The sequence below is a fragment of the Paraburkholderia sp. XV genome, from assembly GCF_020177535.1.
GTDB classification, from domain to species: domain Bacteria; phylum Pseudomonadota; class Gammaproteobacteria; order Burkholderiales; family Burkholderiaceae; genus Paraburkholderia; species Paraburkholderia caribensis.
Genome location: NZ_JAGUUD010000070.1, coordinates 1 through 46,153, shown reverse-complemented (window position 1 = coordinate 46,153; position 46,153 = coordinate 1). Strand labels below are relative to the sequence as shown.

Below are 46,153 nucleotides of genomic sequence, written 5' to 3'. Positions count from 1 at the left end.
TGCCGCCCCGCACAGGGGCGACGCGTGAAGCACGCTAACGAATCGCGGATGCCAGGGCAAAGCGCTAAACGCGGATGCCAGCGCAAAGGGCAAAACGCGGCTGCCAGCGCAAAGGCAAACAAACCAAAACCAAACAAACCAAAACCAAACAAACCAAAACCAAACAAACCAAAACCAAACCGCCCCCGCTAGAACAAGCCGGTGAACAAAAACCGTTGATAACACCAACCCCGAGATTCACTGCACAACAGGCGACGCCAATCCTTCGCCCGGAGGATTCCCCATCGCCTGAAACAACGCCGCCGTATCGTTCAGTCTCGCACCGGTAAACCGAATCTCATCAAGCCGCGCATTGCGATACTGCTGCTCGCTAGCCCGCGCCGCGGTAACCGGCACAGCCCCCAGCCGATACCTCGCAGCCGTCTCCTCAAACGACTTCTGCGCGGCAAGCGCAGCCACACTCGCGGCATCGAGCGATTGGGCATCATGCTCGAGCGCGGCGAGCGTATCCGCGACATTCTGAAACGCCGCCAGCACCGTCTGCTTGTACTGCGACGTCGCAGCATCATACGAAGCGACAGCCGCGCGCCGCTGTGCAAACAGCGCACCGCCATGAAAGATCGGCTGCGTGATCGATGCGCCGATGCTCCAGATCGCCCCCGCGCCCGACAGCGCAACAGGCCAGCTGAATCCCCCTTGTCCCATCGACGCGCTCAGCGTCAAGCTCGGAAACATCTGCGCAGTCGCGACGCCGACATCGGCGGCTGCAGCCTTGAGCGTCGCATCGGCGGCCTGAATATCGGGGCGTGCCTTGAGCAGATCGGAAGGCACGGAGACGGGCACCTGGTCCGGCACATGCAGCGACGCAAGATCGAGCGCAGGCGGCGCCTCGTCCGGCGTACGTCCGAGCAGCACCGCAAGCGCATGCCGCGTCGTCAGCAACTGCTGGCGTGCCGGCGGCAGACTCGCGGCAAGCGAAGCAGCGCTCTGCTGTGCGTTCAACAGATCGCCATGCGATACCGCGCCGAGTGCGTAGCGGCGCTGCGTGTCGCGCGCCTGATCGTCGGCGAGCGCGACGAGCCGCTCCGTGGTTTGCACCTGCGCGTCGAGCATCGCCGCCGAAATCGCCGCGGCCACGATGTTCGCAGCCAGCGCGCGCCGCGCCGCATCGAACTGGTACGCCTGCACGTTCACACGCGACGCCAGCGCCGCATTCGCGAGCCGCGACGCGCCGAAAATATCGAACGTGTACTGCGCCTGCAACTGCCCGACGAACGTGTTGTACAGAAACGTATTCGGCCCGATCTCGGGAATCGCCAGCGCGCGCTGGCGAGCCGCCTGCCCGCCCGCGTCGATGGTCGGCAACATGTTGCTGCCGACCTGTGCGCGCAACTGCTCGCGTGCAGCCGTGAGACTCTTGTCGGCGGCGGCGAGCGTCGGGCTGTTGCGCAAGCCTTCGTCGACGAGCGCGTTCAGTTGATCGGATTCGAACGTGCGCCACCATTGCGGCACCGCCTTCGCGCCCACCACGAACTGCTGCGCGACCCCTTGCGCCGGCACGGTCTGCGCCGGTTGCGGATCGGCGCCATAGTGCGCGGGTTCGGGCATTGCGGGCGGATTGCCGTTCGGGCCGAACGAACAGGCCGCCGCGAACACGCAAGCAACGGCTACGGCAACAGACCTACGGGTCATCGAAACAAGGCTCATGTCAGTTCCCCGAATGGTCGGACGGCGCAGGGCGCGGATCGCGCTCTTCGCCGCGCACCCGGAACCACGCGGCGTACAGCGCGGGCAGATAGAACAGCGTGAGCACCGTCGCGCTCGTGATGCCGCCCATCAGCGCCGTCGCCATCGGGCCGAAGAAGTTCGAGCGCAACAGCGGAATCAGCGCGAGCACGGCGGCGGCGGCCGTCAACGTGATGGGCCGGAAGCGCCGCACCGTCGCGCCGACGATCGCATCGAAGCGCTTGTGTCCCTGCGCGATGTCCTGCTCGATCTGATCGACGAGAATCACCGAGTTGCGCATGATGATGCCGAACATCGCAATCACGCCCAGCATCGCGACAAAGCCGAACGGCTTGCCGAACAGCAGCAAGGTCGCGACCACGCCGATCAGGCCGAGCGGCGCGGTCAGCACGACCATCAGCACGCGCGCGAAGCTCTGCAACTGGATCATCAGCAACACCAGCACGGCAATGATCATGATCGGCATCTGCGCATTGATCGACGTCTGTCCCTTCGCGCTTTCCTCGACCGAACCGCCGATCTCGATGCGGTAGCCCACGGGCAGCGTCGAACGAATCTGCGCAAGCTGTTTGTCGACGGCATGCGTGACGTCGATGCCTTGCGCGTTGCCGCGCACGTCGGACTGCACGGTGATGGTCGGTTGACGGTCGCGCTCCCAGATCACGCCATATTCGAGGTCGTCGCGCATGCGGCCGAGTGCGCCGAGCGGCACCGCGCCGTTGGGCGTGGGCATCGCGAGCGTCAGCAGTTGCGACGGGTCGACGCGCTCGTTCTTCGGCGCGCGCAGATCGACGCTGATCAGCTTGTCGCGCTCGCGGTATTGCGTGACCGTGTAGCCCGACAGCGTCATCGCCAGAAAGCTCGATACGTCCGCCGACGTCACGCCCAACTCGCGCGCTTTCTTCTGGTCGACCTCGAATCGCACCGAGCGCTCGGCGGGCTCGTCCCAGTCGAACTGAACGTTGGCTGTGCCCGGGTTCGCGCGCATCGTTGCGGCCACTTTCTCGGCGATGCCGCGCACCGTCGCGATGTCGTCGCCGCTCACGCGAAACTGCACGGGATAGCCGACAGGCGGGCCGTTTTCGAGGCGCGACAGGCGTGTGCGGATCGCGGGGAAGTCGTTGCGCAGTTTGGGTTCGAGCCAGCGCGCGAGTTTTTCGCGCTCCTCGACTGACTTCGCCGTGATCACGAACTGCGCGAAGTTCGGCTGCTGCAATTGCTGGTCGAGCGGCAGATAGAAACGCGGTGCGCCCGAGCCGACGAAGTTTACCGAATGATCGATTTCGGGCCGGCCCGCAAGCGCCTTTTCGATGCGCTGCGCCTGGCGCAATGTCGCTTCAAACGAAGCGCCTTCGGGCAGCCGCACATCGACGAGCAGTTCGGGGCGGTCGGAGCTCGGGAAGAACTGCTGCGGCACGAGCGCGAAGCCCGCAAGCGACACGACGAACAGAATCACGGTAATCGCGAGCACGACGAAACGCCGCTCGATGCACCACGTGATCCAGCCTGTCAGGCGTCGATAGAACCGCGTTTCGTAGATGTCGTGCTCGTGATCCTCGGGTTCGTGCGGCTGGCGTTTGCGCTCGGGCAGCAGGTGATAGCCGAGCATCGGAATCAGCACGACAGCCGCGAGCCACGACGCGATCAGCGCAATCGCCGACACTTCGAATATCGAGCGCGTATATTCGCCCGTGCTCGACTTGGCGAGCGCGATGGGCAGGAAACCGGACACGGTGACGAGCGTGCCCGTCAGCATCGGAAACGCGGTGCTCGTATAGGCGAACGCCGCGGCACGCGTGCGGCTCCAGCCCTGTTCGAGCTTCACGGCCATCATTTCGACGGCGATGATGGCATCGTCGACGAGCAGCCCGAGCGCGAGCACCAGCGTGCCCAGCGACACCTTGTGCAAACCGATATCGAACAGATACATGCACAGCGCCGTCACGGCGAGCACGACGGGAATAGAGATGACGACCACCATCCCCGTGCGTAACCCCAGCGACACGAGACTGACGACCAGCACGATCGCCACGGCTTCGGCGACGGCTTCGAGAAAGTCGTCGACGGACCGCGCGACGGCGTGCGGCATGCTCGATACTTCGACCAGTTTGAGGCCTGCGGGCAGATGCGCCTGCAAGTCCTTCATCTTCTCGTCGAGCGACTTGCCGAGCCGGATCACGTCGCCGCCTGGCTGCATCGTCACGCCGATGCCTAGCACGGGCTTGCCCTGGAAGCGCATTTGCGTGACGGGCGGATCGTCGTAGCCGCGTTTGATGGTCGCGATATCGCCGAGCCGGAACGAGCGTCCGTTGATCCGGATCAACGTGTCGGCGAGCGCATTCAGGTCTTTGAATTGTCCTGTGGGGCGCACGAACACGCGGTCGTCGTAAGTTGTCAGCGTACCGGACGGCGAGACGCTGTTCTGCGAGTTGATCGCCTGGGCGAGTTGATTCGGCGAAATGCCGAGGCGCGTCAACTGCGTATTCGTGATCTCGACATAGATGTGCTGATCGGGATCGCCGAAATAGTCGACTTTGCCGACACCCGGCACGCGCAGCAGCACCGTGCGCAATTCGTCGGCGTAGTCGCGCAGCTGCGCTGAAGAAAACCCGTCGCCTTCGAGCGTATAGATGTTCGTGTAGACGTCGCCGAACTCGTCGTTGAAGAACGGTCCCTGAATGCCTTGCGGCAGCGTCTGCGCGATATCGCCGACCTTCTTGCGCACCTGATACCAGGTCTCCGGCACATCCTTGACGGGTGCCGAGTCCTTCATCGTGAAGAAGATCAGCGATTCGCCGGGGCGCGAATAGCTGCGCAGAAAATCGATCGCGGGGGTTTCCTGGAGTTTGCGGCCGATGCGATCGGTGAGCTGTTCCTGCACCTGGCGCGCGGTCGCGCCGGGCCAGAAGGTGCGGATCACCATCACGCGGAACGTGAACGGCGGATCTTCGGATTGCGCGAGCTTCGTATAGGCGAGGATGCCGAACGCCGTCGCCAGCGTGATCAGAAACACCACCAGCGCCTGATGACGCAGCGCCCACGCGGACAGGTTGAAACGTCCTTCTTCGTCGTGCACTGCGCTCATGACGCGAAATCCTCGGGATGCAACGGCGGCACGACGCGGACTGTCTCGCCCGCCGTCACCGTATGCACGCCTTGCCACACGACACGTTCGCCTTCATTCAATCCCTGCGAGATCGCAACGGTCCGCTCGGCGTAATGCGCGACCTGCACGCGGCGCAGTTCGAGCTGATCGCTGCCGCTTTTCACGATCCAGACGGCGGGCTGCGTGCCGTCGTGAAACAGCGCTGTGGCCGGCAGCGTGTACAGGCTGGCATGCGCGGCGGCGTTGTCGTGCGCGAAGTCGATGTCGGCCGTCATGCCGAGGCGCACGTCGGGGCCGGGTTGGTCCAGCGTGAGCTTCGCGCGATACGTGCGGCTTTGCGGATCGGCGGCGGGCGACAGTTCGCGCACGCGCGCGTTGAATGTGCGGCCCGGCAGCGCGCCGAGCTTGACGCTGGCCATCTGGCCGACGCGCAGCGATGCGAGCGCGCCTTCGGGCACGTCGCAGACCACGTCCACATCGCCCGACCATGCGAGGTTGTAGACGGCTTGTCCCGCCGACACGTTCTGCCCCGTATCCGCCTGTTCGGCCGTGATGACGCCCGCGTGATCGGCGGTGAGGGTTGCGTATTGAAGCTGATCTTTCGCCAGCGCGGCCTGTTGCTGCGCCTGATCCCGTTGCGCCGCGGCCGACGCGTACGCGTCTTCCGTCTGTTCGAGCTGCGTCTGCGCGATCAGGTTCTCGCGCGCCTGCGCACGGTCGCGGTCGAGCTGCTGCTTCGCATACACGAGCCGGTGCTGGGCGGCCTCGAGTTGCGCGGCGGCGCTGGCGGCGTTCTTCTGCGCGTCGGCGGGATCGAGCCGCGCGACGACCTGGCCGTTCTGCACGACATCACCCAGCCGCACGCGCCGCTCGATGATCTTGCCGGCGATCCGGAACGACAGCGGCGTCGAATAGCGCGCCTGTACTTCGCCCGGCAGCGAGGCAGCGAGCGGCTGGCCGTCGGCATGCACGGCGACGGCGACGACGGGCCGCGGCGCAGGCGCGGCGGCTTCCTTGTTGTGACATGCGGCGAGTGCGAGCGCGGCCGCCAGCACGAGTGCGCCGAGCGGGGCGCGATGAAGCAACGCGGAACAGGTGGACTGCTTGCGCGCGATGGCTGGCGCGCCACGACGGGAACGATTCACGATGCCCCCAGGCTGAGATGCAAACGGATACGGCAAGCCAGAGGCTACCGACGGCGTGCAGCGAAGCGGGCCGCGAGCGTTTCGTTTCGCGTCGCAACGCGGCTCATTGCTTCAGATGGTGAATTGCATTCTAATACACGGCTGTATCTGAATGCAAAACTGAATCGTGTTGGGGAACGATGCTAGACTGTTAAACATGAAACGCAAACGACTCACTCGCGAACAGAGCAAAGACCAGACGCGCCTGCGTCTGCTGGATGCTGCGCAGGCCATTTTCATGAAGAAGGGGTTCGTCGCGGCGAGCGTCGAAGACATCGCGGAGGCGGCGGGTTACACGCGCGGCGCGTTCTATTCGAATTTCCGCAGCAAGCCCGAACTGTTTCTGGAGTTGTTGCGACGCGATCACGAGTCGATGCAGGCGGATCTGCAGAACATCTTCGAAGCGAACGCGACGCGGGAAGATATGGAAGCGAGCGTGCTGCGCTATTACAGCCGCATGCCGAGCGAGAACAAGTGCTTCCTGCTGTGGGTGGAGGCGAAGCTGCTGGCCGCGCGCGACGTGCGGTTCCGCGTGCGCTTCAATGCGTTCATGCATGAGAAGCTCGAGCAACTCACGGCGTACATCACGGAGTTTTCGGTGCGCGTCGGCACGCCGCTGCCGTTGCCGGCCGAGACGCTGGCGCTGGGGCTGATGGGTTTGTGCGACGGCATGCAGTTTTTCTTTACCGTCGATCCTCAACGTTTTTCGGCCGGGCGCGCGGAAGAAGTGCTCGGCAGTTTCTTCGCGCGCGTCGTGTTCGGCAGGACGATGGAATAGCGCGCGGGCCGCTCAGATCCAGACGTCGTTGGCGGCGGTGCGTTCGCTGGTTTCGCTGCCCGTGTTCTTCACGCCGCGCGGCTCGATCAACAGCAGTTTCACTTCTTTCTCCGCGTAGGGCTTGTGCTCCTTGCCCTTCGGCACGACGAACATGTCGCCCGCTGAAAGCTTCACCGCGCCGTCGCGAAAGTCGATGCGCAACTCGCCGTCGAGCACGATGAATGTTTCGTCCGTATCCGCGTGATCGTGCCAGATAAAATCGCCTTCTATCTTTACCAGCTTGAACTGGTAGTCGTTCATCTCGGCGACCACGCGCGCTTGCCATTGATCGTTGATCAGGCTCAGCTTGCTGGCGAAATTGATGGGGAAATAGGAGGAGGACATCGCGTTTCCTTGTGTTGAAAGTCGATGCCGTCGAGTGTAAAGACGCGGCCGTGCACGCGTCTTGAACGTTCGTGCAAACGCTCGCGGTTCTCAGCGGGTTTGCGCGTTGATCATGCGCACCCAGCGCGATGGCGTCACGCCATAAGCGGACACGAAGTGCCGCGTCATGTGGCTCTGATCCGCAAAACCCGCAGTCGCGGCGGCATCGACCAGCGCCATGCCGCCGAGCATCGATTGACGCGCGGCATCGAGACGCCGCATTGTCAGATAGCGATGCGGGCTGGTGCCGAAGAACGCCCGGAAATCGCGCGACAGGCTCCAGCGGTCGCGGCCGCTCGCGGCGGTCAGTTCATCGAGCGTCACTGGGCGTTCGAGCGCGGCGTGCAGGTAGTCTCGCGCCAGTTGCGCGGCGCGGAAGTCGGCCGAGGCGCGCAGTGGCCGCGCGCCCGACACGGCGTCGAGCGCATGCGCGAGATCGAAGAGCGCGTCGTCCTGTTCGAGCGGGTCCATGGCGCGGTCTATGCCTTGCAGCAGCGCTTGCGTCGCGGCCGCGAGACGCGGATCGTCCGACAAACCGCCTTCGATGAACGGCAGCGGCTTGCCGCCGAGCGCCGCCTGGAACAGTGCGGGCTCGACATAGATCATCCGGTAGCGGAAGCCTTCGGCGGTGCCCGCCTGACCGTCGTGTGCCTCGTCGGGGTGCAGCACCATGGTGCCGCCGGGCAGGCTGTTGCGCACGCTGCGCCGGTAGTGAAAGCTCTGCACGCCCGCCAGCGTGCAACCGATCGCGTAAGTATCGTGCCGGTGCAGTGCGTAGCCGTTGTGCTGGAAGAATGCCTCGATGCGCTCGACGCCGTCCCGCGCGGGCGCGCGCCGGATCCAGTCGTGGTTGCGCCGCGCACTGTCCAGAGGCGTTCCGTTTGCCGCTACGGCGGTCGAGCCAAGGTCCTGCATGGATTCGCCGTCAGATGCCAAGGCCCGGCCCGAAATTGCTGCCGATCAGTTTCGTCACCGATTCGATATCCGCGTAATCCTGCTCGGGCAGGCCGTCGAGCATCGACAGCACCTCGTTGCTGGCGCCGGCATCGCGCGCGGCATCGACGAGCGCGTCCTTGTTGAGCGGGTAGGTGACGCCGCTCAGGATATCTGCGATCTGCAGGTCAATCGATTCACCCGGAATAGCCGATCCCGTCATGCTTGCGCTCCGTTGTTCTGAAAGTGGCTGGCGCGAGCGGGACGATCCGCCCATCGAATCATGGTCGAGGTCGACGTATTTCGCGCCGTCATGTCTGCAGATGTTCATCCCGTGCCACGAAGCCTCGATCCAGATGCCTCGACTTCGGCAGCGCGATGTGCTCCCATCGCTCCGGCCGGATGTCGGTCTGGGCCGCGACGTCCGGCGCGGCGGGCGCGACGGGGGCAGCGTTGGCGCGGGCGGCGGCCGTGTCGATCGTGCCGTCCGTCGCCGTATGCACCGGCGCGGCGAAACACGAAGCGGACAACGTCACCATGATCAACAGCGTCGAGGTTTTCATCGCTCGACCTCCTTATGCCTGGCAGCGCAGGAACTGCATGCAAGCGGTATGCCATTACGACAACGACGTACTGGCGCCCGCCCCACGCGGTCGCCGTCTGCGAGCACCGCGCGTCCCCCTCATATTACGCCAGTTATTTTTACAAGCGCTGGTGAGGCGCCGGGAAGCACGGAAATCGGCTTCGATTGATGGAGGTTCGAGGCGGTTTCGTGTCGGGCAGGCGTGCCCGAGCCAGCGCCGGCGCGGGTCCGCGCGATGCGCCGCGCATCCTCTATGTAGAAAGCGGGTGGCGTTAACCCGGCACGAACCGCGTGCGAACTGTCAGCGCAACACGTCGAAGCGCGTCCACGGCCACGAAGGCCGGTCGCGCATATAGCCGTTCAGCCAGTTCCACTGCGGATGGCGCTTCATGAACGCCTGCGCGTCGAACGGCCGGCCGCATGGATGGCCCCAGCGCGCGAAAAACGCCATGTCGCGCGCCATGTCGCTGTCGACCACCTTGCCGTCGTTCGCGCCCCACGGATTGAACGGGCCGTGATCGGAGCTGCCGAAGCGCTGGTCGTCCAGCTCCAGGTGTCCGCAGATGGTCCGCGAGCAGGGATTGTCCGGGCGATCGAGATAGACGTCGTGATGGTCGGCGATCATCTGCTTGGCCAGCTCGACGTCGATCCTGCCGTGATGTGTCTCTTCCAGTTGCATGAAACGCAGCCGCCGCGCGCCGTTGCGCCGCACGTCGGTGTAGTCCTCGCCTTCGCCCGTGCATTCCTGATTGCGGATTTTCAGATCGGTGGCCGTGTTGTAGCCGCTGTAGAAGCCGTCCTTCGTGCTTTCGAAGCCGGAGTAATGCAGGCCGAGTTCGTACCGCGCGATCTCGCCCGTTTTCGCATCGCCGAGCAGCCAGCTGTTCGCGTAGCCGCCGTTGTTCGCGAGCGCGAACATCTCGCACCATTCGCCGATGCTGTTCGCGTACTGCGTTGCGTGCCGCGAACGGTAGAACTCGGGCGCGCCCGATGCGTTGTAGCCAGCGAAATTCGAAATCGTGGTTTCCGTCACCATCAGGCCCGCCGACGTCACCCAGAAATCCGTCAGGCTGGAAATGCAGCCAGGCAGCCCCTGCATCAGAATCCGGTTGCCCGCCGCGGGTACGATGTCGAACACGACATTGAACGCGTCGCCCGCGGCGTAGCGATCCCACGAGTTGTGCGCCATCACGATGCGTCCGTCGCGCGTCGCGCTGCCCGTCGCGATGAACGCGCTGCAGTGATGCCCGCGGCGGCCCCGCCACGGCTTGAGGCCGAGTTGCGGCTTCTGCTGCGCGGCGTGCTGCGGCCACCAGCTTTGCAGCAAATCCATATAACCGTTCCACGCGAGCACTTCGGCGAACGTGAGTCCGGCGCCGTCGGCGATGCCCTGGATCTCGTCGGCGGATTCGCTGTCGATACGTGGCGCGAACTGCTCGACGGCGGCATTGACGAACGTGTCGAATTCCTCGCCCGTGTCCCATTTCGCGAGATAGCGGGCGGTGTGGATCGCGCTCTGGATTTCGGCGGCGAGCAAGGTGCCGTGCTGCTCGCCCCGCTCGTACGGCTCGCCTTCGATATGCACGAAGATCCAGCCAGCGTGGTCGCGGCGCACGGCATCGATGGACGGTTTGCTCATACTCGCTCCCGCTCGCAGTGCGGGCATCTCCGCCGGCGTTGCTCAGCGCCGTGCATCGCGGGATGCGGCTTGCGGCTCGTTCATGGTCAATCCATTGTAGGGAACCTGGCGCGCTTTGCCATGCGCCTGACGCGTGCCGCACACGCGATGACGGCTAGCGCGGGTTCATGCGGAAATACGCATCGAGCAGCGACGTCTTGTAGACCACGCCCGCGAGCGTCGGCCGTGCGGCGCTTTCGACCACGGGCAGCCGTTCGCCCTGGAACGCCATGAAGTGCTGGAGCGCGACGCCGATCGGCATGTCGGGCGTGAGCACGTCGAAATGCGGCTGCAGATAATCGGCCGCTGTTTTCGCCGACGTGTCGCGCTTGTCGAGCAGATCGGACGTGATGTCCTTCAGCGCGACCACGCCGAGAAAGCAGCCGCTGTCGTCCGTCACGTACAGATACTTGACGGGGTATTCGAGGAACACGCGCGTCATGTCCTGCACGGTCGCGTCCGGTTGCACGACGGTTTGCGGCGGGCGGATCAGCTCGCGCATCTGCGTCGCGCGCAGCCGCATGCGCTCCTGTTCCTCGCGGTTGCGGTGCAGCGTGACCTCGTACATCGACGTCTTGCCGATCGCACGCGCCGCGAAATACGCGACCACGCACGACACCATCAGCGGCAGCACGACCTGATAGCTCAACGTCATTTCGAAGATCATCAGGATCGCCATCAGCGGCGCCTGGGTGGCGCCCGCGAGAAACGCGCCCATGCCGACCATCGCGTAGGCGAACGGCGCGGATGTCGCGTGCGGCCACAGCGCATTCATGCCGAGCCCGAACAGCGAGCCGAGCACCGCGCCGAAGAAGAGCGTCGGCGTGAAGATGCCGCCCACGGCGCCCGAGCCGACCGTCGCCGCCGTCGCGATCAGCTTGAACACCAGCACGATGACGAGCGCCGACCAGGTCCATGGCGAATGCAGGATCGCGTTGACGACGCTATAGCCGTTGCCCCACACCTCCGGCGTCCACACCGACAGAATGCCGACGATCAGGCCGCCAAGCGCCAGCCGCACGGGGAGCGGGACGGGCAGGCGGCGAAAGCCGGCCTTGGCGGTGTCCATCAGGCGCAGGAACTGCGGCGCGGCCGCGCCGCACAGCAGGCCGAGCGCGACGAACAACAGCACTTCGAGTCCCGCGACGGGCGGGAACACGGGCATCTCGTAAGGCGGCTTGTAACCGGCGAACTCGCGCATGACGATGTTCGAAACCACCGACGCCACTACGACGGGCCCGAAACTTTCCATCGCGATCGAGCCGAGCACGAGTTCGGTGACGAAGAACGCGCCCGCGATGGGCGCGTTGTATGCCGACGTGATGCCCGCCGCCGCGCCGCACGCCACCAGCAGCTTCAGACGCGGCGGGTCGAAATGCACGACGCGCCCGATCAGCGACGCACACAATGCGGCAAGCTGCACCATCGGCCCTTCGCGGCCGATCGAGCCGCCGCTCGAAATCGTGAACAGCGACGACGCGCTGCGCCACAGGCTGAGGCGCACGGGCACGACGCCGTCGCCGATCACGACGGCTTCCATGTAATCCGTATGCTGTTTCCTGTCGGCGCCACGCTGCGCGATGACGAGCAGCACGCCCGCGGCGAGTCCGCCCAACGCGGGCAACGCGATACGCATCGCAATGGGCAGACGCCGGGCCATTTCGACGAGACTGCCGTCCTGTCCAGTGAACGCGCGCTGCATCAGCGAAATGCCTTCGCGAAAGGCAATCGTCGCGAAGGCGCCCACGATGCCGACGATCACCGACCACACCAGCATCGTATGCGCGTCGGACAGGCGGAAGAGATGGGCGGCGCGGGTGCGCAGTCTCAGCAGGAATGAAAGCACGGCAGGAGCGGGCGTTTAGGGTTGGTATGGGTGGCGCGCAAGCCTTCGCATGGTATCGGCATTGCGCGACGACAGGTTGAAGAGGGGCGCGCTAGCGGGCATGCGCGCCGCAACGTGGCGAAAAGATGCCGTCAGTGCGTATCAACGCGGGTCCTTGTCCAGTTCCGGGTAGTGCCGGAAAACGCAGGTTTCGTTGTAAGGCAGACGCCGTTCCGAGTCGAGATAGGCGGCGATGTTCGGGCGCTTGAGCACCGCGTCGTGCAGCCTCGCAAGACGCGGGTGACGCTCGCCGAAATGCTTCATTCCGCGTGGAAAGGCGTAATGCAGCCCGTCGATCAGCTGGAACATCGACAGGTCGACATAGGTCAGCGTGTCGCCGACCATGTGTTTGTCGCCGGCGGGGTTCTGCTTCAGCACACGCTCGAAATAGCCCATGAACTTCGGAATCCGGTTGTCGATGAAATCCGTTGCGCGGATTTTGGCGGCGTCTTTCTGTTCCTCGTAGTACATGCCCGAGGCGAGCGGGTGGTGCGTATCGTGCGCTTCCGTGACCATGTCGGCGATGGTCAGCTGCAGGCCGTTCGCGACGTAGCGCAGGCTCTCGACCTGCGGCGCGAGATTCAGCTTCGGCCCGAGGTAGAACAGGATGTTCGCCGTCTGCGAAACGATCAGGTCGCCGTCCTGCAGAAAGGGCGGCGCATAGGGCAGGTACGCTTCCGACCGGCTGTCCATCACGTCGATCATCGCGCCCGTGCCGAGCCCGTCCTGTTCGTCGCCGCGCGCTACCTCGACATAGTCCGCGCGCGCTTCTTCCAGCGCCAGCCGCACGAATTCGCCACGGCCCTGCAATCCATCCCAGTAATAGAGCTGATAAGTCATCGGTCGGTCCTTGTTCGGTTGTCGGCGGCGCGGAGCGCGCCACGTTTGCACACGGAAAGGGAGCTAGAAGTATGCCGCGCGATGCTTGCCGCAGGTGTGCCTGTCGCCAGGCAAGAAAGCGCCCGGGCCCGATCGCGAAGTTGCAGCCCGGAAAGCACAAAAGCCCCGCGCGCGGCGGGGCTTGTTCGGGCGGGATGCCGGCGCTTAGCCGAGCAGATGCTGGACGAGCCACGTGATACCGAGACCGCCTGCGAACAGCCATACGTAGAGGATCAGGCCTGTTGTCAGCGCACGGGGACCGGCGTCGCGGATCTGCGAGAGGCGTGTTTCGATGCCGAGCGCCGTCATGGCCATCGTCAGCGCGAAGGTGTCGAGCATGTTGATGGTGCTGGTGGCGGCTTCGGGCAGGATATGCAGCGAGTTCACGGCGACACAGGCGAGAAAGCCGAGTGCGAACCAGGGCACGGCGAGCTTGCGCGGCGCATGCGCGCCATCCTTCGCGGCGGCGCCGCGCGCCGAGCGGTTCACCCACATGCCGACGATCAGCAACACGGGCACCAGCAGCATCACGCGGGTCATCTTGACGATGGTCGCGATATGCGTCGCTTCCGGGCTCACGTTGCTGGCGGCGCCCACCACCTGCGCGACCTCATGAATCGTGCCGCCGAAGAACAGGCCCACGCCCGTGGTGTCCAGATGCAGGATGCCGGCGCGCAGCAGCGCGGGGTACAGGAACATCGACAGCGTGCCGAACAGCACCACGCTGCCGACGGCCATCGCGCTCTTGTGCGGCTTCGATTGCAAGGTGGATTCGAACGCGAGCACGGCGGCCGCGCCGCAGATCGCGCTGCCCGCTGCCGTGAGCAGCGCGCTGTCGCGGTCGAGCTTCATCAGCTTCATGCCCGCCCAGGTGCCGATCACGAGCGTGCTGACCACGATCAGCAGGGATTCGGCGAGACCCGGCAGGCCGACTTGCGCGATTTCCTGAATGCTCACGCGCAGCCCGAAGAACGCGACGGCGATGCGCAGCAGCTTGCGGGCCGAGAAATTGACGCCGGCGGCCCAGCTTTCGGGCATGCCGTCCTTCAGCGCGTTGCCGTAGATCATCCCGCCGACGATGCCGACGATCAGCGGGCTGATGCCCAGATTGGCTATCGACGGAATGGCGGCGATGCGGGTGACGGCGGCGGCGAACAGCGCGACGAACAGAATGCCGTTGATCTGGCCGCGCGTCGATGACGCGGCGGAAACGGCATGGGTGTGAGCGGTGGGAGCAGTGGACATGGGCTACAACCTCTTTGCCGAAGGTTGGTTGACTCGATGGCCTAATCCTAATTTAGATATATCGATATGAGAAATCGTGATTTGGGATGAAATATATCGGCGAATCTGATACTTTGCTTCCATGACCCCGGATCAGCTTATAACGTTCGCCGCCGTCGCCGAGCACCGCAATATCAGCCGTGCCGCGCTCGCATTGCATCTGTCGCAACCCGCCGTGTCCGGCCAGTTGCGGCAATTGCAGGACGAGTTCGGCGAGCCGCTGTATTTACGCGAAGGCCGCGGCGTGCGCCTCACGCCCGCCGGCGAGCAACTGGCCAGCTATGCCGCGCGGCTGCGCGACACGTTCCGCCAGGCGTATGCGTATCGCGACGCGCTGCGCGGCATGGAGCAGGGCACGCTGCGTATCGGCGCGAGCACCACGCCCGCCAGCTATCTGCTGCCGTATCTGATCGCCGCCTTCCAGCGCCGTCATCCCGACGTCACCGTGCATACGGACGACGGCAACACGGCGGATATCGTCGGTGCGCTGGCGTCGTTCGATATCGCGCTGGTCGAAGGGCAGGTCGGCGGGGATTTGCCGCCGGATACCGCCGTGCATCCGTGGCACGAGGACGAGATCGTCGCAATCATGCCGCGCTCGCATCCGCTCGCGGCGGCGGGCGTGGCCGCCGTCACGCTCGTGGAACTGAGCGAGCACGCGCTCGTGCTGCGGGAAGAAGGCTCCGGCGTGCGGCAGCTGATCGAGCGCGCTTTCGCGCGCTCGGGCGTGCCGATGCGCGTCGCACTCGCCATCGCAGGCGTCGAAGGGGTGAAGGAGGCGGTGCGCGCCGGGATGGGCGTCGGCTTCGTGTCGGCGATGTCGATGCGTCACGAGAACGAGGCGTTGTGCCGCCTGCCGCTCGGCCCCGAGCCGCTGACGCGGCGGTTTTCGATCGTCGTGCCGCACGCGAGCGCGCCGTCGCGCCTCGTCGGACGCTTTCTCGACCTGTGCCTGAGCGGTGACACGCGGCCAGCCACCAGTGCGTCCGGCCGTTAGGGGATAACCACTATGGCGTGAGGCGCCGACGCGCGGCAGTATTCGCAGCAAGCGCCAGGGCGCTTTTTTGATACCTGTCTTTGGAACCGATTCCAAAGATCGTTTTTGAGCAATAAAGCAAGGTGGAAGGCATGCCGGAAGTAGTGATCGTCGCGAGTGCGTTTGGGGCCGATGCGATCCGCAAGGACGGTCATCACGCGTGGCTCAAGCCGGCGGCGCAAGCCGGCGCAGCCGGTTTCGAAGTGCGGCGCGAGCTGTTTGCGCTGGAGGCGGAAGCGTCGGTGGAGGCGCTGTCGGCGCTCGGCAAGTCGATTGCGGCGAAAGGCCTGTGGTCGGTGTACTCGACGCCCGCCGAGCTCTACGCACACGATGGCGCGCTCGACGAAGCCACGCTGCGCGAGGCGCTGATCGAAGCGACGGCGCTCGGTGCGCGCTTCGTCAAGCTGCAGCTGGGCGGTTTCGCGGGACGCGCGCACGGCGACGCGATCGCCACGTGCACGAAGGGTGTCGCGGCGCGGCTGGTGGTCGAGAACGGGCAACTGGCGCGCGGCGGCTCGCTCGCGCAGTTCGACGGGCTCTTTACCGCGCTGGCGAAGGAAGGCCACCACAAGCGCATCGGCATGACCTTCGACATCGGCAACTGGCAGTGGCCGGGTGTCGATCCCGTCGAGGCCGCGCGCAAGCTCGCGGACCACGTGGAGTACATCCACTGCAAGGCGGTCGCGGGTGAAGGCGCGCGCCGTTTCGCCGTCGCGCCCGCCGCCGGCGATCCCGTTTTCGCCGCCGTGCTGCCGCTTCTGCCGCGCAACGTGCCGCGCGGCATCGAATTCCCGTTCGACGCGACGCGCATCGCCGAGGACGCGTCGCACCACGTCGCGCAGCTCGCGTCCATGTAAGACGGCGCGAACCCGCAGCGAATCATCAGGAGAAGCCATGCATCCGACACTCGATGTCATTACCTACGGCGAAGCGATGGCGATGTTCGTCGCGGCCGAAACGGGCGCGCTCGCGGGCGTCGGCCAGTTCACGAAGCGCATCGCGGGCGCCGATCTCAACGTGGCGATCGGCCTGTCGCGGCTCGGCTTCAAGGTGGGCTACCTGAGCCGCGTCGGTGACGATTCGTTCGGCCAGTACGTGCGGGACACGCTCACGAAGGAAGGGATCGACGCGAGCCGTGTGACGACCGACGCGCGCTATCCGACCGGCTTCCAGCTGAAATCGAAGAACGACGACGGCAGCGATCCCGCTGTCGAGTATTTCCGCAAGGGCTCGGCGGCCAGCCACCTGTCTCTCGACGACTACGTGCCCGGCTACGTGCTGCCCGCGCGCCATCTGCATCTGACGGGCGTGGCGCCCGCGATCTCGGCGAGTTCGCGTGAACTCGCGTTCCATCTGGCGCGCGAAATGCGGCAGGCGGGCAAGACGATTTCGTTCGACCCAAATCTGCGCCCGACGCTGTGGCCGTCGCGCGAAGCGATGGCGGCCGCGCTGAACGAACTCGCGACCTTCGCCGACTGGGTGCTGCCCGGCATCGGTGAGGGCGAGATTCTGACGGGCTATACGAAAGCGGAAGACATCGCGCAGTTTTACCTGGACCGCGGCGCGAAAGGCGTCGTCGTCAAGCTCGGCGCGCAGGGCGCGTATTACCGGACAGCGGCCGGTTCGGGCGTCGTCGAGGCGCAGCGCGTCGAGAAAGTGGTCGATACCGTCGGCGCGGGCGATGGCTTCGCCGTCGGCGTGGTGAGCGCATTGCTCGAAGGCCGCACGCTGCCGCAGGCAGTGGCGCGCGGCAATCGCATCGGCGCGCTCGCGATCCAGGTGATCGGCGATTCGGAAGGCCTGCCGACACGCCTCGAACTCGATGCACTCGAAAGCGCCGACACGCTCGCCGCATAACGTTTCACGATCCAGCAGCACGACACGACAACAAGATGCCCAGCCGCGCGCACGCTCCGACGAGCAAACCGCGGCTCAACGGCACGCCAACCGACCGCCTCAGCAAGACACAGGAGACATTCATGTCCTCATCACTCGCGATTCGACGTTGGTGGACGATCATGCCGATCGTTTTCATCACCTATAGCCTCGCTTATCTCGACCGCGCGAACTACGGTTTCGCCGCCGCCGCCGGCATCAATCAGGATCTGGGCATCAGCAAGGGGCTGTCGTCGCTGATCGGCGCGCTGTTCTTCCTCGGCTACTTTTTCTTCCAGATTCCCGGTGCGATCTACGCGGAGCGCAGAAGCGTCAAGAAGCTCGTGTTCTGGAGCCTGGTGTTGTGGGGCGGCTGCGCGGCGCTGACGGGCGTGGTCAGCAACATTCCGTCGCTGATGGTGATCCGCTTCGTGCTTGGCGTCGTCGAGGCGGCCGTGATGCCTGCCATGCTGATCTTCATCAGCAACTGGTTCACGAAGCGCGAGCGTTCGCGTGCCAACACGTTCCTGATTCTCGGCAACCCCGTGACGGTGCTGTGGATGTCGGTCGTGTCGGGCTATCTGGTGCATTCGTTCGGCTGGCGCCATATGTTCATCGCGGAAGGCGTGCCGGCGATCCTCTGGGCGGTCTGCTGGTGGTTCATCGTGAAGGACAAGCCCGAGCAGGTGAAATGGCTGTCGGATGCGGACAAGAAACAGCTCGCCGATACGCTGCGCGCCGAGCAGGCCGCGATCAAGCCGATGCGCAACTACGGCGAAGCATTCCGCTCGCCCGCCGTCATCAAGCTGTGCGCGCAGTACTTCTGCTGGAGCATCGGCGTGTACGGCTTCGTGTTGTGGCTGCCGTCCATTCTGAAAAACAGTTCGTCGCTCGGCATGGTCGAGACGGGCTGGCTCTCGGCGCTGCCGTATCTGGCCGCGACGATCGCGATGCTCGCGGCGTCGTGGGCGTCGGATAAACTCAACAACCGGCGCGCGTTCGTGTGGCCGTTCCTGCTGATCGGCGCGGCCGCCTTCGCGGGTTCGTATGCGCTCGGCTCGACGCACTTCTGGATGTCGTATGCGCTGCTGGTGATCGCGGGCGCCGCGATGTACGCGCCGTACGGCCCGTTCTTCGCGATCGTGCCGGAACTGCTGCCGAAGAACGTTGCAGGCGGCGCGATGGCGCTGATCAACAGCATGGGCGCGCTCGGCTCGTTCGTCGGCTCGTATGTGGTCGGCTACCTGAACGGCGCGACGGGCTCGCCCTCGGCGTCGTACGTGTTCATGAGCGTCGCGCTGATCGCCGCCGTGATATTGACGCTTGCCGTCAAGCCGCAGCCGATGCAGACTCCGAAACTCGCCACCCCGTTGCAAGGAAAGTAATCCGATGAAGCGAAGGATCGTCGCCTACAAGCCGCTGCCGGACGATGTGCTGTCCTATCTCCGGCAGCATGCCGATGTCGTGCAGGCGGACGCCGCGCAGCACGACGCGTTCGTCGCCGCGCTGAAGGACGCCGACGGCGCGATCGGTGCGAGCGTGAAGATCACGCCGGCGATGCTCGACGGCGCCGCGAAGCTCAAGGCGCTGTCGACGATCTCCGTCGGCTACGACAACTTCGACGTCCCCGACCTGACGAAGCGCGGCATCGTGCTCGCGCACACGCCTGACGTGCTGACGGAGTCGACGGCGGACACGGTGTTCTCGCTGATCCTCGCGAGCGCGCGGCGCGTCGTCGAACTGGCCGACTGGGTGAAGGCGGGCGAGTGGAAGGCGAGCATCGGCCCCGCACTGTACGGCGTCGACGTGCAGGGCAAGACGCTCGGTATCGTCGGTCTTGGGCGGATCGGCGGCGCGGTGGCGCGGCGGGCGGCGCTCGGCTTCAACATGAAGGTGCTGTACACGAACCGCAGCGCGAACACGGAAGCCGAACAGCGCTACGGCGCGCGTCGCGTCGAACTCGACGAACTGCTCACGACGTCCGACTTCGTCTGCCTGCAAGTTCCATTGACGCCGGAAACGCGTCACCTGATCGGCGCGAACGAACTGCGCAAGATGAAGCGCAGCGCGATCCTGATCAACGCGTCGCGCGGCCAGACAGTCGACGAAAATGCGCTGATCGAAGCCTTGAAGGCGGGCACGATCCACGGCGCGGGCCTGGACGTATTCGACCGCGAACCCGTCGATCCCAACTCGCCCCTGCTGACCATGAAGAACGTGGTTGCGCTGCCGCACATCGGCTCGGCGACGCACGAGACGCGTCACGCCATGGCGCGCTGCGCGGCGGAAAACCTGATTGGCGCGCTCGACGGCACGCTGAAGATCAACATCGTCAACCGCGACGTGCTGGCGCAATGAACACGCCGCCGTCAGGCGCACCGCGCCGCGCCACGATCAGCGACGTCGCCCGCGAGGCGGGCACGGGCAAGACCAGCATCTCGCGGTATCTGAACGGCGAATTGAGCGTGCTGTCGCCGCAACTGCGCGCGCGCATCGAAGCCGCCATCGAACGGCTCGACTACCAGCCGAACCAGATGGCGCGCGGCCTCAAGCGCGGGCGCAATCGCCTGATCGGCATGCTGGTCGCGGACCTGACGAACCCCTATTCCGTCGAAGTGCTACAAGGCGTCGAGGCTGCGTGCCACGCGCTCGGCTACATGCCGCTGATCTGCCACGCGGCGAACGAAGTCGACATGGAACGGCGCTTTCTGCAACTGCTGACCACGTATCGCGTGGAAGGCGTGATCGTCAATGCGCTCGGCGTCAGCGAAGAGACGCTGCGGCCCGTCGGCGAAGGCGGGATTCCGGCTGTGCTGGTGGACCGGTCGGTCGACGGGCTCGTGACCGACATGGTCGGCCTCGACAACCAGGGCGCAACGGCGCTCGCGACGCGGCATCTCGTCGAACGCGGTTTCGACCGGCTGTGGTTCGTCGTGCAACCGTTCGAACACATCAGCTCGCGGCGTCAGCGCGAAGCGGCGTTTCACCAGGCACTCGAACAATACCCGCAGGCGAGCGGTCGTACCGTCGTGCTCGAACTCGGCGACGCCGACGAACTCGCGCAGACCTTGAGCGCGCTCGATGCCGAACTGGATGCGGCGATCGCCGCGCACGAAGACCATGCGCGGGCGGGCGTCGCGCTGTTTGCGGCGAACGGGCCGGTCGCGCTGGCCCTCGCGCGGCATCTGAACCAGCGGCATGGTCCGGACTGGCAGAAGCGCGTCGCGCTGCTGTCCATCGACGACCCTGAATGGGCCGAGCTTGCCGGCATCACGACGATTCGCCAGCCGACCTACGATATCGGCTATCGCGCCGTCGAGTTTCTGCATCAGCGCATCGACGGCGAGCAGTCCAGCGCGCGCGATTGTCTGCTGCCGGGCGAACTGATCGAGCGCGCGTCGACGGCCCGCTGATCCCCCGCGCAATCCCGGCCAATCCGCCGGCATTCGGGCATCGCGCTTACAATGCGCGGCGAGCTCCGTACTTTGCGCCTGTAGTGCGCCCGTCCCACGCCCATGTCCGATTTGCCCGTTTCTCCCGTTACGCTCGCCGTGCTCGCCGTCGCGACGATCCTCGTCGCGCTGCTTCCCATCTATCTGTACCGCCGTTGGCGCGCGCCGTTCGCGTTGAACCGGCGCGACGCGATTGCGGGCATCGCCGTGTTCGCGCTGTTCGCGATGGTGATCGAGCGCGCGCTCAACGACTATCTGCTGCGCGACAACCCGGCGACGAGTGAGTGGCTGTCGGACCCGCTCGCGTTCGTCGTCTATGGCGCGCTGGCCGCGGGCATCTGCGAGGAGGTGGGGCGTTTCATCGCGATGCGCTGGCTCGCGCGGCGCCAGACGGGCGGCGCGACGCACGGCGCAGCGAACGACGGCACCGCGCTTGCCTACGGTCTCGGCCATGGCGGCGCGGAAGCATGGCTTATCGGCGTGATGGTGCAGGCGCAATGGATCGCGTTCGGCGTGCTCGAAAATCGCGGCCAACTCGATACCTATCTCGGCAATATGCCGGCGGGACCGCTGATGCGCATCCATCTGCTGCTCGCGAGCCTATCGCCCGCCATGGCGGGCGTGTTCGTGCTCGAACGCGTGGCGGCGCTGGTGTTCCAGATCGGGCTGTCGGTGCTGATGTGGCGCGGCGTGCGCGCCGGCTGGCGTGCCATACTGCCCGTCGCGATCGTCGCGCATGCGTTGATCGACGTGCCGGCTGCGATGTCGCAGGCGGGGCTGCTGTCGCTCGTGACCGTCGATGCAATCTACGCCGTCGCGGCGGTCGCAGTGGCCGCCGCGCTGATCCGCTTGCACCGGCTCGCATCGCGCGCGGCCTGATCGTCCACGCAGATCCACAGATCAACAGTAAAGGGCCAGAGGCCAATCGACATGGAAGCCTATCAGTACGAATGCGCGAACGCGGAGATCGAAGAGCTCGCGCGCGTGATCAGCGATCTCTTTCCCGAGCAGACGCAGTTTATCGAGCGTGCCGGCGAGAACGGCGTGCCGCAGATCGTCGTGCATTGGGTCGCGATGCGTTTCGGCTCGACAGCGAAGCGCATGGAGCTGACGGTTGCCATCGCACCCGCTGCACTGGCGCGTTATCGCGCGATGCCGCCGCGCGCGCGGGGCCGCAGCTTCGCCATACTGCGCGCCTATGTGGAAGCGACGCTGGGCTCGCTCGAAGAAGAGTACGCGGAAGGCAAGACCATACCGCGCGAAGTGACCGTCGATCTCGGCGACGAGTTTGCGTAAGCCGTAAGCCGGGTACGGCAGGCTCAGTCGGCGAGCCGGTAGACCTTGGCGAAGCGCGCAGCCTGCACCACGCCGTAATCGCCGGGTGCGTATTGCATGATCCAGTCGCCTGCCGTGCCCTTGAGGACGTCGCCGCCTTGCGCCGAGCGCGCGAGCGAGAACGCCTCGTCCATCCGCTTCGCGAGCACGACGGCGGGGCGATTGCGGTACGCGCCCGGTTCGCCATGTGCGAGCGCGGCGTCGGCGGGCAGGTACTTCGCGTCGAAGCGTTCGCGCGACACGACCCAGCGGTCGCCCGTCGAGCCCGTGATCAGCGCGTCGCCGGGCGCGTAGCGGTTCGGTCCTTCGAGGCTCATCAGTTCGCCGTCGCCCGCGGCGAATTGCACGGCAACGGTTTCGTCCTTGACGACGCGTTGCGCGGCGGGGTCGGTGAGCAGGTCGATGTTCTTGAGTTCGATCATGAGGCGAGATAACGCAGAGATTGACAGGGCCGCGTAACGGAGCCCGGCAAGAAAGCCTGACCCTGACAGGCGGCATGCAAACGGCATCGAAAACGCGGCGCAGGCGCGCATGATGCCAGATTCCGGCGGCACGTAATAAAAAAACGCCTGCCGCGGAGGGCAGGCGCTGTGCTAACCAATGCGGTACCGCTTACGGCTTGACGGTCGCGTCCGAAGCCGGCGCGGCCGGCTTGCGCGACCGGTTGTGATGCGGGCGGCCTTCGGGCGACTGGCGGCGGAAGGTCGTGTCGGCCAGTTTCTTCTGCTCCGGCGAGAAGCTGTTGTACAGCGGCTCGAACGCGTCGACGAGCTTCTTCGTGCCGTCGGCATGTGCCTGCGTGATTTCGGCGTATTGCTTCATGTCGTCGAGCGCCGACACGTTTGCATTTGCGCGGCGTGCCTCGAACAGCTTGCCCATCGCTTCGCCATTGCTGCGCATGACTTCGGCGAATGTGTTCCACTGCGCTTCCTGCGCCGACGTGATCTTCAGTTGCGTGTGCAGATACTTGATGCGCTCTTCGACACGCTGCTCGTGGCTAGCCTTGCCCGCGCCCTGCGAAGCGGCCGACATGGCCGGCGCGGACGCGCCAGCGGGCGCTGCTGTTTGCGCGAAGGCAGCGCTCATGGTGAGCGCGGAAGCGAGAATGGCGAGAGTTTTTTTCATTGAGACTCCTGTTGTCTATTGGTATGAGACCAAAGCTGGACGATGTGTCGACGTCGACATCTATCATGCCGTGCGTTATTAGTATCACGATATCGCAGCATTGCGTCTCGATTGCGACAACTGCTTACAACCGAAACGATCGGAAATAGCCGGTGGATAAATTCGTCAGCATGGAAGTCTTCGTTGCCGTCGTCGAAGCGGGCAGCCTCACAGCCGCCGCCGAGCGCTTCGATCTGTCGTCGGCGATGGTCGGCAAGCACATCCGCTCGCTCGAAACGCAGCTCTCGACGCGACTTCTGACGCGCACGACGCGCCGTCAAAGCCTCACCGAGATCGGCCGCCAGTATTACGAGCAGTGCCGGCGCATTCTCGCCGACGTGAAGGCCGCGGAGTCGCTCGCCGAAGCGATGACTTCCGCGCCGCGCGGCACACTGAAGGTGACGGTGCCGCTGACTTACGGCGTCGAAGTGTTTTCGCCTGCGATGACCGACTACCTCAATCAGTACCCCGAGGTCAGTCTCGAACTCGATCTGTCGAACCGTGTCTTCGATCTGGTCGAAGAGGGTTTCGATGCCGCCGTGCGCATTGGCCGTCTGCCCGATTCGAGTCTCGTCGCAAGGCCGCTGAAACCTTACCGGATGCGCGCGTGTGCGTCGCCCGCCTATCTGCAGCGCATGGGCACGCCGAAGACGCCGGCCGATCTTCTGCATCACGAATGCCTCGGCTTTCTGCATTGGGGCCGCGAAGGTTTATGGCGCCTCGACGGCGATGCCGAAAGCGACTACCAGTTGCGCCCGGGGCGGTTTCGCGCGAACAACGGTCAGGCGCTGAAGATGGCAGCGCTGCGCGGCTTCGGTCTGGTCTTGCAGCCCGAAGCGCTGCTCGCGAACGAGATCGGCCAGGGCACGCTCGTATCGGTGCTCGAAGACTATCTGCCCGATGGCGCGCCCGTGCATCTGATCTATCCGCGCGACCGGCAACCTACACCCAAGCTGACCAGCTTCATCGACTTCGTGATCGAACGCTTCGGCGCGTGATGTCCTTGACACGCGCGCCGCTTGCGCGATATGTGCAGCGCGCATGTATTCGCGCAAGCGTGCGCAAGGCGCATAATCCGCGTCATCGGCTCGCCGTGGGCGGCGAGCGTCCTCTCTCAACCTTGACCTTGAATCGATGAGACCACCGCGCCTCGATCAGCTCGACGAACTCGACCGTAACCTCGTCGCGCTGCTGCAAGCCAATGCGCGCGAAAGCGTCGCGAATCTCGCGCGGCAACTGGGTGTTGCGCGCACGACAGTGATTGCGCGGATTGCGCGGCTCGAAAAGACCAATGTGATCGCCGGCTATAGCGTGCGGCTCGGACAGGATGTGCTCGACGCGAGCATGCATGCGTATGTCGGCATCATCATCGCGCCGAAGTACGGTGCGGACGTGCTGAAGAAACTGAACCGCATGCCGGAGGTGCAGCTGCTGTGCGCGGTGAGCGGCGAGTTCGATTACGTCGCGTGGCTGCGCGCCGATTCGCCCGAGCGCCTGAACGATCTGCTCGATCAGATCGGCGGTCTGGCGGGTGTCGAACGCACGACGACCTCGATTATCCTGTCGCGCAAGATCGATCGCGGCATGAGCAGTCCGTGAGCGTGCCGGCGTCTGTATTGCGGTTCACGTTTACGCGGTTTTTATATGTTTTCGACGATTCGACGAAACGCTTCGTCATTTCGTCGAAAATCATGGTCATTGCGCAGCACTTTGCGCCTATAAACCGACTCGCCTTCTCCATAAACTCTTGGGTAGAGGTTCGCTGCGGCGCGCCGACATCAACCAGAGATAACAAAGGAGAAGCGCATGAAAGTTGCCATCGTTGGCGCAGGTCTGATCGGTCATACCATTGCGCACATGCTGCGTGAGACGGGCGACTACGAAGTGCTCGCGCTGGACCGCGATCAACACGCGCTCGACAAACTGGCCGCGCAAGGCATCCCGACGCGCCGCGTCGATTCCGCCGACGCCGCCGCGCTGCGCGCAGAAATCCAGGGCTTCGACGCGCTCGTCAATGCGCTGCCTTACTACCTCGCGGTGAGCGTGGCGTCGGCGGCGAAGGGTGCGGGCGTGCATTACTTCGATCTGACGGAAGACGTGCGCGCGACGCACGCCATCCGCGCGATCGCCGACGGCGCCGACCATGCGTTCATGCCGCAATGCGGCCTGGCGCCGGGCTTCATCGGCATTGCCGCGCATGAACTGGCCAACCGCTTCACCGAAATCCGCGACGTGAAGATGCGCGTGGGCGCGCTGCCCGAGTTTCCGACCAACGCGCTGAAGTACAACCTGACCTGGAGCGTCGACGGTCTCATCAACGAATATTGCCAGCCCTGCGAAGCAATCCGCGACAGCCGCACGCAATGGGTGCAGCCGCTCGAAGGACTTGAGCACTTTTCGCTCGACGGCATCGAGTACGAGGCGTTCAACACGTCGGGCGGGCTGGGCACGCTGTGCGAGACGCTGTCGGGCCGCGTCGAGACGCTCGATTACAAGTCGGTGCGCTATCCGGGTCATCGCGACCTGATGCAGTTCCTGCTCGAAGACCTGCGTATGGCCACGGATCGCGACACGCTGAAGACGATCATGCGCCGCTCGGTGCCGGCAACGGCTCAGGACGTGGTGCTCGTGTTCATCACCGTGACGGGTGTGCGCGACGGACAACTGGTGCAGGAAGTGTTCACGCGCAAGATTTTCGCGAAGACGGTCTGCGGCGTGCCGATGAGCGCGATCCAGATCACCACGGCGGGCGCGATGTGCGCGGTGCTCGATCTGTTCCGTGAGAAGAAGCTGCCGCAAAGCGGCTTCGTGCGTCAGGAGCAGGTGGCGCTGCGCGATTTCCTCGCGAATCGTTTTGGCCAGCTGTACGAAGGCCGCGCACTCGACGCGATGGCGACTGTCTGACGTCAGGAAGAGCACCAGCCGGACCGAGGGCCAGTTTGAGAGTGAGGCTTCAGAGAGAGCCGTTTTGTGTATCAGGCAATAACATAGCGGGCGTTCATCCTCGACGGGTGACGCCCGCTTTGCCGTTTACCGCGGCGCGTGCTCCGGATGCGGGGGCTGGGTCATACCGGCATCGGCGGCAACATCATGCCGGGCGGCTGCGGCGTCTGCACGATCCGCGCGAGCAGGGCGTCGTAGTCGGTGGGGGCGGGTGCCGTGGTGTCGAACATCAGCAGGCCGTCGCGCGCGTCGCCCGTCGGCACGAAGCGGCGCTGCCGGTATTCGTCCCAATGCGCGAGCTTGTAGGCGTCATTCGGATTGCCGCGCCCAGCGATCCGCTCGCGCGATGTGTCTTCCGCCGTCGACACCCACACGACGCTGATGTCCACCTCGTCCGGCACGCCGAGCCACGCGTGATCGAACAGCTTGCGCTCGCGCACTTCGCGCGACAGCGGAGCGACGGCAACGACGCCGATGCCGAGCCGAAGGTTCTCGGCGGCCGTATCGAACAAGCCACGGTATTCCGGGTCGCGAAAGTGCTGCAGGAAGAGCGGGCTGTCGCGGTCGTTCGGATCACCCGTCAGCGCGCCGATCGCGGCCGCGCTGTAGGCGCCGTATAGGGTGTCCTTGTCGAGCAGGCAGAAGGCCTCGCCGGTTGCTCTCATCAATGGGCCGATCAGCCGTTTGGCGAGCGTCGTCTTGCCAGTCCCGGCATGGCCACAGATAAAAACCAGATGCGTCACGTCGATGAATCCCGGTGGTGAAGGTGAGGGGCGATAGCGCTGCGCGCAAGCGGCCGCAACCGATGTTGAATGGGATGGCGGCATGCCGCAAGCCCTATGCCATTCGGCCGAATTGACTGTGCCACACCTTTTGCTATCATTGCTATCACACGTGTAGCGGGGAATGGAAATGGCAAATCTTTTGGTCCGAAATCTGGACGATGCGTTGGTGCAGAACCTGCGTGAGCAGGCCGCGGCTCACGGGCGCAGCGTCGAAGCAGAACATCGGGAAATCCTGGCGCAGGCGCTCTTTCAGCCCAAGAAGCTCAGCTTCGCGGAATTGCTGATGAGCATGCCCGACGTCGGCGACGACGCCGACTTCGAGCGCCGCAATGACGCAACTGACGATAGCGGGGGACCGGGTGTATTTGATTGATACCAATGTAATCAGCGAAATGCGCAAGAGCAGCCGCGCCAATCCGGGCGTACAGGCTTTTTTCGAAACGGCGAAGGAAGGCGGGCATCGCCTGTATCTGTCTGTGGTGACGGTTGGCGAGTTGCGGCGCGGCGTCGACCTGATCCGGCATCGGGGCGACAAGTTCCAGGCATTGCGCCTGGAAGGCTGGCTCGACACGATCATGAATTCGTTCAGCAGCCACATCTTGAATGTCGGCACCGACGTCGCGCAGACGTGGGGCCATCTGCGCGTGCCCGACCCCGGGCATTCGCTGGACAAACTGATCGCGGCCACGGCCCTGATCTACAACCTGACTGTCGTGACGCGCAACGTGGCAGACTTCGATGGCACGGGCGCACGGGTGCTCAATCCGTTCCAGCTTCTCGACGCATGACCTGCCCTGCGTAGCGGCGGGCAAAGCGTACGACTGCACAACCAGTCGACCAGCAGGGAAGCGGAACCATGCAACGGGGAGACGAACGATGACACGCACGCAGGGTCGCGCGACGCGGGCAGCGATCAAGTTCATGGCGGCGGCTTCAGGCGCTGCCGTCGCGGCCGTCATTGCCGCGCTTGTCGGCGGCTGCGCGGCCACGCCAGCCGACAAGGTGCCGTTCAAGGACGTCCCCGCCGAACGGGTCGTCAAGCAGGGCTACACGCAGCCAGGCGCCGACAAGGTCGCCGTCGATCTACGTCGCGAGCGCAGCGATAACGTGATCGTGCGGTTTCGCGACGCGCTCGTGTATGTCGACGGCGAGCGGATCGCGGACATCATGAACGGCGAGCACATCGTCCTCTGGCTCACGCCCGGCACGCATCGCATCGGCGTGTCGACGCAGTTCGATCCCGTCGTCGAGATCGATTTCATCGTCACGCCCGACAGGCGCTACTCGAATCGCGCCAGCGTTTCGTTCAACGACGATCACGGGATCATGCTGCGGCGCGTCGCCAACTGATCGAAGGTCCGTGAACGAGCCGGGTTCGGCCGCGCGTTGACAATTCGACACAGCGTCGCGGTTCAACTCCACGTAACATCGCAGCTTGACACCGCGCGCCGCGCGGCTTTGCATTGGACTGCGACCCGACGGAGACATCGGCTCGCCCTTCGCGACTAACAATTTGTAATCCGCAAAGCCGATTCGTATTCAAGGTATTCAATCATGCTGATCAACTGCGCCGCGTACCAGGACGGCCGCAAACTGGCCGACATCGAAATCGACGACATCAGCGTCTACGTCGCCAAACCCGAATGCTTCGTCTGGGTCGCGCTGAAAGATCCCGGCCCCGGCGAACTCGAAGTAATGAAGCACGAATTCGGACTGCACGAACTGGCCGTCGAGGACGTACGCCACGGCCATCAGCGTCCGAAGATCGAGGAGTACGGCGACTCGCTGTTCGCCGTCATGCACACCATCGAAACCGACGACGACGGCGAATTCGTGATCGGCGAAGTCGATGTATTCGTCGGGGCGAACTATGTGCTGTCGGTACGGCGCGGCACGCGTCACGGCTTCCAGGAGGTCCGCGCGCGTTGCGAGCGCGAGCCGCAACTGTTGAAGGAAGGGGCGGCGTTCGTGCTGTACGCGCTTGCCGACAATGTCGTCGACCGCTATTTCCCGATTCTCGAAGCAATCGGCACCGAGATCGAGGAAATCGAAGACCGTATCTTCGACAAGCACGACCTGGCCTCGTCCCGGGCGATCATCGAAGACCTGTACTCGTTGAAGCGCCGCCTCGTGATGCTCCAGCATCACATCGCGCCGTTGCTCGAAGGCATCAGCAAGCTGACGGGCGGGCGTATTCCCGCCATCTGCGTCGGCATGCAGGCGTACTTCCGCGATGTGTACGATCATCTGGACCGCAGCGTGCGGACCATCGAAGGCCGCCGCGAAATGATCGTCACGGCCATCCAGGTCAACCTCGGCATGATCTCGCTGGCGGAGAACGAGGTGACCAAGCGGCTCGGCTCGTTCGCCGCGCTGTTCGCCGTGCCGACCATGATTGCCGGCATCTACGGGATGAACTTCCAGGAGATTCCCGAACTGCATTTCAAGTACGGTTATCCCATCTGCCTGCTGGTGATGCTGCTGATCGACTTCGCGCTGTACCGCGGCTTCAAGAAGGCAAACTGGCTTTGACGCGCGCGGGTTGCGTTGCGGAATACCTCAGCGGCGATTCGCTCAGCGCTTCGTCAACGCGAGCCGCACACCCAGGCCGATAAAGCCCGCGCCGATCACCCGGTCGATCCAGCGCCGCACGGAGGGCCGCGACTTCACGGCACGCGCGGCCGTGGCGGCGAGCCACGCGATCACGCAGTCGTTGAACAGCCCGAGCGTCACGAACACGGCGCCCAGCACGAGAAACGCGAGCGTCTTGTGCGGGCTGTCGGCGCTGACGAATTGCGGGAAGAACGCGACATAGAACAGCAGCACCTTCGGGTTCGACGCGTTGGTCACGAAGCCGCGAAACAGCAGCGTGCCGCGCGACAGACGGGGCGCGACGGGTGCCGCTTCGCCCTTGACCACGGCGGACGCCGTGGGCCATAGCATCCGCAGGCCGAGATACATCAGATATGCAGCGCCGATCCACTTGATCGCGTTGAACGCGCCCGGCGACGCCGCCAGCAGCGCGGTGATGCCGAGCGCGCAGGCGACGGTATGCATGCAGCCGCCGAACGCGACACCGAGCGCGGAAAGCAGGCCCGCGCGCCGTCCCTGGGCGATGCTCTGGCCAGCGACATACGCGATATCCGGCCCGGGCGTCAGATTGAGCACGGTGACGGCGACGAGAAACAGCGGGAACTGGCTGATACCTAACATGGCAACCTCGTGACAACTCTGCAGATGAATACACGGCCCGCCTCGATGCCGCGAGCAACTGCAACCGATGACCAGGCCATCCGGCCCATGATACCCCGCCCCCTCTGTTGCGCCGATCGCGACGTCTGACGCTATTTAACTTGCAGCAGGCGCAATTAAGCGCCAGCATATGCGACCTGCTTGCCACATAACTTGCGGCTTGCGGGAAGATGGGAAAGCAGCAGTAAGGCAATACCGGTGTGTTGCAGCGCCGGGCATCGACGAACGCCGCTGCGAACAGGACGCGAGCCTTCGCACAGGCTGCGTCGTTCGCACAGGCCGACCAACGCAGAACAAGCGAGCCATTCTTGCAACGACGATCTTCGCCGTCCCGCCGAAGCTTCACGGCAACCCGTGCGTCCAGCCGCGCGCTGCGCGCTGCGTCGTGCTGTGCAGCGCAACACTGTCAGTCGTTGACACTGCGAACAGGCGCCGCCGAGAATATCGCTCGCAAACGTTTGCGCACAATCAAAAAACGGGCTCGCATGAGTCCAACAACTGGAGATTCTGCATGAACCAACGCATTCGCCGCCGCGTTTTGACCACCGCCGTCGTGCTCACGGCAGCCGCCGCGATGCCGTTCTCGTCGGCCTGGGCCCAGGCCGCGAAGAAACCCAAAGTCGCGCTCGTCATGAAGTCGCTCGCCAACGAGTTCTTCCTCACCATGGAAACGGGCGCGAAGGACTACCAGAAGCACAACGCCAGCCAGTTCGACCTGATCACCAACGGCATCAAGGATGAGACCGACACGGCGAACCAGATCCGCATCGTCGAGCAGATGATCGTCTCCAAGGTCGATGCGATCGTGCTCGCGCCGGCCGATTCGAAGGCGCTCGTGCCCGTGGTCAAGAAGGCGGTGGACGCCGGCATCATCGTCGTGAACATCGACAACAAGCTCGATTCCGACGTGCTGAAGTCGAAGGATCTGAACGTGCCGTTCGTCGGCCCGGACAACGCGAAGGGCGCCGAGAAGGTCGGCGACTATCTGGCGAAGAAGCTGAAATCGGGCGACGAGGTCGGCATTATCGAAGGCGTGTCGACCACGACCAACGCGCAGCAACGCACGGCCGGCTTCAAGACGGCGATGCAGAAGGTCGGCGCGAAGATCGACTCGGTGCAATCGGGCGAGTGGGAAATCGACAAGGGCAATGCAATCGCATCGTCGATGCTCAATGCATATCCGAACATCAAGGCGCTGCTGTGCGGTAACGACAACATGGCGATCGGCGCGGTGTCGGCCGTGCGCGCGGCTGGCAAGCAAGGCAAGGTCTACGTGGTCGGCTACGACAATATCAACGCGATCAAGCCGATGCTGAAAGATGGCCGCGTGCTCGCCACGGCTGACCAGTACGCGGCGAAGCAGGCCGTGTTCGGCATCGACGTCGCGCTCAAGGCGATCGCGGAGCACAAGAAGCAGTCGGACCTGTCGGGCGTGGTCGAAACGCCTGTCGATCTCGTCACGAAGTAACGGCCCGCGCGGGTGCCGGGCGGCCCGCTGCCGGTGGGGCGCGCCGGCCCGCGCGAATGTTAACCAAACGCTCAAGAAATTCGCCGCGCCGCCGTTATGCCAGAGGTAAGCGTCATGGCGGCACGCGACTCGCGCAAGGATGAGGACGGCAAGCGCGCAATCCGAAGCGTTCCGCATCGGATTTGCGCACGGTTTAGTGCCCGGCTTGTGCGTTGTTTGTGCCCGCTGCCGCATGACTTGCGCGGCCGCCGGCCAGCGCTGCCTGAGGCGATGCCGGACTTGCCCGGTCCGCGCAGGCGCCGCGCGGCGGCTACGAGATCTGGATCACGATGGCATCAACCGACCAAGAAGCATTGCCTGCTGTGCTGTCCGTGAAGGGCATAGGCAAGACCTACGTCGAGCCTGTGCTGGCCGACGTCTCGCTGGCGTTGCACGCCGGGGAGGCGCTCGCGCTGACGGGGGAGAACGGTGCGGGCAAGAGCACGCTGTCGAAGATCGTCGGCGGGCTGGTCGATCCGACTACGGGCACGATGCAGCTCGAAGGCAGGCCGTATGCGCCCGCGAGCCGCACCGAAGCGGAAGCGCTCGGCATCCGGATGGTGATGCAGGAACTGAATCTGCTGCCAACCTTGTCGGTCGCGGAGAACCTGTTTCTGAACCGTCTCCCGCGCAACGGTTTTGGCTGGATCGATCGCGCGAAGCTGCGCGAGGACGCGCGCGGGGCGATGGCGCAAGTGGGGCTGGAGGCGATCGACCCCGACACGCTGGTCGGCGAGTTGGGCATCGGCCATCAGCAAATGGTGGAGATCGCGCGCAATCTGATCGGCGATTGCCGCGTGCTGATTCTGGATGAGCCGACGGCCATGCTGACGGCTCGCGAGGTCGACCTGCTGTTCGAGCAGATCGACGCGCTGAAGGCGCGCGGCGTGGCGCTCGTCTACATCTCGCACCGGCTCGAGGAACTGGCGCGCGTGGCCGAGCGGATCGCCGTGCTGCGCGACGGCAAGCTGGTGCGCGTCGACGCCATGGCGAACCTGACGAGCGACCAGATCGTCACGTTGATGGTGGGGCGCGAGCTTGGCGAGCGGATCGACCTGGGCGTGCGCAACATCGGCGCGACGCTGCTGAAAGTCGAACGGATGAGCCGCGCGCCCGTGGTGCGCGACGTGTCGTTCGAAGTGAAGGCGGGCGAGATTTTCGGGGTCAGCGGACTGATCGGCGCGGGGCGCACGGAGCTGATGCGGCTGATCTACGGCGCGGACCAGAAGGATGGCGGCACGGTATCGCTGGCAGCTGCGCCGGGTGCCGCGCCCGCTCCCGTGCAGATCGACACGCCTGCCGACGCCGTGAAGCACGGCATCGCGCTGATCACGGAAGACCGCAAGGGCGAAGGCCTGCTGCTGCCGCAGCCGATCGCGGCCAACGTGTCGCTGGGCAATCTGCGCAGCGTGGCGCGGCATGGCATCGTCGACGCGAAGCGCGAGAACGCGCTGGCGAAGAAACAGATCGACGCGATGCGCATCCGCACCTCGGGGCCGGCGCAGCCGGTTGGCGAGCTGTCGGGCGGCAACCAGCAGAAAGTGGTGATTGGCCGCTGGCTCGCGCGCGATTGCAGGGTATTGCTATTCGACGAACCGACGCGCGGCATCGATGTCGGCGCGAAGTTCGATATTTATGGATTGATGGGCACGCTGGCTCGCGACGGGCGCGCGCTCGTGGTCGTGTCGAGCGACCTGCGCGAGTTGATGCTGATCTGCGACCGGATCGGCGTGATGTCGGCGGGACGCATGACGGGTGTGTTCAAACGGGACGAGTGGACCCAGGACACATTGCTCGCGGCGGCCTTCGCGGGCTATCGCAGTCGCGAGGCGCTGCTGCACACGCACGACACCGGCGAGGGAGAGACTCAGTCATGAACGACCAACGGGTCACGGATAAGGACGCGACGGGAAGCGCCGTCGCCGATCCGTCGGCGCCGCTCGCAAGCGGCAAGCCGGCGGGCACGCGTTTGGGCTTTTCGAACTATCTTGGCCTTGCGGGGGCGCTGATCGCGATGATCGCGCTGTTTTCGGTGCTCAGTTCGCACTTCCTGACGTACGACACGTTCGTCACGATCGCGAACCAGATTCCCGATCTCGTTGTCATGTCGGTAGGGATGACCTTCGTGCTGATCATCGCGGGCATCGACCTGTCGGTGGGCTCGGTGCTGGCGCTGGGCGCGTCGGTCGTGAGCGTCGCGGCGCTGAAGTGGCAGCTCGGGCCGTTCGTGGCGGCGGTGCTGGGTCTCGCGGCGGCGGCGCTGACGGGCACGGTGACGGGCGCGGTGACGGTGGGCTGGCGGATTCCGTCGTTCATCGTGTCGCTCGGCGTGCTGGAAGCGGCGCGCGGGCTGGCTTACCAGATGACGAACTCGCGCACCGCCTATATCGGCGACGCTTTCGACTTTCTGTCCAACCCGATCGCGCTCGGCATTTCGCCGGCATTCCTGATCGCGGTGGCCGTGATGATCGTCGCGCAGCTGGTGCTCACGCGCACGGTGTTCGGCCGCTATCTGGTCGGCATCGGCACGAACGAGGAAGCGGTGCGGCTCGCGGGCGTGAACCCGAAGCCGTACAAGGTGATCGTATTTGCATTGATGGGCGCGCTGTCCGGGCTAGCGGCGCTGTTTCAGATTTCGCGTCTGGAAGCCGCCGACCCGAACGCGGGCGTGGGACTCGAGCTGCAGGTGATCGCGGCAGTCGTGATCGGCGGCACGAGCCTGATGGGCGGGCGCGGATCGGTGATCAGCACGTTTTTCGGCGTCTTGATCATTTCGGTGCTTGCGGCGGGACTCGCGCAGATCGGCGCGAACGAGCCGACCAAGCGGATCATCACGGGCGCCGTGATCGTGGTCGCGGTCGTGCTGGACACGTATCGCAGCAGGCGCAAACGCAGTTGAAACAGGGGCCGCCGTGGCGCGGGACGGCGGACACCCAGCAAGAACTAACGAGAGCACCGCGGATGCAGCATGAGCTGCATTGGCCAGCAATAAGAACAGGCAGGGGAGTTTCAGCTTATGGCGACGATCAAGGATGTGGCGGCCATTGCCGGCGTGTCGTTCACGACGGTGTCGCATGTCGTGAACAATACGCGGCCGGTGTCGGCGGATGTGCGCTCGAAGGTCGAACTGGCGATCCGCCAGCTCAACTACGTGCCGTCCGCCGTCGCGCGGTCGCTGAAGGCGCGCTCGACGGCGACGATCGGGCTCGTCGTGCCGAACAGCACGAACCCGTATTTCGCGGAAATGGCGCGCGGGATCGAGGATGGTTGCGCGCGCAATGGCTATTGCCTGTTCTTCTGCAACTCGGACGACGATCCGGCCAAGCAGCGCAATTATTTGCGGGTGCTGCAGGAAAAACGCATCGACGGGCTGATCGTCGCGTCGGCGGGCGACGACGCGACGCTCGCCAAAACCCTGGCCGATTCACGCGAGCCTCTGGTGATCGTCGACCGCAACATCGAAGGTGTATCCGCCGATCTCGTGCAGATCGACCACGAAAAGGGCGCCTATCTCGCGACGCGCCATCTGCTGCAACTCGGGCATTCGAAGATCGGCTGCATCACGGGTCCCGTCGAGACGGCCGTCAGCGCGATGCGCGTGCACGGTTTCATCCGCGCGATGGCCGAGCGCGGCATCGAGATCGCGCCGAACGGCATCGTCGAAAGCGATTTCTCGGGCAGCGGCGGCTACCGCGCGGCGGGACAGCTGTTCGACACGGTCCAGCCGACGGCGATCTTCGCGGGCAACGACATGATGGGCATCGGCGCGCTGCGAGCGGCGGCCGAACGCGGTCTGCGCGTGCCGCAGGACTGCTCGGTGATCGGTTTCGACGACATCGAACTGGGGCGCTTCACGTACCCGGCGCTGTCGACGGTCGGCCAGTCGGTGCGCGCGCTCGGCGAAATGGCGGCGCAAACGCTGATCGAGCGAATCAGCGGCACGCCGGCGGGCACGCCCACGGGCGCCGCGTTCCGGCGCCGCGTGATCGCGCCGCGCCTGATCCTGCGCGAATCGACGGCGGCTTTTGCGGGCGCGCGTCGCGGGGTCAGGGCGGCCTGAGCGCGGCTGCGGCGCACGCATGACGAATGCGGGCGCAACGGGCAGACGCCCGGTTGGCAACCACAGGAGGCAACCGTGGCAACGAATGAAGCGCGCGGGCACGTAGCCGTGGTCGGCAGTCTGAATATGGATCTCGTCGCGCGTGCGCCGCGCCTGCCGCAGCCGGGCGAAACGCTCGCGGGCCACACGTTCGCGCAGGTGGCGGGCGGCAAGGGCGGCAATCAGGCCGTCGCCGCGGCGCGTCTGGGCGCGCAGGTGGCGATGATCGGCTGTGTCGGCGCGGATGCGAACGGCGCGCAACTGCGCGCGGGCCTCGAGGCGGAGGGCATCGACTGCACGGCGCTGGAAACCAGCGCGACGGCACCGACGGGCGTGGCGCTGATCATCGTCGACGACGGCAGCCAGAACGCGATCGTCATCATCGCGGGTAGCAACGGCGAGGTGACGCCCGCGACGCTCGCGCGGCACGAGACCGTGCTGGCGGCGGCGCAGGTCGTGATCTGCCAGCTGGAGACGCCGCCCGCCGCCGTCCATGCAGCGCTGTCCGCCGCGCGACGGATCGGCAAGACCGTCATTCTCAACCCCGCGCCCGCTACGGGCCCGCTGCCCGCAGACTGGCTGCCACTCGTCGACTATCTGATTCCGAACGAACTCGAAGCCGCGACGCTGACGGGCTTGCCCGTGGCGACTCCCGCCGACGCGAACGCCGCCGCCGACGCATTGCGCCGCGCGGGTGCCCGCAACGTGATCATCACCCTGGGCGCGCAAGGCGTCGTGGCCGCGCTCGGCGAAGCGGCGCCCCAGCATTTCGATGCGCCGCGCGTCAAGGCCGTCGATACCACGGCAGCGGGCGACACCTTCATCGGCGGTTTTGCCGCGCAACTGGCACGCGGCGCGGATGTCGCCGACGCGATCCGCTTCGCGCAGCGCGCCGCGTCGATTTCGGTGACGCGCGCCGGCGCGCAGCCGTCCATTCCGACCCGCGCCGAAGTCGGCGACATCTGACGCTCGTGGTCCTCGAGAGCTGGCGGGTCGTCACCCGCCGCGCCTTGTAATACTTACCAGGTCTCCCAGGATATTTCCTCAGACCATATAGAAGCTTCAAGTCTTCCGTCGGGATGCCGTAAACGCAGTCAGAGCGCCTTGATCCATATCAAACGGCGCCGCGCAAAACCACCGCATACGCAATGCGTTACCAAGCGCCTCTCATCGACATCTCACAGGAAGAAGCATGAACAAGGGCATCACCATCAAGGCGCGAATCGGCCTGACGATGGCTTTTCTCGCCGCGCTGCTGGTCGCGATCGGACTTCTCGGGCTGTTCGGCCTGAGCCGCTCGAACGAATCGATGCGCGACATGTACACGAACCAGATGCCGAGCGCCGTCGATATCGGCAACGCCGAGATCTACGCGGCGCGCGAGCGTCTCGCGCTGGATCGCGCGGCGTTCATGATTGGCACGCCGGAAGCGGCCGCGACGCTGGATCGTGCCCGCTCGATGCGCACGCTGTCGGATGAATGGTGGAAACGCTATTTGTCGCTGCCGCGCGGCAGCGAAGAAGATCGCCTCGCGCAGGAAGCTTCGGGCAAGCGGGACGCGCTGCATCAGGTCATGGAGTCCTTCTACGCAATCGTTAGCGCAAACGATCAACCGAAGATCCTCGATGGCGCAAAGCGCCTGCAAGCCGCCTACAACGAGCTCTCCACGGCCGACGACACGCTGCGCAAATATCAGTTCGAACAGGCGAAAGACGGCTTCGACAGCGCGCAGTCGAGCTTCTCGACGTTCCGCGTGGTCAGCATCAGCGGCCTCGTCGCGGGCGTGCTCGCCGCACTGTTCTCGTACTTCACGCTGCGCGGCGCGATTGCGCGGCCGCTGTCGGAAGCGCTCGGGCACTTCGACGCGATCGCCGCCGGCGATCTGCGCCGTCCGATCGTCCCGACCTCGCGTGACGAAATGGGGCAGCTGATCGAAGGCATCGGCAAGATGCAGCGCAGCCTGACGGAGACCGTGCGTTCCGTGCGTTCGGGCAGCGAGTCGATCGCCACGGCCACGCGCCAGATCGCGGCGGGCAATATCGACCTGTCGTCGCGCACGGAAGAGCAGGCCTCGGCGCTGCAGGAAACGGCGTCGAGCATGGAGGAGCTCACGGGCACCGTGAAGCAGAACGCCGACAATGCCCGCCAGGCGAGCGCGCTCGCGGCGAATGCGTCGGAAATCGCCAACCGGGGCAGCTCGGTGGTCGGCCAGGTGGTCGGCACGATGGGCGACATCAACCAGAGCTCGGCGAAGATCGCTGACATCATCTCGATCATCGAAGGCATTGCGTTCCAGACCAACATTCTCGCGTTGAATGCGGCCGTCGAGGCGGCCCGCGCGGGCGAGGAAGGCCGCGGCTTCGCGGTGGTCGCGGGCGAAGTGCGCAGCCTTGCGCAGCGCTCGTCGGCGGCGGCGAAGGAGATCAAGGAACTGATCGACACGTCGGTCGAGCGGGTCCAGGTGGGCTCGGCACTCGTCGACGAAGCAGGCCGCACGATGACGGAGATCATCGGCGCGGTGCAGCGCGTGACCGACATCATGGGCGAAATCGCGGCGGCATCCGAGGAGCAGAGCAGCGGCATCGACCAGGTCGCCCGTGCCGTCACGCAGATGGACGAAGTGACGCAGCAGAACGCGGCGCTCGTCGAGGAAGCGGCGGCGGCGGCTTCCTCGCTGGAAGAGCAGGCGGCCAAGCTGCGCACGACCGTTTCCGTGTTCCAGGTCGACGAATCGGGCGGGGGCGGGGCATTTGCCGCCACGCCCGCCAGGCGCGCGACGCGTCACGCCGCGCCCGGCAGCGCGCCGCGCAGGGTCGCGCCGTCGATGCCCGCGGTGAACCCGGCGCCCGCCGCGCCGGCCGCTGCGCCCGCAGCCGCGCCCGCTCGTGCGGCAGCGGCGCCGCAAAAAGCGGCGGTGACATCGGATGCGGATTGGGAAACTTTCTGACGCACCAAAACTGGGCTCGCGACGCGGCATGCGCCGCCATGCGTGAGCGAGCGCTTCGTCCGCTGGCGCGGAGGGATGCGCAGTGATGCAGAACCGGGACGACTGACCACGCCAGGGCAGTCGTCTTTTTCTTTCTGGCGCACGCCGAACCCGACCCGGCGCGTAATTGTTCCGGTACATTGACGAACGCGGTGGCGAACCGGCCGCCCGGTGTCGTCATGCATCGTCCCACGCCGCATGACAACATGCAGACCGTATGACGTGAGGGCCGAGCGGCGAGCCTCGTTGCGGCCTTTGCGGCGCCGCGACGCCATGCACCGTTGCATCTGCCTCGCCATGCCACGCCACGCCCCAACACAGCCAACAGGGAAACGACATGACGGATCATGACCTCGCGCAACGCATCGTGCATGCGCGCCGCCAGCACCGCGCCATCGGCACGCTGCCGCTCGACACCCTTCCGCCCGACGCCGCCACCGCCTACGCGATCCAGCAGGCGGTGATCGCGGGCCTGGGCGGCGAGACGGGTGCGTGGAAAATCGGTGCCAAAGCCCCGGGCGGCCCGACCTCGGGTGCGCCGATTCCGGCCGCGCTGACGGTCGCGTCGCCAGCGCGGCTCGAACATGGTGCGTTTTTCCGCGTGCTGCTGGAGCTGGAGGTCGCGTTCCGCTTTGCCGAGCCGATCGAGCCGCAAGGCCAGGCCTATGCGCGCGACGAAGTGCTCGCGCGCGTCGGGTCGGTGCTGCCCACCATCGAGATCGTCGACAGCCGTTTTGCGGAATGGCCGAACATCGCGCCGCTCGCACAACTCGCCGACGCACAGAACAACGGCGCACTGGTGACGGGGCATCCCGTGTCTTATGCGTCGATCGCGCGTTCGTTCGATTTCGTTTCTCCCGAGCTCGAACTGACGTTCGACGGCACGTCGCTCGTGCCCGAATCGCCGGGCAATCCGGCCGGCGACCCGCGCGAGCTGCTGGTGTGGTTCGTCAACCATTGCGCGGCCATGGGTATCACGATCGAACCGGATTGGACCATTACGACGGGCTCTTATGTGGGCGCGCATCGCGTCGATGGGCCGGGGCGCGTCTATGGCCATATCGACGGACTGGGTGAAGTCGAAGTCGAGTTGACGTAAACCACTAACGTCCTACCGCGCGTCTCGCGCCATCTCTCCATCCCACCCCAAGCGGCAGCGGCGCGACGTCGATGACGTGCCGCTGCGTGCGCATGCCCCACGCCCGCCTGCACCGGCACTATCTGTCATGAACTGCGGGCGACGGGCGAACACCTGGTTACATCCACCTATTCAGATACGCGCTGCACGCGCCGTCATACAGACATGAACGCGCGTACATGCCGACCCTGCCGACGTCATGGATTTTGACGGTGCGCAACGTTTGCGACGTTCGCTGGCTGCAGTCGTGCGTGTGCAGGTTTGTGTTGAACGAATTGACATACGCACGGACGAACAGCAGGAAGTGCGCGTTGGCGCACATGAGAAACATGTAACACAGCGCGCGCGCTGTCGTCGCAAGCACCGATGTGCGCGTTATGGCGGAAGGGACGTCAGCGACGCTGTCGAAGCATGAAGCATCGCGTCGCTGGAAGCGGGTCACATGCACTGCACGTACATGCAAGACGAAGTAATGTGTGGACGGAATGTGGTCAGGCACACAGCCTGTTATGCGGGTCTTTTGCGAATGTGCGTAAAAGTGCAGGTAGAGGTCGTGCAGCGGTAGTGCAGCGGGCAGTGCAGGGAACTGCGGCAGGGAACTGCGCGATGCCACGTGGTTCGTATGTCATGCGACAGATGAAGTGCGGGGAAGGAACGCGGAATGCAATGCAGCACTGCCCTTCATGTTTCTCGTGGTGTGGGCAAGGATTGTAGGTGACCGAATTTGCGTCATCAAGCAGGGGTAGGACAGTGCTAGCTGTGGCGCGATTTTCACAACGTAGTTCGTGAAAAAAAATTTAAAAGGGTTTAGGATGAATTCGAGCGATGTCGTTTCCTGATAGCGCGCCGCGCACGACATCGTCCCAGACTTCGGCGAGGAGGTAGCATGGATATCTACAGCAGTTTCGCGACCCGCTTCGAGAAAACACGAGAGGAGGAACTTTCGCTCGAGGAGTATCTCGCGCTCTGCAAAGACAATCCCGCCGCGTACGCCACAGCCGGCGAACGCATGTTGACGGCAATCGGGGAACCGGAACAGATCGACACTCGTAACGATCCGCGTCTTTCGCGCATCTTCGCGAACAAGGTCATCAAGGTATACCCCGCGTTCCGTGAGTTCTACGGAATGGAAGACGTGATCGAGCAGGTGGTCGCCTACTTCAGGCATGCTGCCCAGGGGCTCGAAGAAAAGAAGCAGATTCTGTATCTGTTGGGCCCGGTGGGCGGCGGCAAGTCGTCGATCGCCGAACGGCTCAAGCAACTCATGGAACGCGTGCCGTTCTATGCGATCAAGGGCTCGCCCGTCAACGAATCGCCCCTTGGGCTGTTCGATTACGACGAGGACGGTCCCATCCTCGAAGAGCAGTACGGCATACCGCGCCGCTACCTGAAGAGCATCCTCAGCCCGTGGGCGGTCAAGCGTCTGCACGAATACAACGGCGATATCCGCAAGTTCCGCGTGGTGCGCCGCTATCCGTCCATCCTGCGGCAGATCGGCATTGCGAAGACCGAGCCTGGCGACGAAAACAATCAGGATATTTCGTCGCTCGTCGGTAAGGTCGACATCCGCAAGCTCGAGCAATATGCGCAGGACGATGCCGACGCATACAGCTATTCCGGCGGCCTGTGCCTCGCGAACCAGGGGCTGCTCGAGTTCGTCGAAATGTTCAAGGCGCCGATCAAGGTGCTGCATCCGCTGCTCACGGCAACCCAGGAAGGCAACTTCAAGGGCACGGAAGGATTCGGCGCGATTCCGTTCGACGGCGTCATCCTCGCACACTCGAACGAGTCCGAATGGAAGGCGTTCCGTAACAACCGCAACAACGAAGCACTGCTCGATCGTATCTTCGTCGTGAAGGTGCCGTACTGCCTGCGCTACTCGGAAGAGATGAAGATCTACGAGAAGCTGTTGCGCAATTCGTCGCTCGCCAACGCGGTCTGTGCGCCAGGCACGTTGAAGATGATGTCGCAGATGTCGGTGCTCACGCGCCTGCAGGAACCCGAGAATTCGAGCCTCTTTTCGAAGATGCAGGTGTACGACGGCGAGAACCTGAAAGACACCGATCCGAAGGCGAAGTCGTATCAGGAGTATCGCGATTTCGCGGGCGTCGACGAAGGCATGACGGGCGTGTCCACGCGCTTTGCGTTCAAGATACTCTCGCGCGTGTTCAACTTCGACACGACGGAAGTCGCGGCCAATCCGGTGCACCTGATGTACGTGCTCGAACAGCAGATCGAACGCGAGCAGTTCCCGCCGGAAACCGAGCAGAAGTATCTGTCGTTCATCAAGGACGTGCTGGCGTCGCGTTATGCGGAATTCATCGGCAAGGAGATTCAGACCGCGTATCTGGAGTCGTATTCCGAGTATGGGCAGAATATTTTCGATCGCTATGTGACGTACGCCGACTTCTGGATTCAGGACCAGGAGTTCCGCGACCACGACACGGGCGAGAGCTTCGACCGCGCGGCCCTCAATGCCGAACTGGAGAAGATCGAGAAGCCTGCCGGCATCAGCAACCCGAAGGACTTCCGCAACGAGATCGTCAATTTCGTGTTGCGCGCGCGTGCCGCGAACGGGGGCAAGAATCCCGCGTGGATCAGCTATGAAAAGCTGCGTGTCGTGATCGAAAAGAAGATGTTCTCGAACACGGAAGAACTTCTGCCCGTCATCTCGTTCAATGCGAAAGGGTCGGCGGAGGAACAGCGCAAGCACGAGGATTTCGTCAACCGCATGGTCACCAAGGGCTATACGCCGAAGCAGGTGCGGCTCTTGTGCGACTGGTATCTGCGGGTGCGCAAGTCGTCATGAAATGCGTAGCGCAAAGCTCGCGCACACGGGTTCGCTTCACCCGTTTTGCGCGAGCCTCCTGCGAGGCGCGAGCCGCATGGACATAAGATTGCATGCGCAACTTGCGCCCCGCGTATTCCAAATCGGAGCGGGAGACCGGATGTGCTTCATCAAATCATCGACCGCAGGCTGGCAGGCAAGAACAAGAGCATTGCAAATCGCGAACGCTTTCTGCGTCGCGTAAAGGGATATATTCGGCGCGCTGTTTCGGAAGCGGTGCGCGACCGTAGCATCAAGGATATCCAGAACACCCAGAGCATCACGATTCCGCGCAAGGACATTGCCGAACCGTCCTTCAGGCATGGTCCCGGCGGCAAGCGCGAAATGGTGCACCCGGGTAACGCGGACTATATCCGCGGCGACAAGATCCCGCGTCCGCAAGGAGGCGGCGGCAGCGGTGGCGGTGGCAGCGCCAGCAACGAAGGCGAAGGGCAAGACGATTTCGTCTTCGAACTCAGCCGCGAAGAATTCATGCAGTACTTCTTCGACGATCTCGAACTGCCGCGTCTCGTGAAGACCCATCTGCTCGCCGTGCCGACGTGGAAGAGCATCCGCGCGGGCTGGGCGGCGGAGGGCACGCCGAACAACATCGACGTGGTGCGCTCGCTGCGCAGCGCATTGGGCCGGCGTATCGCGCTCGGCGCGCCGCTCGTCAACGAACTCCACGAACTCGAAAAGCAGCTCGAAGAGATGAAGGCGGACCCCGCCGACCGCCGCGACGAGATCAAGGTGCTGGAAGATGAGATCCACCATCTGCGCGGCCGCATCTGGCGCATTCCATTTATCGACCCGTTCGATCTGCGTTACGTGAACCGCGTGAAGCAGCCGCAGCCGTCGAGCCAGGCCGTGATGTTTTGTCTGATGGATGTGTCGGGGTCGATGGACGAGCAGCGCAAGGATCTCGCCAAGCGCTTCTTTATCCTGCTGTATCTGTTCCTCAAGCGTAACTACGAGAAGATCGAGGTGGTGTTCATTCGCCACCATACGCGCGCCGAGGAGGTCGACGAAGACACGTTCTTCCATTCGACAGAGAGCGGTGGCACGGTCGTGTCGAGCGCGCTGGAACTGATGCAGAAGATTCTCGACGAACGCTACTCGCCGACTGAATGGAATATTTACGGTGCGCAGGCTTCGGACGGCGACAACTGGACCGATGACTCGCCGAAGTGCCGCAAGATACTCGCAGATGACATTCTGGAGAAGGTGCGGTATTTTGCGTACATTCAGGTGACGCCTGAAGAGCAGAACCTGTGGCTCGAATATGCGCAACTCGCGCTGTCGCAGCCGCATATGGCGATGAAGAAGGTCGAAACGGCTGCGGATATCTATCCCGTGTTCCGCGAGCTGTTCGAAAAGCAGGTGGAAGCCGCATGACGACTCGCCACCTGCACAACGAGGCGCGAGGGTACGAGCCCGAGCGTAAGAAAGGCGTGCCGAAGCAGAGTGAGGCCGGGCATGCCGAGGCGAACACGGCACACGCGCAGGATGCGCGTGCGCCCGATGCCGGAGCAGGCGTAGCGCCTGACGCAGCTGCAGCACGGGGACCCACCGGGGCGCCCACCAAAGGGCAAAGGGAAGTCCGTATGAACGTTGCCGACAGAAGGCCGTTGCCGTGTCCGTCCGACTGGACCTTCGAGCTGATCGAAGAGTACGACACACATATTGCGCATGTTGCAGAGCAATATGAACTTGATGTCTATCCCATCCAGCTGGAGCTCATCAGCGCTGAACAGATGATGGACGCGTACGCGTCCGTCGGCATGCCGGTCAATTACCGGCACTGGTCGTTCGGCAAGCATTTTCTCGCCACTGAAAAAAGCTACAGACGCGGGCAAATGGGCCTTGCGTATGAGATCGTCATCAACTCCAACCCCTGCATCGCGTATCTGATGGAAGAGAACACGATGACGATGCAGGCGCTCGTCATCGCGCACGCGGCGTATGGGCACAACTCGTTCTTCAAAGGGAACTACCTGTTCCGCCTGTGGACGGATGCGCACGCGATCATCGACTACCTCGTCTACGCGAAGAACTACATCGCGGAGTGTGAAGAGCGGTTCGGCCTCGACCGCGTCGAGGAACTGCTCGACTCGTGCCACGCGTTGATGAACTATGGCGTGGACCGCTACAAGCGTCCGCAGAAACTGTCGCTGCAGAAGGAGTTCGCGGCGCGCCGCGAGCGCGAAGCGTATCTGCAGTCGCAGGTGAATGAACTGTGGCGCACACTGCCGAATCGTCACACGCCTTTGCCGGAAGAGGTGGAGGAGCGCTATCCGCCGGAGCCTCAGGAGAACCTGCTGTATTTCGCGGAGAAGAATGCGCCGTTGCTCGAACCGTGGGAGCGCGAAGTCATCCGCATCGTGCGCAAGATCGGGCAGTACTTCTATCCGCAGCGGCAGACACAGGTGATGAACGAGGGCTGGGCGACGTTCTGGCACTACACGCTGCTGAACACGATGTACAACGAGGGCAAGCTCGAAGACGGCTTCATGATGGAGTTCCTCCATTCGCACAGCAATGTCGTCTATCAGCCGCCCGTGACAAAGCCGTATTACAGTGGCATCAATCCGTATGCGCTCGGCTTTTCGATGATGAGCGACATACGGCGTATCTGCGAGAACCCGACGGAAGAGGACCGCAAGTGGTTTCCAGACCTGGCGGGCAGTCCGTGGTTGCAGGCGCTGCATTACGCCATGCGTAATTTCAAGGACGAGAGTTTTGTCGCGCAGTATTTGTCGCCGCATCTGATCCGTGAAATGCGGCTCTTTTCGGTGCTCGATGACGATATGCGCGATGCGCTTGAAGTTTCCGCGATTCACGACGACAGCGGGTATCGGTATGTGCGTCAGGCGTTGTCGCGGCAGTACGATATGCATCATCGTGAGCCGAATATTCAGGTGTATTCGGTCAATACGCGTGGGGACCGCAGTCTGACGTTGCGGCATTTCATGAGCGATAACCGGCACCTGTCGGGCGATAGTGATGAAGTGCTCAAGCACATGGCGCGGTTGTGGCAGTTTGATGTTTATCTGGAAAGCGTTGACGAAAACGGGACAGTGAGGAAACGGTATGAGTGTCGGTATACCGCGCCTGCCGTGCGGGTCTGACTGGGTTTTTGTTCCTGTTTTTTGCTTCTGTTTTTCTGTTTCTGTCTTTTCGCTGGCATCCGTGAATTGCCTTTTCGCGGGCATCCGCGATTCGTTATCTCGCTTCAGGCGTCGCCCCTGTGCGGGGCGGCACCTACTTTTCTTTGC

General features: G+C 64.3%; 41 protein-coding genes. 26 read left to right on the top strand and 15 right to left on the bottom strand.

From position 1 onward, the window contains the following. Positions 1-237: 237 nt before the first annotated feature. Genes KFO72_RS27340 through KFO72_RS27330 form a run of 3 tightly spaced genes read right to left on the bottom strand, consistent with a single transcriptional unit; the run spans position 238 to position 5,937 of the window. Positions 238-1,707, bottom strand: a complete 1,470-nt coding sequence (locus KFO72_RS27340) for an efflux transporter outer membrane subunit (protein WP_225033444.1) — start codon at positions 1,705-1,707, stop codon at positions 238-240. Between the two features lies 1 nt (position 1,708). After that, complete coding sequence (locus KFO72_RS27335; RefSeq protein WP_225033443.1) at positions 1,709-4,831, bottom strand: efflux RND transporter permease subunit; 3,123 nt, start codon at positions 4,829-4,831, stop codon at positions 1,709-1,711. Beyond that, complete coding sequence (locus tag KFO72_RS27330; protein WP_054934537.1) at positions 4,828-5,937, bottom strand: efflux RND transporter periplasmic adaptor subunit; 1,110 nt, start codon at positions 5,935-5,937, stop codon at positions 4,828-4,830. Before KFO72_RS27330 ends, KFO72_RS27335 begins: the two co-directional genes overlap by 4 nt. A 256-nt stretch (positions 5,938-6,193) precedes the next feature. On the opposite strand from KFO72_RS27330, the gene KFO72_RS27325 reads away from it, so the two are divergent. Continuing rightward, positions 6,194-6,814 (top strand): TetR/AcrR family transcriptional regulator, encoded by a 621-nt coding sequence (locus KFO72_RS27325; RefSeq protein WP_054934535.1) that lies wholly within the window; start codon positions 6,194-6,196, stop codon positions 6,812-6,814. Positions 6,815-6,826: 12 nt separating this feature from the next. Here the strand turns inward: KFO72_RS27325 and KFO72_RS27320 are convergent, their stop codons facing one another. From KFO72_RS27320 to KFO72_RS27285, 8 genes are all read right to left on the bottom strand, one after another. Next, a complete protein-coding gene (locus tag KFO72_RS27320) occupies positions 6,827-7,198 on the bottom strand; it encodes a cupin domain-containing protein (protein WP_054934536.1) in 372 nt (123 codons plus the stop codon). Between the two features lie 90 nt (positions 7,199-7,288). Next, on the bottom strand, positions 7,289-8,152 hold the full coding sequence (locus KFO72_RS27315) for an AraC family transcriptional regulator (RefSeq protein WP_225033442.1): 864 nt from the start codon (positions 8,150-8,152) through the stop codon (positions 7,289-7,291). Between the two features lie 10 nt (positions 8,153-8,162). Then, entirely contained in the window at positions 8,163-8,393 is a 231-nt protein-coding gene (locus tag KFO72_RS27310) for a DUF2795 domain-containing protein (protein ID WP_054934538.1), read from the bottom strand. Between the two features lie 88 nt (positions 8,394-8,481). After that, entirely contained in the window at positions 8,482-8,733 is a 252-nt protein-coding gene (locus KFO72_RS27305) for a hypothetical protein (protein WP_054934539.1), read from the bottom strand. Positions 8,734-9,054: 321 nt separating this feature from the next. After that, positions 9,055-10,392, bottom strand: coding sequence for a C45 family autoproteolytic acyltransferase/hydolase (locus KFO72_RS27300; protein WP_054934540.1), 1,338 nt, complete (start codon positions 10,390-10,392; stop codon positions 9,055-9,057). 154 nt (positions 10,393-10,546) lie between these two features. Continuing rightward, positions 10,547-12,277, bottom strand: a complete 1,731-nt coding sequence (locus KFO72_RS27295; RefSeq protein WP_225033441.1) for a ClcB-like voltage-gated chloride channel protein — start codon at positions 12,275-12,277, stop codon at positions 10,547-10,549. 141 nt (positions 12,278-12,418) lie between these two features. Further along, on the bottom strand, positions 12,419-13,156 hold the full coding sequence (locus KFO72_RS27290) for a glutathione S-transferase (RefSeq protein WP_225033440.1): 738 nt from the start codon (positions 13,154-13,156) through the stop codon (positions 12,419-12,421). A 204-nt stretch (positions 13,157-13,360) separates the two neighbouring features. Next, positions 13,361-14,440: a YeiH family protein gene (locus KFO72_RS27285; protein WP_107200969.1), complete on the bottom strand. Its 1,080-nt coding sequence runs from the start codon at positions 14,438-14,440 to the stop codon at positions 13,361-13,363. Positions 14,441-14,561: 121 nt separating this feature from the next. Between KFO72_RS27285 and KFO72_RS27280 the strand changes: the two genes are divergently transcribed. The 8 genes from KFO72_RS27280 to KFO72_RS27245 all read left to right on the top strand — a co-directional run bounded on the left by KFO72_RS27280 (position 14,562) and on the right by KFO72_RS27245 (position 22,138). Next, on the top strand, positions 14,562-15,476 hold the full coding sequence (locus tag KFO72_RS27280; protein ID WP_107200970.1) for a LysR family transcriptional regulator: 915 nt from the start codon (positions 14,562-14,564) through the stop codon (positions 15,474-15,476). A 131-nt stretch (positions 15,477-15,607) separates the two neighbouring features. Continuing rightward, complete coding sequence (locus KFO72_RS27275) at positions 15,608-16,372, top strand: sugar phosphate isomerase/epimerase family protein (protein ID WP_107200996.1); 765 nt, start codon at positions 15,608-15,610, stop codon at positions 16,370-16,372. A 37-nt stretch (positions 16,373-16,409) separates the two neighbouring features. Beyond that, positions 16,410-17,372: a sugar kinase gene (locus KFO72_RS27270; protein WP_107200971.1), complete on the top strand. Its 963-nt coding sequence runs from the start codon at positions 16,410-16,412 to the stop codon at positions 17,370-17,372. A 122-nt stretch (positions 17,373-17,494) separates the two neighbouring features. Then, the gene (locus KFO72_RS27265) at positions 17,495-18,775 is read left to right on the top strand and encodes an MFS transporter (RefSeq protein WP_054934552.1); all 1,281 of its coding nucleotides are present in this window, start codon (positions 17,495-17,497) and stop codon (positions 18,773-18,775) included. Between the two features lie 4 nt (positions 18,776-18,779). Continuing rightward, complete coding sequence (locus KFO72_RS27260) at positions 18,780-19,748, top strand: 2-hydroxyacid dehydrogenase (RefSeq protein ID WP_225033439.1); 969 nt, start codon at positions 18,780-18,782, stop codon at positions 19,746-19,748. Then, a complete protein-coding gene (locus KFO72_RS27255) occupies positions 19,745-20,803 on the top strand; it encodes a LacI family DNA-binding transcriptional regulator (RefSeq protein ID WP_054934547.1) in 1,059 nt (352 codons plus the stop codon). Before KFO72_RS27260 ends, KFO72_RS27255 begins: the two co-directional genes overlap by 4 nt. Positions 20,804-20,905: 102 nt before the next feature. Further along, the gene (locus tag KFO72_RS27250) at positions 20,906-21,721 is read left to right on the top strand and encodes a YhfC family intramembrane metalloprotease (protein WP_054934548.1); all 816 of its coding nucleotides are present in this window, start codon (positions 20,906-20,908) and stop codon (positions 21,719-21,721) included. 51 nt (positions 21,722-21,772) lie between these two features. Beyond that, positions 21,773-22,138 (top strand): DUF3022 domain-containing protein, encoded by a 366-nt coding sequence (locus KFO72_RS27245; protein WP_035990988.1) that lies wholly within the window; start codon positions 21,773-21,775, stop codon positions 22,136-22,138. A 23-nt stretch (positions 22,139-22,161) separates the two neighbouring features. Here KFO72_RS27245 and KFO72_RS27240 read toward each other — a convergent pair whose 3' ends face one another. Together KFO72_RS27240 and KFO72_RS27235 are read right to left on the bottom strand one after the other, a co-directional pair. Then, positions 22,162-22,599, bottom strand: coding sequence for a PGDYG domain-containing protein (locus KFO72_RS27240; protein WP_054934549.1), 438 nt, complete (start codon positions 22,597-22,599; stop codon positions 22,162-22,164). A 190-nt stretch (positions 22,600-22,789) separates the two neighbouring features. After that, a complete protein-coding gene (locus KFO72_RS27235; protein WP_225033438.1) occupies positions 22,790-23,302 on the bottom strand; it encodes a Spy/CpxP family protein refolding chaperone in 513 nt (170 codons plus the stop codon). 152 nt (positions 23,303-23,454) lie between these two features. On the opposite strand from KFO72_RS27235, the gene KFO72_RS27230 reads away from it, so the two are divergent. From KFO72_RS27230 to KFO72_RS27220, 3 genes are all read left to right on the top strand, one after another. After that, positions 23,455-24,339: a LysR family transcriptional regulator gene (locus tag KFO72_RS27230; RefSeq protein WP_054934550.1), complete on the top strand. Its 885-nt coding sequence runs from the start codon at positions 23,455-23,457 to the stop codon at positions 24,337-24,339. A gap of 136 nt (positions 24,340-24,475) precedes the next feature. Further along, entirely contained in the window at positions 24,476-24,940 is a 465-nt protein-coding gene (locus tag KFO72_RS27225; RefSeq protein ID WP_035990996.1) for an Lrp/AsnC family transcriptional regulator, read from the top strand. 207 nt (positions 24,941-25,147) lie between these two features. Then, positions 25,148-26,245 (top strand): saccharopine dehydrogenase family protein, encoded by a 1,098-nt coding sequence (locus KFO72_RS27220; RefSeq protein WP_035990998.1) that lies wholly within the window; start codon positions 25,148-25,150, stop codon positions 26,243-26,245. A 161-nt stretch (positions 26,246-26,406) separates the two neighbouring features. Here the strand turns inward: KFO72_RS27220 and KFO72_RS27215 are convergent, their stop codons facing one another. After that, a complete protein-coding gene (locus KFO72_RS27215) occupies positions 26,407-27,027 on the bottom strand; it encodes an AAA family ATPase (RefSeq protein WP_225033437.1) in 621 nt (206 codons plus the stop codon). Between the two features lie 169 nt (positions 27,028-27,196). Between KFO72_RS27215 and KFO72_RS27210 the strand changes: the two genes are divergently transcribed. The 4 genes from KFO72_RS27210 to corA all read left to right on the top strand — a co-directional run bounded on the left by KFO72_RS27210 (position 27,197) and on the right by corA (position 29,601). Then, positions 27,197-27,442: a FitA-like ribbon-helix-helix domain-containing protein gene (locus tag KFO72_RS27210; protein WP_060602697.1), complete on the top strand. Its 246-nt coding sequence runs from the start codon at positions 27,197-27,199 to the stop codon at positions 27,440-27,442. Then, positions 27,429-27,857 (top strand): type II toxin-antitoxin system VapC family toxin, encoded by a 429-nt coding sequence (locus KFO72_RS27205; RefSeq protein WP_082434037.1) that lies wholly within the window; start codon positions 27,429-27,431, stop codon positions 27,855-27,857. Before KFO72_RS27210 ends, KFO72_RS27205 begins: the two co-directional genes overlap by 14 nt. Positions 27,858-27,945: 88 nt before the next feature. Beyond that, complete coding sequence (locus tag KFO72_RS27200; protein ID WP_054934555.1) at positions 27,946-28,419, top strand: hypothetical protein; 474 nt, start codon at positions 27,946-27,948, stop codon at positions 28,417-28,419. Positions 28,420-28,623: 204 nt separating this feature from the next. Beyond that, positions 28,624-29,601: a magnesium/cobalt transporter CorA gene (gene corA, locus KFO72_RS27195; protein WP_054934556.1), complete on the top strand. Its 978-nt coding sequence runs from the start codon at positions 28,624-28,626 to the stop codon at positions 29,599-29,601. Between the two features lie 42 nt (positions 29,602-29,643). Here the strand turns inward: corA and KFO72_RS27190 are convergent, their stop codons facing one another. Then, complete coding sequence (locus tag KFO72_RS27190; RefSeq protein ID WP_054934557.1) at positions 29,644-30,282, bottom strand: LysE family translocator; 639 nt, start codon at positions 30,280-30,282, stop codon at positions 29,644-29,646. Between the two features lie 550 nt (positions 30,283-30,832). Here KFO72_RS27190 and KFO72_RS27185 point away from each other — a divergent pair. From KFO72_RS27185 to KFO72_RS27140, 10 genes are all read left to right on the top strand, one after another. Beyond that, positions 30,833-31,789, top strand: a complete 957-nt coding sequence (locus KFO72_RS27185; protein ID WP_054934558.1) for a sugar ABC transporter substrate-binding protein — start codon at positions 30,833-30,835, stop codon at positions 31,787-31,789. Between the two features lie 329 nt (positions 31,790-32,118). Beyond that, positions 32,119-33,705, top strand: a complete 1,587-nt coding sequence (locus KFO72_RS27180) for a sugar ABC transporter ATP-binding protein (protein ID WP_225033436.1) — start codon at positions 32,119-32,121, stop codon at positions 33,703-33,705. After that, the gene (locus tag KFO72_RS27175; RefSeq protein WP_060601129.1) at positions 33,702-34,727 is read left to right on the top strand and encodes an ABC transporter permease; all 1,026 of its coding nucleotides are present in this window, start codon (positions 33,702-33,704) and stop codon (positions 34,725-34,727) included. The genes KFO72_RS27180 and KFO72_RS27175 overlap by 4 nt, the downstream gene beginning before the upstream one ends. A gap of 117 nt (positions 34,728-34,844) precedes the next feature. Further along, the gene (locus KFO72_RS27170) at positions 34,845-35,888 is read left to right on the top strand and encodes a LacI family DNA-binding transcriptional regulator (protein ID WP_060601126.1); all 1,044 of its coding nucleotides are present in this window, start codon (positions 34,845-34,847) and stop codon (positions 35,886-35,888) included. Between the two features lie 75 nt (positions 35,889-35,963). Beyond that, on the top strand, positions 35,964-36,893 hold the full coding sequence (gene rbsK, locus KFO72_RS27165; protein ID WP_225033435.1) for a ribokinase: 930 nt from the start codon (positions 35,964-35,966) through the stop codon (positions 36,891-36,893). 226 nt (positions 36,894-37,119) lie between these two features. Next, positions 37,120-38,874, top strand: coding sequence for a methyl-accepting chemotaxis protein (locus tag KFO72_RS27160; RefSeq protein WP_062915299.1), 1,755 nt, complete (start codon positions 37,120-37,122; stop codon positions 38,872-38,874). 376 nt (positions 38,875-39,250) lie between these two features. Then, positions 39,251-40,012 carry a 2-keto-4-pentenoate hydratase gene (locus KFO72_RS27155; protein WP_054934562.1) on the top strand — a complete coding sequence of 254 codons (762 nt, stop codon included), beginning with the start codon at positions 39,251-39,253 and terminating at the stop codon, positions 40,010-40,012. A gap of 925 nt (positions 40,013-40,937) precedes the next feature. Next, positions 40,938-42,860: a PrkA family serine protein kinase gene (locus tag KFO72_RS27150; protein WP_054934563.1), complete on the top strand. Its 1,923-nt coding sequence runs from the start codon at positions 40,938-40,940 to the stop codon at positions 42,858-42,860. Positions 42,861-43,001: 141 nt separating this feature from the next. Further along, positions 43,002-44,273, top strand: coding sequence for a YeaH/YhbH family protein (locus tag KFO72_RS27145; RefSeq protein ID WP_054934564.1), 1,272 nt, complete (start codon positions 43,002-43,004; stop codon positions 44,271-44,273). Continuing rightward, positions 44,270-46,006 carry a SpoVR family protein gene (locus KFO72_RS27140; protein ID WP_060601115.1) on the top strand — a complete coding sequence of 579 codons (1,737 nt, stop codon included), beginning with the start codon at positions 44,270-44,272 and terminating at the stop codon, positions 46,004-46,006. Before KFO72_RS27145 ends, KFO72_RS27140 begins: the two co-directional genes overlap by 4 nt. The last annotated feature ends 147 nt before the right edge of the window (positions 46,007-46,153 follow it).

What these genes read in the sequence shown, in the direction of transcription:
- KFO72_RS27280 (WP_107200970.1), top strand. Translation starts at nt 14,562, where the DNA reads ATGACCCCGGATCAGCTTATAACGTTCGCCGCCGTCGCCGAGCACCGC.
- KFO72_RS27340 (WP_225033444.1), bottom strand. Translation starts at nt 1,707, where the DNA reads ATGAGCCTTGTTTCGATGACCCGTAGGTCTGTTGCCGTAGCCGTTGCT.
- KFO72_RS27325 (WP_054934535.1), top strand. Translation starts at nt 6,194, where the DNA reads ATGAAACGCAAACGACTCACTCGCGAACAGAGCAAAGACCAGACGCGC.
- KFO72_RS27290 (WP_225033440.1), bottom strand. Translation starts at nt 13,156, where the DNA reads ATGACTTATCAGCTCTATTACTGGGATGGATTGCAGGGCCGTGGCGAA.
- KFO72_RS27250 (WP_054934548.1), top strand. Translation starts at nt 20,906, where the DNA reads ATGTCCGATTTGCCCGTTTCTCCCGTTACGCTCGCCGTGCTCGCCGTC.
- KFO72_RS27160 (WP_062915299.1), top strand. Translation starts at nt 37,120, where the DNA reads ATGAACAAGGGCATCACCATCAAGGCGCGAATCGGCCTGACGATGGCT.
- KFO72_RS27175 (WP_060601129.1), top strand. Translation starts at nt 33,702, where the DNA reads ATGAACGACCAACGGGTCACGGATAAGGACGCGACGGGAAGCGCCGTC.
- KFO72_RS27235 (WP_225033438.1), bottom strand. Translation starts at nt 23,302, where the DNA reads ATGAAAAAAACTCTCGCCATTCTCGCTTCCGCGCTCACCATGAGCGCT.
- KFO72_RS27265 (WP_054934552.1), top strand. Translation starts at nt 17,495, where the DNA reads ATGTCCTCATCACTCGCGATTCGACGTTGGTGGACGATCATGCCGATC.
- KFO72_RS27150 (WP_054934563.1), top strand. Translation starts at nt 40,938, where the DNA reads ATGGATATCTACAGCAGTTTCGCGACCCGCTTCGAGAAAACACGAGAG.
- KFO72_RS27310 (WP_054934538.1), bottom strand. Translation starts at nt 8,393, where the DNA reads ATGACGGGATCGGCTATTCCGGGTGAATCGATTGACCTGCAGATCGCA.
- KFO72_RS27185 (WP_054934558.1), top strand. Translation starts at nt 30,833, where the DNA reads ATGAACCAACGCATTCGCCGCCGCGTTTTGACCACCGCCGTCGTGCTC.
- KFO72_RS27180 (WP_225033436.1), top strand. Translation starts at nt 32,119, where the DNA reads ATGGCATCAACCGACCAAGAAGCATTGCCTGCTGTGCTGTCCGTGAAG.
- KFO72_RS27155 (WP_054934562.1), top strand. Translation starts at nt 39,251, where the DNA reads ATGACGGATCATGACCTCGCGCAACGCATCGTGCATGCGCGCCGCCAG.
- KFO72_RS27275 (WP_107200996.1), top strand. Translation starts at nt 15,608, where the DNA reads ATGCCGGAAGTAGTGATCGTCGCGAGTGCGTTTGGGGCCGATGCGATC.
- KFO72_RS27285 (WP_107200969.1), bottom strand. Translation starts at nt 14,440, where the DNA reads ATGTCCACTGCTCCCACCGCTCACACCCATGCCGTTTCCGCCGCGTCA.
- corA (WP_054934556.1), top strand. Translation starts at nt 28,624, where the DNA reads ATGCTGATCAACTGCGCCGCGTACCAGGACGGCCGCAAACTGGCCGAC.
- KFO72_RS27170 (WP_060601126.1), top strand. Translation starts at nt 34,845, where the DNA reads ATGGCGACGATCAAGGATGTGGCGGCCATTGCCGGCGTGTCGTTCACG.
- KFO72_RS27260 (WP_225033439.1), top strand. Translation starts at nt 18,780, where the DNA reads ATGAAGCGAAGGATCGTCGCCTACAAGCCGCTGCCGGACGATGTGCTG.
- KFO72_RS27225 (WP_035990996.1), top strand. Translation starts at nt 24,476, where the DNA reads ATGAGACCACCGCGCCTCGATCAGCTCGACGAACTCGACCGTAACCTC.
- KFO72_RS27270 (WP_107200971.1), top strand. Translation starts at nt 16,410, where the DNA reads ATGCATCCGACACTCGATGTCATTACCTACGGCGAAGCGATGGCGATG.
- KFO72_RS27300 (WP_054934540.1), bottom strand. Translation starts at nt 10,392, where the DNA reads ATGAGCAAACCGTCCATCGATGCCGTGCGCCGCGACCACGCTGGCTGG.
- KFO72_RS27335 (WP_225033443.1), bottom strand. Translation starts at nt 4,831, where the DNA reads ATGAGCGCAGTGCACGACGAAGAAGGACGTTTCAACCTGTCCGCGTGG.
- KFO72_RS27315 (WP_225033442.1), bottom strand. Translation starts at nt 8,152, where the DNA reads ATGCAGGACCTTGGCTCGACCGCCGTAGCGGCAAACGGAACGCCTCTG.
- KFO72_RS27305 (WP_054934539.1), bottom strand. Translation starts at nt 8,733, where the DNA reads ATGAAAACCTCGACGCTGTTGATCATGGTGACGTTGTCCGCTTCGTGT.
- KFO72_RS27245 (WP_035990988.1), top strand. Translation starts at nt 21,773, where the DNA reads ATGGAAGCCTATCAGTACGAATGCGCGAACGCGGAGATCGAAGAGCTC.
- KFO72_RS27140 (WP_060601115.1), top strand. Translation starts at nt 44,270, where the DNA reads ATGACGACTCGCCACCTGCACAACGAGGCGCGAGGGTACGAGCCCGAG.
- KFO72_RS27240 (WP_054934549.1), bottom strand. Translation starts at nt 22,599, where the DNA reads ATGATCGAACTCAAGAACATCGACCTGCTCACCGACCCCGCCGCGCAA.
- KFO72_RS27190 (WP_054934557.1), bottom strand. Translation starts at nt 30,282, where the DNA reads ATGTTAGGTATCAGCCAGTTCCCGCTGTTTCTCGTCGCCGTCACCGTG.
- KFO72_RS27200 (WP_054934555.1), top strand. Translation starts at nt 27,946, where the DNA reads ATGACACGCACGCAGGGTCGCGCGACGCGGGCAGCGATCAAGTTCATG.
- KFO72_RS27210 (WP_060602697.1), top strand. Translation starts at nt 27,197, where the DNA reads ATGGCAAATCTTTTGGTCCGAAATCTGGACGATGCGTTGGTGCAGAAC.
- KFO72_RS27320 (WP_054934536.1), bottom strand. Translation starts at nt 7,198, where the DNA reads ATGTCCTCCTCCTATTTCCCCATCAATTTCGCCAGCAAGCTGAGCCTG.
- KFO72_RS27255 (WP_054934547.1), top strand. Translation starts at nt 19,745, where the DNA reads ATGAACACGCCGCCGTCAGGCGCACCGCGCCGCGCCACGATCAGCGAC.
- KFO72_RS27220 (WP_035990998.1), top strand. Translation starts at nt 25,148, where the DNA reads ATGAAAGTTGCCATCGTTGGCGCAGGTCTGATCGGTCATACCATTGCG.